Here is a 55991-nt window from a genome sequence, read left to right as displayed (position 1 = left end):
CGCGCGGTGTTCCCCGGGTACCAGGGCGGCCCGCTGGAGCACGTGATCGCCGCGAAGGCCGTGGCGTTCGGGGAGGCGCTGCAGCCGGAATTCAGGACGTACGCCGCGCAGATCATCCGGAACGCGCAGGCGCTGGCCCAGGCCTTCCAGGAGCGCGGGTACCGCGTGGTGTCGGGCGGCACGGACAACCACCTGCTGGTGCTGGACCTCCGGCCGCAGGGTCTGAACGGCACGAAGGCCACGAAACGCCTGGACGCCAGTCACATCACGATCTCCAAGAGCACCCTGCCGTACGACACGGAGAAGATCCTGCACGGCGGCGGCATCCGCATCGGCACGCCAGCCGTCACCACGCGCGGGATGGTGGAGAGCGACATGCAGACCGTCGCCGACCTGATTGACCGGGCCCTGAAGGGTGAAGACGTGAAAGCCGAGGTGCACGCGTTCGCCGGGCGTTTCCCGCTGCCCTGAAGGCCGCCGGGCGGGGTAGCGTGTCTGGGGACCTCAGACACGCCACCCCTCTTCTTTGTGAATTTTTACATCAAGGCGTGACAGACTTGCTCCACGCATGACCGCCCCGAACGTCACCGACGCGCATTTCGCCCATCTCACGCTGCAGCTCACGCAGCTTGGCCTGACGGCACCCGACCTGAGCAGCGCCATGCACCCGGCCCTCCACGCCATCACCCTGCACACGGCCGCGCGGGCCGCAACCTGCTACGCGTGTCATGGCAACGGCGCGACCATTCAGGCCCACAGCGGCGCCGCGCCCGGCGCTCTCCCCCTGGCTCCTGAGCTGCTGGGCGCGCTGAGCGGCACGCCGGATCTGCTGGTGGTTCCGGACGCGCGCGGGACCGCCGGGCAGCCCGGCGGCACGCTGCTGGCCTCCCCCATCCGGGACCGCGCCGGGCAGCTGACAGGCGCGCTGGTGGCCCGCACGTTCACCCCGCACCGCTGGACGGCCTCGGAACAGGCGCTGGTGCGCACCTCAAGTGGCATGCTGGCGCTGCTCGGCGCCCGCCTGAGCGCCGAGCAGCGCGAACGCGACGCGCACGAGTCGGCGCTGCGCGCTCTGGGCCTGTGCATGGAGACCCGCAGCGATGATCTGCAGGGGCACGCCGACCGCGTGACGGACCTGGCCCTGCACCTGGGCCGCGCCATGAACCTGAGCCCGGCCGAGCTGGACGCCCTGCGCTGGGGCGCGTCCCTGCACGACATCGGGAAACTGGCCCTACCCGACGAGATTCTGCATCACCCGGGGCCGCTCACGCCGGCCATGCGTCAGCGCATGCATCAGCACGTGGAAGAAGGCCTGCGTCTGGCCCGGCAGCTGCCGTTCGTGCCCCGCGCGGCGCTGGACGTGATCGCGTCCCACCATGAACGCTGGGACGGCACCGGCTACCCCTGCGGGCAGCGCGGCACAGCCATTCCGCTCACGGCGCGCATCTTCGCGGCCTGTGACGTGTTCGACGCCCTGACCAGTGCCCGCTGCTACAAACCCGCCTGGACGGACGAGGAGGCGCTGAATCTGGTGCAGCGCGGCAGCGGCGCGCACTTCGATCCGTGGGTCGTGCAGGTGCTTACGCAGGTGCTGCGCCGCCACAGTGCGTAACGGCCGGTTGCCGTGCCGCCGTACACCAGGGGACGGTGCCGCATGGACCCCACGGACCTGCTGGACGCCTACGCCGCCGCCGTGTACGCGCCACGGACGCGCCGCTCGCCCTCTCCCACCCGCAGGTCACTGTGTACGACCTGTGGGAGCAGTGGCTGTACGGCGGCGCGCCCGCATGGCGCGGAATGGTCAAGGGCTGGTTTGCCCGTCTGGGTGACGGGCTCGCGAGTCACCTTCGAGGACGTGCGCAGTACGGTGACGCCCGACCTGGCCCTGGTGCACGCGTTCGTGACGTACGCCGGTCTCGGCCCGGCCGGGGAGCAGCGGCGCGCCATGAACAACCGCCTGAGCCTCACGCTCCTCCCGAGCGCCGACCGCTGGGTGATGCTGCGTCAGCACAGCAGCGCCCCGGCCAGCCCCGGCCCGGCCCAGGTGACCCAGTAACGGCAGGCAGGCCGCTCACCGGGAGCGGCCTGCCACCTGTGGTGCTCCCGGACTCAGCGGGGCAGAACGGACGTGCCCATCAGGTGCTGGTCGACGGCGCGCGCCGCCTGACGGCCCTCGCGGATCGCCCACACGACCAGACTCTGCCCGCGGCGCATGTCGCCGGCGGCGAACACACCGGGCACGCTGGTGGCGTAACCGCCCTCGTCGGTGCTGGCGTGGGCGTTGCCGCGGGCGTCCTTGGTCACGCCGAACGCGTCGATGACGCTGCCGACCGGGCTGACAAAGCCCATTGCGAGCAGCACGAGGTCCGCCTTGTGGATCTCCTCACTGCCTTCAATCTCGGTCAGGTGCCCGCCTTTCAGTTCCATGCGGACGGTTTTCACGCCCGTGACCTTGCCGCCCTTCCCGATGAATTCCTTGGTGGCAATCGCGAACTCCCGCACGGCGCCTTCCTCGTGGCTGGTGCTGGTGCGCAGCTTCAGCGGCCAGTACGGCCAGACCAGGGGTTTGTTCTCCTGTTCGGGCGGCTGGGGCATCACCTCGAACTGCGTGACGCTGACCGCCCCGTGGCGGTTGCTGGTACCGACGCAGTCGCTGCCGGTGTCGCCCCCGCCGATCACGATGACGTGCTTCCCGTCGGCGCGCAGCTGCTTTTTCAGTTTGTCCCCGGCGTTGACGCGGTTCTGCTGCGGCAGGAACTCCATGGCGAAGTGCACGCCGTCCAGTTCGCGGCCTGGGACGGGCAGGTCGCGGGGCTGCTCGGCGCCGCCCGCCAGGAGCACCGCGTCGAACTGCGCGCGCAGCTCGTCAGGCGTGATGGTCTGCCGGCTGAGGTTCGTCACGCGGCTCCCTTCGGGCCACGCGCCGACGAGCACGCCGGTGCGGAAGGTCACGCCCTCAGCTTCCATCTGCGCCACACGCCGGTCGATGTGATGCTTGTCGAGCTTGAAGTCCGGAATGCCGTAGCGCATCAGGCCGCCCACGCGGTCGTTCTTCTCAAAGACGGTCACGTCATGTCCGGCGCGGGCGAGCTGCTGGGCGGCCGCGAGGCCGGCCGGGCCGGAGCCGATCACGGCCACCTTCTTCCCGGTCTTCACGGCGGGCGGCTGCGGCGCCACCCAGCCTTCCTGCCAGCCGCGCTCGATGATGGCCAGCTCGATGCTCTTGATTCCCACCGCGTCCCCGTTGATGGTCAGCGTGCAGGCGGCCTCGCACGGCGCGGGGCAGATGCGGCCGGTGAACTCGGGGAAATTGTTCGTGGCGTGCAGGGTGTCCAGTGCTGAGCGCCAGTCGTCCTGGTACACGAGGTTGTTGAAGTCGGGAATGATGTTGTTGACGGGACAGCCGTTGTTGCAGAACGGAATGCCGCAGTCCATGCACCGCGTGGCCTGCAGGCGCGCGGCGCCGCTGTCCAGGGGCAGCAGGAACTCGTGGTAATGCTTGAGGCGCGCGTCGACCGGGGCGTACTGGTCCTTGATGCGCGGCTGGTCGAGGAAGCCGGTGACTTTGCTCATCGTTGCTCCGGTTGGGGGCAGCGCCCGGCCGGGTGAGGACCGGGCCGCGGGGGGGATTACTTGGTGAGGGTGCCCTGGGCGGCCACGGCGGTCTGCGGCTGCCCGGTCTGGAGGCTCAGGGTGTCGGCGGCGTGCACGGTGCCGGCCTCCTGGCGTTCGCGCAGGGCACGCTGATACTCGCGGGGGAAGACCTTGACGAATTTCTTCAGGGCGGCGTCCCAGTCGTCGAGCAGTTCAGAGGCGCGCTGTGAGCCGGTCCACTTGTGGTGACTTTCCAGCAGGCGGCGCAGGTGCGCTTCGTCGCTCTGACCGCCGTGCAGGGCGCCGCCCAGCGTCTGGGCGAGCTGCTGGGCTTCGGGCAGCAGGGGCAGCAGGTCCACCATGCTGGTGTTGCAGCGCCGCGCGAAGGTGCCGTCGGCGTCGTACACGTACGCAACGCCGCCGCTCATGCCGGCCGCGAAGTTCCGGCCGGTCTGGCCGAGCACCACGACGGTTCCGCCGGTCATGTATTCGCAGCCGTGGTCACCGGTGCCTTCCACCACCGCTTCGGCGCCGCTGAGGCGCACGGCGAAGCGTTCGCCGGCCACGCCGCGGAAGAACGCCTCACCGCTGGTCGCGCCGTACAGCACGGTGTTGCCCACGATGATGTTCTCCTCGGCCCGGCCGCGGAACTCGATGCTGGGCCGCACGACCACGCGCCCGCCGCTCAGGCCCTTGCCGGTGTAATCGTTGGCGTCCCCGATCAGGTACAGGGTCAGGCCCGGAGCGAGGAACGCGCCGAACGACTGCCCGCCAGTGCCTTCCATCTGCACGAACACGGTGTTGTCCGGCAGGCCCTGCGGACGGACGCGCACCAGTTCCCCGGACAGCATGGCGCCCACGGTGCGGTTCACGTTGCGCACGTCCTGCAGGAAGTGCACCTTCTCGCCCTTCTCGAACGCGGGGCGGCACTTCTCGATCAGCTGCAGGTCCAGCGCGCCGCTCAGGCCGTGGTCCTGGGTGTGCAGGTGCCGCACGCCCACGCCGGCGGGCACCTCGGGGCGGTAGAAGACGCGGCTGAAGTCCAGGCCCTGCGCCTTCCAGTGCTCCACGCCTTTTTTCGTGTCGAGCAGGTCGGCGCGGCCGATCAGGTCATCGAAGTGGCGGATGCCGAGCTGCGCCATCAGGCCGCGGACCTCCTCGGCAATGAAGAAGAAGAAGTTGATGACGTGCTCAGGTTTGCCCTGGAACCGGGCGCGCAGCACCGGGTCCTGCGTGGCCACACCCACCGGGCAGGTGTTCAGGTGACACTTGCGCATCATGATGCAACCCTGCGCCACCAGCGGCGCGGTGGCGAAGCCGAACTCGTCCGCGCCGAGCAGCGCGGCAATCACCACGTCACGGCCGGTCTTGAGCTGCCCGTCGGTCTGCACGCGCACCCGGTCACGCAGGCGGTTCAGAACCAGCGTCTGCTGCGTTTCCGCAAGGCCCAGTTCCCACGGGGACCCGGCGTGCTTGATGGAACTCCAGGGGCTCGCACCCGTGCCGCCGTCATGCCCGGCAATCACGATGTGGTCGGCCTTGGCCTTGGCGACGCCGGCGGCGACGGTGCCCACACCAACTTCCGAGACGAGCTTCACGCTGATGTCCGCGCGGGGGTTGACGTTCTTCAGGTCGTGAATAAGCTGCGCGAGATCCTCGATGGAGTAGATGTCGTGATGCGGGGGCGGGCTGATCAGGCCCACTCCGGGCACCGAGTGCCGCAGGAACCCGATGTACTCACTGACCTTGCCGCCGGGCAGCTGACCGCCCTCGCCGGGCTTGGCGCCCTGCGCCATCTTGATCTGGATCTGGTCGGCGCTGGTCAGGTACCCCGTGGTCACGCCGAACCGGCCGGACGCCACCTGCTTGATCTTGCTGCGCAGGCTGTCACCCGCCAGCAAGGGGTAGTCCACCTCCACGCGCTTCTCACCGAGGATGCTGGCCAGGGTGTGCCCGTCGCCGAGCGTCTCGCCCCGCATCTCACGTTCGTAGCGGGCGGGATCTTCGCCGCCCTCGCCGGTGTTGCTCTTCCCGCCGATGCGGTTCATGGCAACGGCCAGGGTGGTGTGCGCCTCTGTGCTGATCGAGCCGAGGCTCATGGCGCCGGTCGCGAAGCGCTTGACGATTTCGCTGGCACTTTCCACTTCCTCCAGCGGCACGGGCGTGAGGCCCTCGGTGCGGAAGTCAAACAGGCCGCGCAGGGTCATGTGGCGTTTGCTCTGGTCGTTGATGATGCGGGCGTACTCCTCGTACGTGGCGTACGAGCCGCTGCGCACCGAGTGCTGCAGTTTGGCGATGGAGTCCGGCGTCCACATGTGCTCCTCGCCGCGCGCGCGCCAGGCGTACTCGCCGCCCGCGTCGAGGTTCTGCGCGAGCACCGGGTCCTCGCTGAACGCCGCGCGGTGGTTGCGCAGCGCCTCTTCGGCCACCTCGAAAATACCGATGCCGCCGACCTGGCTGGGCGTGCCGTAAAAGTACTTGTGCACGAAGTCGGCCTTCAGGCCCACCGCCTCGAACAGCTGGGCGCCGCAGTAACTCATGTAGGTGCTGACACCCATCTTCGACATGATCTTGCTCAGGCCCTTGCCGATCGCCTTGATGTAGTTGTAGATCGCCTGGTGCGCGTCGATGCCGGACAGGGCAGGCATTCCGGGCACGTCGGTGTGCAGGTTGATCAGGGTTTCGAGTGCCAGGTAGGGGTGGATCGCCTCGGCGCCGTAGCCGGCGAGCGCGGCGAAGTGATGCACCTCGCGGGCGTCGCCGGTCTCGACGACCAGGCCCACCTTCATGCGCAGGCCCGCCTTCACGAGGTGGTGGTGGATGCTGCTCAGGGCGAGCAGGCTGGGGATGGCAACCCGGTCGCGGTCCAGGCGGCGGTCGGTGATGATGATGATGTTGTGGCCGCTCTCGATGGCGTCCACCGCCCAGGCGTTGATGGTGGCGAGTTTCGCCTCGATGCCGCGCGCACTCCACTCGGCGGGGTAGGTGATGTCCAGCTCGTAGGCCTTGAACTTGCCGCGGGTGTGCTCGGCGATGTTGCGGACGCGGGCCATGTCGTCGAAGTCCAGGATGGGCTGCTCGACTTCCAGGCGCAGCTGGGGGTTGACGGTGTTGATGTCGAGCAGGTTCGGGCGGGGGCCCACGAACGACACAAGGCTCATGACGACCGATTCGCGGATCGGGTCGATGGGCGGGTTGGTGACCTGCGCGAACAGCTGCCGGAAGTAGTTGAACAGCGGTTTGTTCTTTCCGGACAGCACGGCGAGCGGGCTGTCGTTGCCCATGCTGCCGATGCCTTCCTCGCCGGTCAGGGCCATGGGGCCCATCAGGAACTTCAGGTCCTCCTGGGTGTACCCGAAGGCCTGCTGGCGGTCGAGCAGGGACTCGCGGAACTGCCCGACGGTGCCGGTCTCCTCGCTGTCGTCCAGGCGGAAGCGGGTGTTCTCCACCCACTGCGCGTAGGGTTTGGCAGAGGCGAACTGCATCTTCAGTTCGTCATCCTCGATGATGCGGCCCTGCTCGAAATCGATCAGGAACATGCGGCCCGGCTGCAGGCGCCATTTCTTCACGATCTTGCTTTCCGGCACGGGCAGCACGCCGGACTCGCTGGCGAGAATCACCAGGTCGTCGCGGGTCTGCACGTAGCGGGCGGGGCGCAGTCCGTTGCGGTCGAGGGTGGCGCCCACCTGGCGGCCGTCGGTGAACACCATGGCGGCCGGGCCGTCCCAGGGTTCCATCATGCTGGCGTGGTACTCGTAGAACGCGCGGCGGCGCGGGTCCAGGTTGGCGTTCTGCTCCCACGCCTCCGGGATCATCATCATGGCGGCGTGCGCCATGGGGTACCCGGCGAGCGTCAGGAGTTCCAGGGCGTTGTCGAAGGTGGCGGTGTCACTCTCGCCCTCGAAGGAGATGGGGTAGAGCTTTTTCAGGTCGTCGCCCAGCACGGGGCTGTGCATGATGCCCTCGCGGGCGCGCATCCAGTTGAAGTTGCCCTTGACGGTGTTGATCTCGCCGTTGTGCGCCACCATGCGGTAGGGGTGCGCCAGGGGCCACTCCGGGAAGGTGTTCGTGCTGAAGCGCTGGTGCACCAGCGCCAGCGCGGAGGTGACGCGGCTGTCCTGCAGGTCCAGGTAGTACTCGCCGACCTGGGTGGCCAGCAGCAGGCCTTTGTAGATCACGGTGCGGCAGGACATGCTGGGCACGTAGTACTCGGCGCCGTGCGTGAAGTTCAGCGCGCGGATGGCGTTGCTGGCCCGGCGGCGGATCACGTACAGTTTGCGTTCCAGGGCGTCGGGAACCAGGGTGTCAGGCCCGGCGCCGATGAACACCTGCCGGATGACGGGCTCCTTTTCGCGCACGGTGGGGCTCATGGGCATCTCGGCGTTTACGGGCACGTCGCGCCAGCCGAGCACCACCTGCCCTTCGGCCGTGACGGCGCGTTCGAGTTCCTGCTCGCAGGCGCGCCGGGAGGCGATTTCCTTGGGCAGGAAGATCATGCCGACCCCGTAGTCGCCCTGGGGGGGCAGCGTGACGCCCTGGGCGCTCATCTCGGCGCGGTAGAACTCGTCAGGAATCTGGATGAGGATGCCGGCCCCGTCGCCCATCAGGGCGTCGGCGCCGACTGCGCCGCGGTGGTCGAGGTTCTCCAGGATCTTGAGGCCCTGCTCGATGATGGCGTGGTTCTTGTGCCCCTTGATGTGGGCCACGAAGCCGACGCCGCAGGCGTCGTGTTCCTGCGCGGTGTACAGGCCCTGCTGGCGGGCGAGGTGCAGTTCCGCGCCGCTGGCGGACGGTGCAGGGGTGTGCGGCGCTGCAGCCGGAGTCACCCGGTTGTCTGTTCTGTTCATGTTGACGCTCCCATCTCGCTGTGACTCGCTGGCCCGCAGGGTGCAGGCTGCTAGAATTACGATACAGAGCGATGCATGTCTATGCAGGGCCGTTGTTTATAACGGGTCCAAAGGTAACTCGCACCATTGTTTCTCCGACTTGCCCACTTTCGACCAGATGCAGCAATCTTCGTGAAGTTAAAAGGTCTGTTACGCAACCTCAAGTGCGCCTCCCGGGGCAGCAAACGCAAGAGTCACCTACCGGCCAGCCGGGCCAGCGGGGCTTTGGAACCGCTGCCATGCACATTCCGCGCAGGGAGTGCAAGCCCCCGACGGACCGCTCACCTCCCCGCGCTTCAGGCCGGCTGAAGATCGAACAGCGCGATTTCCGGCTCGCACAGATTCCGCACCGGCGCCCCACTGAGGCCCAGCCCACGGCTCACGTACGCCGGCGTGCCGAACGCCCCCTGCACCCACCCCATCGCGTACCGGTCCCCGTAGGCACTCGGCACCCTCAGGGCCCCGACGACCGGCAGCCGCACCTGCCCCCCGTGCGTGTGGCCGCACAGCACCAGACCCACCGGACGCGGCAGGTCCGGCAGCAGGTCCGGGTTGTGCGTCACCAGCAGTGTGGCGCGCCCTGCAGCGCCTGCCAGCGCTGCCGGCACGTCCGGCCGGCCGAACCATAGGTCATCCGTGCCGCCCAGCCGCAGATCCTCCCGCACGTTCCGGCCTGCGTCCCGCAGGATCGTCACCCCCGCCTGCGCGAAGGCCGCTTCCAGGTGGGCGCGCCGCACCTCCCAGTCCGCGCGGGGCTCGCCGTAGTAGGCGCTGCCGTACCGGCCGAAACTGCCGTAGTCATGGTTGCCCCACACGCCATACACCCCCAGCGGCGCCTGCAGGCGCCGCAGTTCCGCCAGCAGCGCCTGCGGCGCGGCGTCGGAGTCCAGGCGGACGTCGAGCTGATCGCCGCCCAGCAGCACCAGGTCAGGCCGCTGACGGTTCACCGTGTCCACCCACGCGCGGACGCTGCCCGCACCGATGAACAGCCCGAAGTGCAGGTCGGTCAGGAACGCCACCCGCAGCGGGGACCGCAGGCCCGGCAGGCTGCGGGTGTGGCGCGTCACGCCGAACCGGTACGCCTGCGCCACGGCCGCACCGCCGCCCAGCGCGGCGACGCCACCGCCGCTCAGAAGCGCGCGCAGCAGGGTCCGGCGGGTCAGGTGCATGCCCCGCACCCTACACCCTCCCCCACCAGGGTCGTCATCCGCCGGAAGAAGCAGGCGCTAGACTTCCACCCATGCCAGTGCCCGACACCCTGCTCGTGATTGACGTTCTCGACGAGGACACCGGGCTCGCCGACGTGGAGGACCTTCAGGGCCGCACCTTCCAGGTGCCCGCCGCGTGGCTGCCCGGCGCGGCCGACGGCGCCGGGTACCGGGTGACCGTGCGCGGCGAGCAGGTCACCTTCACGCCCGAACCCGACGCCGCGCGCCTGCTGCGCGAACGCAGCAAGCAGACGCTGCTGGACTTCAGTGACGAACCCGGGACGGACGCGTGACCCGGCAGGTGCTGGTCATTCCCGACCTGCACGGCCGGCCCGACCTGCTGCGCGCCGCCCTGGAACAGTACCCGGACGCCCACTACGTGTCCCTGGGCGACGCCATTGACCGCGGGCCGCGCAGCCTGCCGGTCGTGGAACTCCTGATGGAGCTGCACCGCGCCGGGCGCGCCACGCTGCTGATGGGCAACCACGAACGCATGATGCAAGAAGGCGTGAAATGGTACCGGCAGTACCAGGGCACCCACGACCTGGGCGACTACCGCAAGGCCATGGAAGGCTATCAGTGGTGGATGCGCGCCGGCGGAGAAACCGTCCGTGAGGAACTCGGCGGCGTCACGCTGGAGAAGTTCCCCCCGCTGCTCGAAGCGTACCTGGGGGTCCTGAAGCGCGTGGTGTACGTCACGGCCGACGGTCAGGTGCACGACGAGGTGCCCCCCTCCCCCAGCGTGCTGGTCGCCCACGCCGCGCCGCCCGTCAGACACCCGCAGCACCCGAACCCGCTCTCCGCAGCGCTGTGGCTGCGGCCCTTTGAAGGGCCGTTCCCTCTGCCCGAGGGGGTCACGTACTCCGTTCACGGCCATACCCCCGTCCCGGTTCCGTCCCGCCTGGGCCGCCACCTGTACCTGGACCTGGGGGCCTACGAAACCGGGCGCCTGGCGGTCGCGGAACTGAACGTGCACGGCCTGCCGCGCGTCACCGTACTGTGCGGCCGGGGTCGGCCCGCGTCGGGCCGGAAGTACACCCGGTTCGGCGAGCCGGTGCCGGTCACGCCGGTGGACCTGCCGGGCGCCCCGCCCCGCTGACCTCAGCCGCCCAGGGCCCGGACCTCACCCTGACGGTCCGAGAGCCAGTCGGGCCCACTTTCACGGACCACCACGTCCTCTTCCAGGCCGACAAAGCCGTGTCCCTCGACGAACACCCCGAGTTCCAGGGTGTACACCTCCCCGGACCACACCAGGCCTTCCACGGTGCGGCCGTAGCGCGGCCCCAGCAGGGTGCCGCCGTCGTGCGTGGCACGTCCCAGGCCGTGCCCCAGCGCATGCTGGTATTCCGGGTACCCAGCCTGCACCAGTGCTGCGCGGGCCGCGGCGTCCACCGCGTGGCCGGGCACCCCGGGCCGCAGGGCGTCCGCGCCGGCCTGAATGGCTGACCAGCACGCCTGGAACGCCGCCTGCACCGCGCCGGGCAGCGGCCCGCCGTCAGGCGGGCGGTACACCCGCTGCAGGTCCGAACAGTCCCCGTGCGCGAGGCGCACGCCGTAATCAATGTGCAGCAGCGCGCCCGGACTCAGGGCGTGATCGCCGGGTGGAGCGTGCGAGGGCCGGCTGTGGGGGCCGATGTGCACGTTCAGGCACGCCGCCCAGCCCCAGGAGGGTTCCGCGCCGTCACGAGTGCCTGCGCCTGCCGCCGCTTCTCGTCCTGAATGGTCATGAGCTATTCGCCCAGCCGCGCCTGCGCCTGCGCGAAGGCCTCCGGGGTGTCCACATCCAGCAGCAGCTCCGCCGGGAACGACAGCGTGAGGGCCTGCGCCGCGTACGCGCGAATGACGTGCCGGGGCCCATGATCGGCGTCCGGCGCGTCCCGCACGGCGCCCAGCAGGTCCGCGCGGAACAGGTGCGGCGGAGCGCGCACCGGGTCCGGCGCGCCCGGCTCACCGTACTCGGTCAGCACGACCGGCGCGCCCGACGCCTCGAAGGCCCGGCGCAGCGCCGCGTGGTGCGCCCCGGTCAGCAGCGGCATGTCGGCCAGCGCGAAATGTGCGCCCGCCAGCACAGCGGCCCGGCCTTCGGTCAGGGCCTCCACGGCGGCCCGCAGGGAACTGCCCAGGCCGCGCGCCGGGTCGGCGTTCAGCACGAACCTGTACGGCAGGCCCGTCAGCGCGGCCTGCACAGCCTCTCCCACCTCCCCCGGCGGAATCACGCACAGCAGCTCATCAAAGCCGCCCTGCGCCAGTGCGTGTGCAGCGCGGCGCACCAGCGGCTGCCCGGCCAGCGGCAGCAGCTGCTTGGGCCGGCCCATGCGGGCGCTGCGTCCCGCGGCCAGCAGCACGCCGGCCACGCCACTCACGGTTCTCTCCCCGGCTGGCCGCGGGGAGGAGCTGAAGGGCGTGGCGCGCGTAGTGAAGGCATGGGCGCATGCTAGGCCAATCTTTCTTCAACCCGCCCGGACCTACAATGGACGGCGTCAGTGCAACTCAACCCCCGGCCCGCCGCGGGCCCCGACCCGGAGGTTCACCCTATGAAACTCAGCTACAAAGGCCAGGAGAAAGTGCAGGCGCCGCCCGCCGCCGTGTGGGCATTCGTGCAGGACCCGGAGCGCGTGGCGCGCTGCCTGCCGGACGTGCAGGAGGTCGTGGTGCACGACCAGACGCACATGGACGCCACCGTGCAGGTGGGGGTCGGGATGGTGCGCGGCAAGTTCAAGTTCAAGATCGAGGTGCAGCCCGCGCCGGACCTGAACCGCGTGAACGTGAAGGTGCAGGGCGGCGGGCTGGGCAGCGTCGTGGACCTGACGGCCGGCGCGGACGTGCTGGACAACGGGGACGGCACCACCACCCTCGACTGGACCGGGGACGCCACCATGCGCGGCCCGGTCGCCACAGTCGGCGGGCGCCTGCTCGACGCACAGGCGCAGAAACTGATCTCGAAGACCTTCGAGAACATGAGCGCGCACGTGGGTGCGTCTGCCGGCACGATCGCCTGAGTGCGCCTCCCGCCGATCACGCCGGGGGTTGTCTGCCTCCTGAATTCTCAGCCGGACGCCGGACCGGGGAGGCGCAGGCGGCGCCCCCCTCTATGCGCCGGGCAGGGCCAGCGGCGTGCGGGGTGGCGTGGCGCTGATCACGCCGTGAGGCGACACGGCCAGCACCTCTGCTTCCGCGAGGGACCAGATGGCGCGGTGCACGGCCATCTCGCCCGCGGCGTCCCCGGCGGGCGCCAGCCGGTCGAGCAGTTCGGTGTACCGCACCTGCCCCGCCTGCCCGCCCGCCCAGGCCGTCACCGCCAGCACGGCGCGCAGCACCTGCCGCTGCGCGGGTGTCTGCGCGCGGTTCAGCAGCGCCTGGCGCGCCTGTTCCTGGCGCAGCCGCGCTTCACGCTGCGCCCGGCGGGCCGCGAGCGCGGCAGTGACGGCCGGGTCGCCCGGCGCGCCGCCGCGCCGCTCAGTGATCAGGCGTTCCAGCCGCTGATCGGCGCGGTCCTCGACCCGGGCACGCCACTCCAGCGCGCCGGACTTCAGGCGACTGGCGGCGTCCTGCACGGGGTCGCGCAGGCGCCCGGCAGCACGCCGCGCGGCGTCCACGGGGTCCGGCGCGGCGGGGTCAGGGTCGGTCAGGGCGCGGCCCAGGCGGATCAGGGTGTTCAGGGTGCTGCGGGAAGGTCGGCGCTCGCTCATGGGGACTCCAGGACCCGGGCGTCGGGACGGCCCGGTCAGCCCAGCTTAGGGCGTCCCGGGCCGCGGATGCGTCCACCAAATGTTGAGGGGCAGAGCGCCGGCGGTTCAGGTGGCGCTGCGGGCCGGGTCCGGGGCGGGCAGTGGGCCGTCCGTGGGAACCGGCTCGGGGTGACGGGCGGCCCACAGCGCGCCGATGGCCAGGCCAGTCACGCTGGTCACGGTCACGGCCACCCACACGACCCGGACGGAGCTGGCGTCAAGCAGCATGGCCAGGATAATCAGTGCGCCGGACACCACACCGTGCGCGGCAACCGGGAGCAGCGGCATCCGGCCGGCGCGGCGGGTTTCCGTGAACCGGTGCCCGAAGTGCAGGCCCGAGGTGAGGGCGATCAATGCGCACAGCAGCAGCGGAACTTCCATGGCTTTACCGTACGCCGCACCCTCTCACGCCGCTATCACCCGGCGGGCGCCCCGATCAGATGAAGGATTGGCCAGCCACCTTCCGTTTCACCGCGCACAGGCGCCCGTCCGGCCCTGCCCGCACCACTGTCAGACGCAGGAGAGGAGACCCATGATTCCGTCCGTGAATGAACTGCAACTCGCCTTCCAGGCCCGCGGGTACGTGGCCGGGGACGCCCTGGCCACCTCACTGCGGCTGGTGGTGGGTCTGGGCCGGCCCCTGCTGCTGGAGGGACCGGCCGGCGTCGGCAAGACCGAAGCGGCCAAGACGCTGGCGGCCGCGCTGGGCACCCGGCTGATCCGCCTGCAATGCTACGAGGGACTGGACGCGCAGGCGGCGCTGTACGAGTGGAACTACGCGCGGCAGTTGCTGCACCTGCGCGCCGCCGAGCTGCGCGGTGAAGGCCTGAGCGACGAGGACCTGTACGGCGAGCAGTTCCTGATGCCGCGGCCCCTGCTGCAGGCGATTCAGGAACCCCAGTCGGCCGTGCTGCTGATCGACGAGATCGACCGGGCCGATGACGCGTTCGAGGCGTTCCTGCTGGAACTGCTGGCCGAATGGCAGATCACCGTGCCGGAACTCGGCACGCTGAGCGCCGTGAGCCGCCCGCACGTGATCCTCACCAGCAACCGGTCGCGGGAGCTGAGTGACGCGCTGCGCCGCCGCTGCCTGTACCACTGGACGGAATACCCCACCCGCGCGCAGGAACTGCAGATCGTGCACTCGCGCCTGCCGGGCATCAACGAGACGCTGGCGCGGCAGGTGACGGACGCCGTGCACGCCCTGCGCGCCCTGCCGCTGGGCAAGACCCCTGGCGTGGCCGAGACGCTCGACTGGGCGGCGGCCCTGATGACCCTGCACGCCGATCATCTGGACGCCGCGGCCCTGCAGGCCACCCTGGGCGCGGTGCTGAAACTCCGTGAGGATCAGCTGCTGGCCGCCCCGACCCTGCAGGCGGTGGCGGCGCAGGCGCAGTCCCGTGGCTGAGCTGGGGCCCGCCGCTCCGGCGGCGCTGAGCGCACAGGTCACGGCCTTCGCCGCGCGCCTGCGAGACCGGCACGTGTTCCTGATCGGGCCGGGCGAGGTGCAGACCGCGCTGGAGGCGCTGGGCATGGTGGATGTCCTGTCCCGGCGTGAGGTGCGCGCCGCGCTGCGCTCGGTGCTGGCCGCCAGTCCCGAGCAGGTCCGGGTGTTCGACCTGGAATTCAACGCATTTTTCCGCACCGACGGGCACAGCGCGCCGCGGCTGCCGCCCCTGCTGCCCGAAACCCCGGCGCCTGCTGCCCCCGGGCCGGGCGGCGAGGCCGGTGAGCCGGGGGAGGCGGCCGGGCCGCCCGAGCCGGGCGCGCCCGCCCCGCAGGCGACGCCCGGAGAACAGCCGGGCGAACCGGGCGGCCCACCGCAGGGCCAGGAGACCGGCGACCCGGACAGCAACGACCACGATGCAGACGCCCCGGTGATCCGCACGCAGCTCAGCCCGAACGCCGCGCCGGGCGCGGCTGTGCACGCGGGCGAGGGGGACCTGGCGCAGCTGCTGCGCGCGGCGTCCGACCTGATCCGGGCGCTGGAGCTGGGCCGAGCGCGGCGGCTGCGGCCGATGCCGCGCGGCTCGAAGCTGGACGCGCGGCGCACGCTGCACGCCGCGGCCCGCACCGCCGGGGACGCCGTGACGCTGCGCTGGCTGGGCCGGCCGCGCCGCGCGCCGCGCTTCCTGCTCGTGCTGGACGGCAGCCGGTCCATGGGCCGGGACGCGACGCTGCTGCTGCGCTTCGCGCAGGCGCTGCACCTGCGGTCCCGTCGGGTGGAGGTCTTCGCCTTCAGCACCGGCCTGTTGCGCCTGACGCCGCTGCTGCGCCGCGCCGCACCGGGGCAGCCGCTGGACCTGCCGGACCTGGGGGTAGCGTGGGGGGGCGGCACGCGCATCGGCGAGAACCTGCTGCGCCTCGCACGAGACGAGCGGGGCCGCGTGGACCGGCACACCGTCATTCTGATTCTCAGTGACGGGCTGGATACCGGAGATCCGGCGCTTGTGGCGCGCGCCCTGCGGGACCTGCGGCGGCGCGCTGCGGGCGTGGTGTGGCTCTCGCCGCTGGCCGCCACGCCTGGGTACCGCCCGGTGCAGCGGGCCATCGCCGCGGCCCTGCCGTTCCTGGACGCGCTGCTGCCGGCAGGCGGCGCGGACGACCTGCACCGCCTGGGCCGGCGGCTGCGTGCGGCGCGCCGTGCGGGCCCTACAGGTCGCGGCGGCTGAAGCGCCACATGGCGCCCGCCACGGCCAGCGCACTCAGCGCCGCGGCCCAGCCGACAAGCAGCGGGTCGATTGGCGCCGTGCTGAAAAACGGGTTGGCGCCGCGGCTGATCTCGCCCACCTGCCGCAGAATCTCGGGCTGCAGGTGGTAACTGGCGCCAAGCCACAGGGCGTTGGTGGGCATCAGGGTGTTGGCCGTGCGGCCCAGCGTGGTGAGGGTGGGCGTATCGGCGAAGGTGCCGATGGCGCTGAGGATGCCGCCGGTGAAGCCCACGCCGTACAGCACGAACACCCCGATGCCGTTGGCGAGCGTGGTGAACAGGGTGCTGCCCAGCACGGTCAGGGCCGTGAGCAGCGTGACCGCCAGCAGCAGCAGCCCTGTGGCGGGCAGCGCGGCGGGCGGCAGGTACCCGGTCAGGGCGTACACGCCGCCCAGCAGACCGGCGCTCAGCAGGGCGACGTACGCGACGTTCACGGCCGTGAAACCCAGCCAGCGGCCCAGGACAAGCTGCGCGCGCGTGATGGGCCGCGCAATGACGCTCTGCATCACGCCGTTCTCGATGTCGCCGCTGACTGCACCGACAGTGGAGAGCACCGCCATGAGGGAGCCCAGGAAGTACACGAGGTACATGCCGAACATCGCCGAGTACATCACCGGCAGGTTGGACGCCCCGCTGGCGCTGCGGCCGTCCAGACCGGCTTCCCGGGCGCGCTGGTCCAGCTGAAGGTCCAGGCGGTACACCCCGTACAGAAAAAAGCCCAGGAAGGCCGCGGTGAGCAGCAGCAGCACCGTCACGAGGCGCTTGCGGGTGGCTTCCCGCAGGGAGAGGTCGGCGATCAGCAGGGCGTTACGCACGGCGGGCCTCCGTGGGGCGGGCCGCGCGGCTTTCGGGCGTGTCCTCAATCAGGTCCAGGAACATGGTCTCCAGGTCCGGGCGGCGCGGGGTCAGGGCGTACAGGCGCGCGCCGGCGGCGTGCACGGCGTCCGCCACGGCCGGCACGGCGTCCTCACGCTGCAACCACAGTTCCACGTCGGCGCGCCCGGGGGTGTTCGTGTCCGTGTGCCTCACCTCACCGATGGTGGCCAGGGCCGCGAGCAGGTCCGGCGTGAGGTGACTGACGCGCACGTCGAGCGGAAGCACGCCGCCCATCAGTTCACGCATGCTGCCCTGCATCAGCACCCGGCCCTGCTTCACGAACGCCACGCGGTCACACACCTGCTCCACCTCGGACAGCAGGTGGGAATTCAGGAACACCGCCGCGCCCTGTGCCCGCAGCCGCTCAATAATTTCCCGCACCTCCACCCGACCGATCGGGTCGAGCGCGCTGGTGGGTTCATCCAGGAACACCAGCTGCGGCCGGGCCAGAATGGCGCCGGCCAGACCGGCACGCTGCAGCATGCCCTTGCTGTAGCCGCCCAGCGCCTCGTTTCCGCGCCCGCCCAGGCCGACCTCCTCCAGCACCTGCGGCACGCGCGTGCGCAGCTCCGCGGCCTTCAGGCCCGACAGCCGCCCGTGAAAGCGCAGGAATTCATGCGCGGTCATCCAGGTCTGAAAGCGGAACTGCTCGGGCAGGAATCCCAGCCGGGCACGGACACCCGGGTCGTGCGGCCGGCCGCCCAGCACCCGCAGTTCACCGGCCGTAGGATGCACCAGGCCCAGCAGCATTTTCACGGTGGTGCTCTTACCCGCGCCGTTGGGCCCCAGGAACCCGAACACCTCACCGGCGGGGACGGTCAGGGTCAGGCCGTCCACGACCGCCCGGCCCCGGTACGCCTTGCGCAGTTCGCGCGTCTCGATGGCATTCACCCGGTCAGCATAGGCGCCCGGGGGGTCGCGGCACGTCAGCCTTTCGGCGGGCGGCGCCCCCCCAGTTCCCCCCGAGCATGTGTGACGTTCCGGCTGCACTGCCGGGCAGAATTCGTGAAGAATAAGGAGCAGATGCCTTTCTCCCCGGCCAGGGACCCCCTGGACGTGCCGCTGCCCGCGGACACGCCCCCTGATCTGCTGGCGCGCCTGCGGGCCGCGCCCGGCGGGGAGGCGCGCGCACTGGCGCTGGTGGCCGTGGCGCGGCACATGCGTGAAACGTCCCTGAGCGGCGCGCAGGCCATGGGCGAAGCGGCGCTGAGTGAGGCGCTGCGCGCCGACTCGCCGGCCGCGGCGGTGCAGGCCCTGATCGGCCTGTCGTTCGTGTCGGCCAGCCTGGGCCAGCAGGACCGGGCGCTGGACGCCGTGTCGCGCGCGCAGGCACTGATCGACGAGCGCCGCCTGACTGACCTGCTGTCCGCCGTGCTGAACGTCCGCGCCGTGACACGCATCATCACCGGGGACCTCACCGGCGCCCGTCAGGACCTGCAGGACGCCCTGGATCTCGCGCGGCACAGCGGCAACCCCCACGACTACGGCAACGCCCTGGTGAACCTGGCGTGGCTGGCGTGCAGCGCTGGCGAGGCCAAAGACGCCCTGCACCACCTGAACGTTCTGGAGGAGCACATTCACGCCGTGCCCTGCGAAGCCACGCGCGGCGAGCTGAACACCTCCCTGCACGAGAACCGCGCGCACGCCTATGTCGTCCTGGCCCGCGAGGCCCGTGACCTGGGCCGCCACGACGCGCGGCAGCAGGCGGTGCAGCAGGGACTGATGGTGCTGCGCGCCGCGCGGGCCGCGCTGCAGCTGACCCCCAGCCTCACCAACGAACTGCTGTGCGCCGCGCACGAATCCACCCTGCTGCTGCTCGACGGCGACCTGCGCGGCGCGGAACGCGCGGCGCGCCGGGCGACGCAGCTGAACACCCTGATGCGCCAGCAGCTGTACATCGAGCCGCAGCTGTGCCTCGCGGAACTGCTGCAGGCCCGCGGGGAGGACGACGCGGCCCTGGCGCAGTACCACGCGGCCCTGGAGATCGCCCGGCGCCAGCAGCGGCACCTGGACACGCAGCGGCTCCTGACCGCCATGGGGGCGCTGTACGAACGTCAGGGCCGGCTGCGCGAGGCGCTGGACGTGACCCGCGAGGCGCTGCGCGACGCGCAGCTCACGCTGGAGCGCGTGAACACCGCCGCCGCACACCACCTGACCCTCGACCGCGAACTGCGCCAGGCGCGGGCCGACGCGAGTTCCTGGCAGGACCGGCTGCGCCACGCGGAGGTTCAGGCCCGTCAGGATGCCCTGACCGGCCTGCTGAACCGCCGCGGTCTGGAAGAAGGCCTGCAGGCCCTGCAGTTCCCGCCCGACGGTACCCCGCACCCGGCCTGGGCGCTGCTCGCCGTGGTGTTCGTGGACGTCGATCACTTCAAGAGCGTGAACGACCGGCACTCGCACGCCGTGGGTGACCAGGTGCTGCGCGTGGTGGGCGGACTGCTCGCGGCGCAGGTGCGCCCCGGGGACCTGCTGGGCCGTTACGGCGGAGAGGAATTCGTGCTGGTCACGCCCATCCGCGCGCGCGGACGGGCCCACAGTCTCGCCGAGGCGTGCCGGCACGCCATCGGCGCGCACGACTGGTCGGCGGTGCTGCCGGACATGCGCCTGACCGCCAGTGTGGGCTACGCGGTGGAACACCCGGACCGGCTGCCCCTGGCCCTGAAAATCGCCGACGACCACCTGTACCGCGCAAAAAATGCGGGCCGCAACCGCGTCTACCCCGCGGCGCCCTAGGCGCGCGGACGCTACACTCGCCGGGTATGCCGCTGGATTCAGGCTCGCAACTGGCGGGACGCTACGACCTGCTGGCCCTGCTGGGGGAGGGCGGCAGCGCCCGCGTGTTCCGCGCGCGCGACACGCTGCTGGGCCGCGAGGTGGCCCTGAAGGTGCAGCACGCGCACGTGCCGGACTCCGACCGCGAGCGGTTCCTGCGGGAGGTGCGGATCCTGGCGCGCCTCACGCACCCGGGCGTCATTCCGGTGCTGGACCTCGGCACCGAAGCCCAGAGCGGACGCCCGTTCTTTACCATGCCGCTCATGACGGGCGGGCCGGTAACGGCGCTCGGGCCGCTGGAGGACGCCCCGCTGCCTCTGGCGCGCTTCCTGACGGCGGCGGCCGCGGCGGCGCGCGCCCTGCATTTCATTCATGTGCGCGGCATTACGCACCGCGACCTGACGCCCGGCAACGTGCTGCTCGACGACGCGCTGATGCCGCGCATCATGGATTTCGGGCTGGTCGCCCTGACCGAACAGACCCGGCACCTGACGCGCAGCGGCGTGACGCTGGGCACCCCGGCCTACATGGCGCCCGAGCAGGCGCGCGGCGTGGGAGTGGGCCCCCTGAGCGACCTGTACGCGCTGGGCGCGGTGCTGTACCGCGTGGCCTGCGGCAGCCCGCCGTTCGTGGGCGACAGTGACCAGAGCGTGCTGTACCAGCACGTGTACGAACCCCCCACCGACCCGCGGGAACTGAACCCGGCCGTGCCGGACGCCGTGGCGCGCGTGCTGCTCTCGCTGCTTGCCAAGAACCCCGAGGAACGCCCGGACAGCGGCGACGCCCTGGCGCACCTGTGGGCCCTGGCGAGGCGGGACGTGTGGACGGCGCACGCGCGCGGACAGTACCGCGGCGGCCGGACCCGCAGCGGCGAGCACCCGGACGGCCCCGCACAGGTGGCTTCCCTGCGCGAGGCGTGGAGTGTGCCGCTGCCCGGTGAGGTCACCTGGCCGGCCGCAGTGATGGGTGAGGGGGACCTCGTGGCGGTCGGCACGCGCGGCGGACAGCTGGTCCTGACGCACACCTCGGGGCGGCCCTTTGCCACCTACGCCGCGCGGGACGAGGTCACGGCGCCCGCCACCTTCCACGGCGGGCACGTGCTGTTCGGCGCGTGGGACGGCACGCTCAGGCGCGTGGACCTGATGAGCGGCGCGCAGGTGTGGCAGCACAAAGCCCGCGCGGAACTCACCGGCGCGCCCACGCTGTGGCATACGCAGGTGCTTGCCAGCAGCCGCGACGGGCACCTGTACGCGCTCGACGCCGGCACCGGCGAACTGAAGTGGGCGTACCGCACCGGCGGCCCGGTCGCGGCCAGCCCGCTCATCTGGGCCGGCGCGGCGCTCGTGTGCGACGAGAACGGCTGGCTGCACGCCCTGGACGCCCGCAGCGGCCACGGCCTGTGGAAGGTGGAGGTCGGCACGGTCCACGGCACGCCCGCCCTGATTCCCACGGCGCCCGGCGAGGCGACCCTCGTCGTGGCCACCTGGGAAGGCGAGGTGCACGCGCTGCGCCTCCACGCGCGCGCCGGCCGCGTGGCCCTGGACCCCGACCCCACCCTGTGGACGTACGACCTGGAAGACGAGGTGTGGGCCTCCCCGGCCCTGACCCTGTCCGGCTCGGAAGGCGGCGCGGCGATCCTGGCCGGGTGGGGGGGCGTGGTGCGCGCGCTGCGCCTCTCCGACGGGGAGGACCTGTGGACGCACCGCATGCAGGGCCGCGTGACCGCCAGCCCGGTCATCAGCGCCGGCCTGGTGTTCCTGGCCTCCGAGGACGGCGAACTGTGCGCACTGGACGTGCGCAGCGGCGCCGTCCGCTGGGCCCGGCGGGAGGCCACGGGCGTGCAGGCCACGCCGCTCGCCGCGGACGGCACGCTGTACGTGGCGTTCATGAACGGCACGCTGCGCGCCTACCGCAGCGCCCGGTAGTTTGCAGTCTGCTCTGACATTTGCTGTAACAGACCGGCCTACACTGAGGGCCGTGACGGTGCGCCGCGCTCCGGCCGCGCCCCTGAGGAGGTACGAAACATGCCCAACATCGGTGTTCCTGAACTGCTGGTGATTCTGCTCGTCGCCCTGGTGGTGTTCGGCCCCCGCAAACTGCCGGAGCTCGGCAAGAGCCTCGGCGCGGGCCTGCGAGAGTTCCGCAAGAGCACGCAGGGCCTGAAAGAGGAATTCGAAGGCACCCTGCGTGACCCGGCAACTCCCCCTGGCCCGGCGCCCGTGCAGACCATTCACGTGGCCGCGGCGCCCGGTACGGTCACGCCGGCCACCCCTCCCGCCGAGCCTGCGCCGGTGAATGCTGAGCCCGCGCCGGTCAGTGCCGCGGCCATGACTGCCACCCCGGCGCCCACCCGCACCGACCCCAGCTGACCCGCCCCTCACCGCGCCTCCGGCCGGCGCCCGCTCAAGTGCGGCGCGGCCGGGGGCGCGCCGTTGTTACTCTGCCGGGCGTATGACCGTTGTTGCGAGGGGAACCTAGGATGCTGGCGCGGGCGCGCAGCGTGGCGCTGATCGGCGTGGACGCCGTTCCGGTCGAGGTGGAAGTCGACGTCTCCCCGGGCCTGCCGGCCTTCACCGTCGTGGGCCTGCCCGATCAGGCGGTCAGTGAAGCGCGCGAACGGGTCCGGGCCGCCGTGAGGAACGCCGGACTGCCGTTCCCGGCGGCCCGCATCACCGTGAACCTTGCCCCAGCCGATCTGCGCAAGGAAGGCCCGCTGTACGACCTGCCTATCGCGCTGGGCCTGCTTGCCGCGCAGGACCACCTGCCGGCCGCAGCGCTGTCCGGCACGGTTGTCGCCGGGGAACTCGCCCTGGACGGCAGCCTGCGGCCCATCGCAGGCGCCGTGAACCTGGCGCTGCTGGCCAGCGAACTGCGCGCCGACGTGCTGCTGCCTGCCGGAAACGCCGCGGAAGCCGCCCTGATTGACGGCACGCGCGCGTTTGGCGCCGCGACCCTGCTGGACGCCGTGCGCCACCTCAGCGGGCAGCTGCTCCTCTCCCCCACTCCGCCTCCCACCCCGGACGAGCTGGATGAGGAAACGCTGCTGGACCTCGCCGACCTGAAAGGCCAGAGCGGCGCCCGGCGCGCCCTGGAGGTGGCGCTGGCGGGCGGGCACAATCTGCTGCTTGTCGGCTCGCCCGGCAGTGGGAAAACCATGCTTGCCCGCCGCGCCCCGGGCCTGCTGCCGCCCCTGACGCGCGCTGAGGCGCTGGAGGTCACGCGCATTCATTCCGCGGCGGGCCTGCTCGCCACGCGCGGCCGCCTGAACCTGAACGCACCGTACCGCGCGCCGCACCACACGGTGTCCGACGCTGGCCTGATCGGTGGCGGGGGCGTGCCCCGCCCAGGAGAGGTGAGCCTGGCGCACCGCGGGATTCTGTTCATGGATGAGTTTCCCGAATTCAGCCGCAAAGCCCTGGAGACGCTGCGCCAGCCGCTGGAAGACGGGCACGTGACCATCAGCCGGGCGCGGGCGACGGTGCAGTACCCGGCGCGCTTTCAGCTGATCGCGGCCATGAATCCATGCCCGTGCGGGCACCATGGGGATCCCGAAAAGGCGTGCGCCTGCACGCCCGCCGAGCGGACGCGGTACGCGGCGCGCCTGAGCGGCCCGCTGCTCGACCGCGTGGACCTGCTGGTGCGCGTACCGCGCCTGACGGTGGATGAACTGACCCGCGCGCCGGAACCTGAGGGGTCCGCGCCGGTCCGCGCGCGCATTCAGAGCGCTCGGGCACGCATGCTGGCGCGCCAGGGCGCGCGCAACGCGGACCTGACCGGGCAGGCGTTGCGGCGGGCCGCGCCCCTCGCGCCGGGGCCGGAGGCGTTCGTGCGGGCCGCGGCGCGGCAGCTGGGTCTCACCGGGCGCGGCTTTGACCGGGTGCTGCGCGTGGCGCGGACCGTGGCGGACCTTGCAGGCAGCGACGAACTGCGCGAGGCGCATCTGGCGGAGGCCGTCACGTACCGCCCGCGTGACCTGGGCGCCGGGTAGGTCGCAGGCGCGCATTGCGCCTGGGGGGCGTTACGCTGAGGGGCGTGAGTGCCGCGTCTGCCCCGGACTACGAGTGGTTGTTCACCCGCACCCGTGCGGGCCGTGAGCGTGGGCCCGGCGCGGCGTGGGGGCTGCTGAGCGCACTGGGCCGCCCGGACGGGGCGTTCCGGAGCGTGCGGGTGGTGGGCACCAACGGAAAGGGCAGCACCTGCGCGATGCTGGAAGCCGGACTGATCGGCGCGGGCGTGCGGACCGGGCGCTTCACCAGCCCGCACCTGAACGACTTTGAGGAACGGATCCGGGTGGACGGCGTGAACCTGAACCCGGCGCGCACCGCGGCGTTTATTGACTGGGCACGGGCGCATGCGGGGAACGCGGCGTTTTTCGACCTGAGTCTGGCCCTGGCCGCGCAGGTGTTCGCACAGGACGGGGTGCAGGTGGCGGTCATGGAGGCCGGGGTGGGCGGCGCGAGTGACGCCACGCACGCACTCCGGCGCGTCGCGGCGGTGGCTCTGACGAACGTGGCGCTGGATCACGTGGGCGTCCTGGGGGCCAGCGTGGCGCAGATCGCGCGGGATAAGGCAGGGGCCGCGCAGCCCGGCGTGCCCCTGCTGACCACCGCCACCGGTGAGGCCCGGACCGTGATCGCGGAGGTGGCCCGGGCCGTGGGCGCGCCGCTGCTCACGCCACAGACGCACCCCGCGCTGTTCAGGGTGCCGCGCGCGCCGCGGCTGGAGGGCCCACATCAGGAGCAGAACGCGGCGCTGGCCGCGGCGACCCTGCGGACGCTGGGGTTCGGGACGGGCGTGGAGGCGGCACTGAATGCCTCACACCCGGGCCGGCTGGAGCGGTTCGAGGCGCAGGGGCGCACGGTGCTGGTGGACGGCGCGCACAATCCGCACGCGGCGCTGGCGCTGGCGCTGGCCGTGCCGCGAGCGGACGTGCTGCTGTTCGGGAACCTGATGCGCAAGGACACCGCCGCGACCCTTATCCCGCTGCTGGCGGTGGCCTCCGCCCGGGTGTTCACGGCGCCCGGGGACCTCGCGACGCCGCCGGCGGAACTGGCCGCGCAGCACGGCGGTGAGGCGCACCCGGACCCGGAGGTGGCGCTGGCGCGCGCCCTGGCCCTCACGCCGCCCGGGGGGACGCTGCTGGTTGCGGGCAGTCTGTATCTGGCCGGGCAGGTACGCGCTCTGCTGCGGCGCTCTTGACTCGTGGTGGCGGGGCGCCTATACTTCCTTCCGCTCTGGGTCGTTAGCTCAATTGGCAGAGCAGCTGACTCTTAATCAGCGGGTTGTAGGTTCGATTCCTACACGACCCACCAGACACGGAAAGCCCCCGCCCGCGCGGGGGTTTTTGCTGTGCCGACGGGAGGCGCCGGGGGCGGGGTACACTGCCCTCTATGTTGCTGTACGGGCGGAATCCGGTGCTGGAAGCGTTGCAGGACGGGCGTGTGTCTGAGGTGCTGGTGGCGCGGGGGGTGGAGGAGGCGTTCGTGGCGCAGCTGAAGGCCACGGGCGTGCGGCTGCGTTTCGCGCCGCGCATCGAGCTGGATCAGCTGGCCGGCACCACGCAGCACCAGGGCGTGCTGGCCGAGGTGGAGGACCTGGCCTGGGCGTCGCTGGATGACATTCTGGACCTCGCGGACAAGCGGGAAGAGCCGCTGCTGATCGTGCTGCTCGACGGCGTGACGGACCCCCGGAATTTCGGGGCGATCATCCGCAGTGCGGAGGTGCTGGGCGCCCACGGCGTCGTGGTCGAGGAGCGCCGCAGCGCCCCGCTGTCGCCGGTCGTGGCGAAAACGGCGGCGGGCGCGACGAGTTACCTGCCGGTCGCGCAGACGAAGAACCTGCCGCGCCTGATGGACGCCCTGAAAAAGGACGGCGTGTGGGTGTACGGCGCGGCAGGAGAGGCGGCGCAGGACGTGCGGCGCGTGGATTTCAGCGGGAAGGTGGCGCTGGTCATTGGCGCGGAGGGTGAAGGCATGCGGCGGCTGGTGCGGGAGAAATGCGACGCTCTGGTGAGCATCCCGGTGCGGGGGCGCGTGCAGAGCCTGAACGCCTCGGTGGCGGCGGGCATCCTGCTGTTCGAGGCGACGCGTGGGCGGGACAAGGCGTGACGCTGGGCGTCGAGCGCATCTCGAACGGGGTACTGACGCTGGAGGTCGTGCCGGACCTGGGGGCGAGCGTGCTGAACCTGCGCGCGGCGTCCGGGCGGCCGGTCCTGCGCCCTGTGGCGCTGGCGGACGTGCAGACGAGCAGCCAGTGCGCGAGTTTCACGCTGCTGCCGTTCAGTAACCGGATCCGGGACGCGCGGTTCGTGTTCGGGGGCCGGGAGGTCCTCCTGCGGCCGAACACGAAGGGCGGGCTGGCGCAGCATGGGGACGTGCGCAATCGCCCGTGGCAGGTTGAGCGGGTTTCGGGGGAGCACCTGCGCTGCTCCTTCAACAGCCGGGATTTCGCGGACATGAACTGGCCGTGGGCGTTCACGGCCCAGGTGGAGTACCGCCTGCACGGACCGCACCTGGACACGACCGTGACCCTCGTGAACACGGACGTCACGCCCATGCCGGCCGGGCTGGGCCTGCACCCGTACTTCGCGCGGGTGCACGATGGCGTGGACCCGGCCCTGCACCTGGGGGCGGAACTCACGTACGACACGGATGACCAGCACCTCACGCTGGGAGAGGCGCGGCCTGTGGGGCCGGGCGAGGATTACGGCGTGCCTGCCCCGCTGGGGGACCGGCAGCTGGACCGCACGTACACCGCCTGGGACGGCACGGCCCGCCTGGACTGGGGGGACCGGGCTGTGATCCTGACGGCCGACAACGTGTATTCGCACGTGGTGGTGTTCACCGCACCGGACGGCAGTCTCGCGCTGGAGCCGGTGTCGCACGCCACAGACGCCTTCAACCTGGCGGCGCGTGGGGTGGGGGGCGTCGACCTGCGCGTGCTGGTGCCTGGTCAGGTGCTGGCGGGCACGGCGCGCCTCACGCTGGACGGCGCCTGGTAGGCGCGCAGCTGTCGCCCAGGGCAGGGTCAGCCGGTGGCGAGCAGCGCGCCGTGCGCGTCTCGCAGCTCAAATTCACGGCGGTTGCGGGTGGTCATCCAGCGCAGCGCCTCAAGCAGGTCGTCCGTTTCCTTCAGGACCTCGGTGGCGTCCGGGTCGCCGGTCCAGATCACGCGGTACGTGCCCGGTCGGGTGGGGGGTGTCCAGCGTTCCCCCTCGTCCTCTTTCACGAACGCTCTTGACATGAGCCCATGCTGCGCCGCGGGTCTGAAGCCCCGATGGGCGGCGCATGGAGGGCCGTTCAGGGGCGCGCTTCGTTCCTCCCGGGGGCGTGGGTTTATTCCTGAAGGTCCGGGACGCTCGCGCGCGGCACCAGGGTGATCTTCGCCTGCCGTTCCTGCCCGCCGCGCAGGTAGGTGAGGGTGACGCTGTCCCCGATTTTCGCGCGGCGGATGGCCGTGATGACCTCGTCGGCGTTGCGGGTCCGCTCGCCGTTCACCCGCAGGATCACGTCGCCCAGCCCGCTGAGGGCGCCGGTCTCGTCGAAGGTGCTGCCGCGCAGCCCGGCACGTTCGGCGGGGCTGCGGCGCGCGACCTCACTGACGATCGCGCCGGGCGGGTTGGTCTGGTCGCTGTGAATCGCGTCGAAGATCAGGCCCACGACCGGCACGTCACGTTTCTGGCCGCTGCGCAGGGCGGCGAGCAGGTCGTTGCCTTCCACGACCGGCACGGCGTAGCTGCGGCGCTTCTGGCCGCTGCCGTCCAGGCTGATGTAACTGATCACGCCGATGGCCTGCCCGTTTCCGTCAATGATGGGGCCGCCGCTGTCACCGGGGGCGAGGGGGGCGTTCATCTCCAGCGTGCCCTGCGGGAAATCTGCGCGGCCCGCCTCGGCGTTCAGGCGCAGCAGCTGGCCCCGGCGGGGCTGCAGGAAGTCGCCGCCGCTGTTGCCAATGGCCAGCACTGTCTCCCCCACGCGGGGAGCGCGGGAGGTGAGGTTCAGGTGCGGGAAGCTGGACCGGGCGCGGACCTGCAGCAGGGCCACGTCGGCGGACGCGTCGAAGGCCACGACCTGCGCGGGGTAGGTGCGGCCGGACAGCGTGCTGACCTGAAACAGCTGTCCGCCACTGACCACGTGGTAAGCAGTGAGCACCTGCCCGCCGGCACTGATGAAGAACCCGGTGCCGATGCCGCCGGTGTTGCGCTCGGTGTTCACGGTTTCGACGCGGACGGTGGCGGGGCGCGCCTTCTCGAACAGGGTGCGGGTGGCGGCGGGCAGGTCGTTGGGCAGGGCGGGGCGCTGCACCTGGGGTTGAGGCTCGGGCGTCACGGTGACGCGGGGCTGGGGCAGGCGCAGATCCGGCAGCAGGTAGGCGGCCAGCGCGAGCAGCAGCAGGACGGGAAGCCAGGGCGAGGCGCGCACGCTTCAGTGTAGGGCGGCCGGGCGTGGGGGACGGTGGCCGAAGCGACCGAAGCTTCTGGAGGAGCGAGCCACCACCCGCAACATTCTTGCTTGACAAGGTAATCGAGGCCTACTACCTTACTGAGCAAGACACAGCCCCACCGAGGCCCCCATGAATCCACTGAAATCCGGCACCCTTGACCTCGCCCTGCTCGCCGCCCTCCAGGAGCAGCCCCGCTACGGCCTGGATATTCTCAAGCACGTCAATGACCGCAGCGGCGGACTGTTCGACCTGCGCGAAGGCAGCCTCTACCCGGCCCTGCACCGCCTCGTGAAAGCCGGCTGGATCGAAAGCGACTGGCAGCCCAGCGACCGTGGCGGCGCCCCCCGCAAGGTCTACCGCCTCACCGACGACGGCCGCGCCGCCCTGCACACCAAACGCCAGGAATGGCGCACCCTGCGCGGCGCGCTTGACGCCCTGCTCCTGCGGCGGACCGCGTGACCCGCCGCCTCCCCCACCCCCGGCGGCCCCTCACCGCCGACGCGTACATTCACCGCGCCACCCGCGGCCTTCCCCACGCCGAACGCCTTGACGCCGCCGCCGAACTCCGCGCCCACCTTGCCGAACGCATGCAGGAGCACCGGGCGCAGGGGTTCTCCCCTGAGGAAGCCGAGTACCTCGCTGTGCAAGGCATGGGCGACCCTCACCCCGTCAACCGCGGCCTGCTGGGCCACGCCTTCACGCACCGCGCCGGGTGGCTCACGCTCGGCGTGCTGCTGACCGGCGGGCTGGGCTGGACCGCTTACCGCGAGTGGCTGCCCCCGCGTGAGGGCGCGCAGTTCGGCCCGGTCAACCAGCGCGACATGAACGCCCTGTTCAGCGATACGAGTGCCCCGCGCGGGACGTACCAGGCCGTGACCCTGACCTACCCCCGAGGCACGAAGGCCGTTGTGTACGTCGCGGTGGCCAGCACGGAGGACCAGAACAGCCCGGAGGCCGTCAGTCTGTTCACCAAGAGTCTCGTGGATGAGGAACAACAGAACTTCAAAGGCCGCCGCCCGGGCAGTTACCGCTACCAGGAACGCGCCCTGCTGCTCGCGCAGGACCTGACCTGCGACGGGCAGAAGCGCAGCCGGATCTTCATGACGGGCTTCGGCCTGCCTTCCCCGTTCTGGAACACGGGCAGTGCAGTCTCGTCAGGCCCTGGCGGCAGCTTCAGCGAGGACTGTCAGAATCCCAGCGTGCGGCTTCATCAGGTGAAGGAGCGGCTGAACACCACGCCGCCCACCACCGTCACCCGGACCGTCCCACCCGGTGGAGAGAACGTCGTTCTGCGCGCCCACTTTCCGCTGCGTCTGAATGAGTGGCGCGTGCTGTATCGCCTGCGCGTGGACCCTGAAGCTGACCCCCAGGTCTTCTCGCCGTCACCGACCGGCCCGGCCAGTACAAAGGCGCGCGGTGCGTACCTGGCGGTCCTGCCCCTGGACCACGTCGTCAACGATAGCGGTGGGTACAGCTGGGGTGGCATGCACGTGGGGTTCAAAGGTGAGACGCCCATTGCGCTGCCGCCGCTGGTCGCGGACACGCCGGGAGAGTGATGGCCCAGGCTGGACGGCAACCTTTGAAGCCCCGCTGAGGGACGCGGCCCCTGGGGCGGAGGTGTGAAGGCCCGACCATGTTGTGTCTGTCCCAGAGACGCTCCTCAGAACCGCGGGCTGTCCGCGGCGAGCCCTGGAGGAAGCCCCCACACGCGAACCCTGATCAGCTCCTCCTTGTCCACCTGCGTGACTTCCACCGGACTGGCCCGGTCCGCCGGAGCCAGCGTGCTGCGGCATCCGGTTGGGCTCCCGCAGGCCCGCCCAGAACACGCGCGGCCTTGGCCACCAGACCTCTCATCACCTCGTGCGCCTGCTTCCAGCGCCGCCCGATGACCGCGCCGGGAGCAGCCAGTTCCTCCCCCATTCCGTACGTCACCTCCTCCATGTACCCGGACCCATGAAGCGGCACCGTCAGCTGGTTTGCCTTCGCAGTCGGGCGCGCTGCTGTGTCCAAGGTGAAGGCCCTCACGCCCACCCCGGGCACTGCGTCCCGGCACGCGGGCAGGGCAGACAGAAGGCTACGCGCTCGGTGGAAGCGACAACCACACCCATCATCACCTCGCCGTGTGCCGCACGGGCGCTCGACTGGCCCAACGCCTGGCCTGCACGCCGTAGGCTGGGCGGCATGCGTTTCTGGCTGTTGAAATCGGAACCGGACGTGTTCGGCTTCGCGGATCTGGTGCGGGTGGGGCGGGAGCCGTGGAATGGCGTGCGCAACTATCAGGCACGGAATTTCCTGCGGGCGATGCGTGAGGGGGATCTGTGTCTGTTCTATCACTCGAATGCCCGGCCTGCGGGCGTGGCGGGCGTGGCGCGGGTGTGCCGCGGGGCCTACCCGGACAACCTGCAGTTTGATGGGGGCAGTGCGTACTTCGATCCGAAGTCCTCAAGGGACGCGCCACGCTGGAGCATGGTGGATGTCGAGCCGCTCGTGGCCTTTCCGCAGGTGGTGACGCTGGAGCAGTTGAGGCGCCTGCCGGAGTGGGAGGGGTCGGCGCTGACACGCCGGGGGTCGCGGTTGAGTGTGATGCCGGTGGAGGCGGAGGCCTTCTGGGCGGCGCTGGACGCGGCCGGACTCAGCCTGGAGGAGTTGAGCGGCGTTTAGCTTCGGGCAGGGAATGCGAACTTTTTCATGGTGGGGGGCCGCTCCGTAACCTTAACGTCAGATAAAGACAAGGAGAATACAGGTATGGAACTGCTTCTGGCGGGTGTGGTCATTGTGGTGTCCCTGGTGCTCGCGGCCTGCCAGGAGCGGCCGGCAGCCCGGCACCGCAGCAAACGTTGAACGTAGGGGCTTGCACCTCGTCCCAGCCGGGGTAGGCACGTGCGCCTGAAGCCTACACTGCACAGTGATGCCTGCTCTCTGGCCCGGTCAGCGCCCCACCGTGTTCTCCCGTCTCGCGACCCTGGCGCTGCGCGTGGCCGGGTGGGAAGCCGTGCTGGCACCTCCACCCGGGCGGAAATTTGTGGGGGCAGCCGCGCCTCATACGCACAACGCGGACTTCTGGCCCGGCATCTTCTGGAAATGGGCGACCCGGGCACCAGCGCACTTCGTGGCGAAACGCGAACTGTTCACGTTCCCGGTGGGGATCTTCATGCGGGGCGTGGGCGGCATGCCGGTCGACCGCCGGCGGTCAGGCGGGAACTTCGTGGACGCCGTGGTGTCCATCATTGAGCGTGAGCCGGAGATCGTGATGGTCGTGGCGCCTGAAGGCACCCGCGGCCGGGCGGAGTACTGGAAGACCGGGTTCTACTACATGGCGCTGGAAGCCAACGTGCCGATCGCGGTTATTGCCCTGGACTGGGGGCGCAGGCGTGTGGGCACCCTCGGGTACGTGACGCCCACCGGAGACATTGAGGCGGATTTCGCGCAGATCCGGACGCTGCTGGCCGACGTGCGGGGCCACACACCGGGAAACGAAACGCCGGCTGTGCCCCGCCCCGCGGTGGCCGGCGGACCCAGCAAAACCTGACGCTGCACCCGGAACCCCGGCCCTTCCCTTACGGAAAGGGCCGGGGTTCGCCTGGGCCGGCTGGTGTAACGCCGCTGTGACACCTCTCCCCTAGCGTTTGCAGCAGACCACAACACGTAAGGGAGGACGATGCAAGACCTTGCATTCGGCTGCCGCGCATGACGGCGGGCACACACACTCAGGGCACTTCCGGCCTCACGCCCGCTCCGGTCGTGGCGCTGCAGGCCCGGGGGCTCGTCAAGGACTTCCGGGGATTCCGGGCCACAAATGACGTGGACCTGGACATTCACGAGGGAGAAATTCACGCGATCATCGGTCCGAACGGGGCCGGGAAGACCACACTTTTCAACCTGCTGTCCGGGTTCCTGAAACCCACCTCCGGTGAGGTGCGGCTGTTCGGGGAGCGGGTGGATCACCTGCGGCCCTTTGAGATCGTGCGCCGCGGCCTGTCCCGGTCGTTTCAGATCAGTTCCGTGTTTCCGACCATGAGCGTCCGGGAGAACGTGCTGGTGGCGTTGCAGTCGCCCACGCCGCTGCCGCACCGCTTCTGGACGCCACTGTCGCGCCTGGAGACGCTGGGCGCGCGGGCGGACGGCATCCTGTCGGACGTGGGGTTGGGCGGCATGCCGGACCGGCTGGCGGCGGATCTCAGCCACGGGGAGAAACGGCAGCTGGAAATCGGGATTTCCATGACGCAGGAGCCGCGGGTGCTGCTGCTGGATGAACCGACGTCCGGCATGGGCTCAGAAGGCGTCGCGCGGGTCATTGCGCTGGTGCGGCAGGTGGCGCGCGGGCGCACGGTGGTGCTGGTGGAACACAACATGAGTGTGGTGTCGGAACTGGCCGACCGGATCACGGTCCTGCAGTACGGGTCGGTGCTCGCCAGTGGCCGCTACGAGGACGTGCGGCGCGATCCACGTGTCATCGAGGCGTACCTGGGTGAGGAAGGAGGGCACGCATGACGCCGCTGCTGGAGGTCCGGAACCTGAATGCCTTCTACGGGCAGAGTCACGTGCTGCGCAGCGTGAACCTGCACGTGCAGCCGGGCGAGGTGGTCAGCCTGATCGGCCGCAACGGCGCCGGGAAGACCACCACCCTGAAAAGCGTGATGGGCGTGCTGCGCAGCCGCACCGGGCAGGTCCTGTTCGGCGGGCAGGACATCTCGCGCCTGCCGAGCAACCGCGTGGCCGCGCAGGGTCTGGCGTGGGTGCCGGAGGAACGCGCCATTCTCAGCACCCTGACCGTCCGGGAGAACCTGGAGCTCCCGCCGTCCAGACCAGGCGGGTGGAGCACCGAGCGCATCTACGACGCGTTTCCGGTGCTGCGCGAGCGCGGGCATCACCCGGGCAGCAAACTGTCCGGTGGGGAGCAGCAGATGCTGGCAATGGTGCGCGTGCTGCGCGCCGGCCCGAAGCTGCTGCTGCTGGATGAACCCAGTGAGGGCCTGGCGCCCGTGATCGTGCAGCGCATCGGGGAGATCATCGAAACGCTGCGTCAGAGCGGCATGGCCGTGCTGCTCGTGGAGCAGAACCTGAAGTTCGCCTCGCGCCTCGCAGACCGGCACTACGTGTTCGTGGACGGTCAGGTGGTGGACGAGGTGCCGCGCGCGGAGGTGGACGCCCGCCGCGAGGACCTGCTGCGCTACCTCAGCGTGTAGGGACGCTGGCCCTCCCACCTGCCCTGTCTGGCCCCGACCTGGATGCTCCTCACCTGAATCCCACCGCCTCTCTCTTCCCTGGAGGAACTGTCATGCTCAAGATCCGCACCCCCCTGATGGCCCTGACCGCCCTGCTGCTCGCCCCCGCCGCCTCCGCGCAGTCCCTGTCGGACGGCGGAATCAAGGTGGGCGTCCTGACCGACCTGTCGGGCGTGTACTCCGAGCTGGCCGGGCAGGGCAGCGTGAAAGCCGCGCAACTGGCCGCCGAGGATTTCATGAAGGCGAACCGGGCGTACGCCGGGAAGGTCACCGTGATCGGCGTGGACCACCAGAACAAGGCGGACGTCGCAGGGAACAAGGCCGCCGAGATGATCGACCGGCAGAACGTGGACATGCTCGTGGACATGCCCACGAGCAGCGCCGCGCTGGCCGCCGTGGAAGTTGCCCGGCAGAAGAAGACCGTCGCGATGGTCGTCACCGGCGGCACCACCGCGCTCACCAACGAGAAGTGCAACAAGTACACCTTCCACTACGCGTACGACAACTACATGCTGGCCAACGGCACCGGCACGGCCGTCACGAAACGCGGCGGGAACAGCTGGTACATCATCTACCCCAACTACGCGTTCGGTCAGGACCTGAACCGGCAGATGGTGGCGGCCGTGCAGGAGAACGGCGGGAAACTCGCGGCGCCCAGTGACGCCACGCCGTTCCCGAACACGGACTTCAGCTCGTACCTCCTCAAGGCGCAGAGCGTGCGGCCCAAGATCTTCGGGACCATGCAGGCGGGCAACGACCTTGTGAACGTCGTCAAGCAGTACAACGAGTTCGGGCTGAAGAAGCAGGGCATCGGGCTGGGTATCGGGCTGCTGTTCGAAACGGACGTCGCCGCACTGGGCCAGGACGCCTTCATGGGCGCCATCGCGACCGTGCCGTGGTTCTGGAACTTCGACGCCCGGTCCCGGCAGTGGGCCGCGAAGTTCGAGAAGGCGTTCGGGAAGAAACCCACCTGGGCGCAGGCGGGCGTGTACTCCGCCACGCTGCAGTACCTGAACGCCGTGGCACGTGCCAAAACCGACAACGGTGACGCGGTCGTCAAGGCCCTCGAGGGGTTCACCTTCGATGATTTCTTCGCGCGGCACGCCATGATCCGCCCGCAGGACCACCGCGTGATGCTCGACGTGCATGTGGTGCAGGTCAAGGGCAAGAGCGAAGCGACTGAACCCGGCGACCTGTACCGGCGCCTGAACACCATTCCGGCTGGCAAGGCGTTCATGCCGCTGAGCGAGAACAAGTGCAAGATGTGATCCTGACCGGGCTGCGCCGCGCCCCGGCGGCGGCGGGCCCGGGCCTCTCCCCGGACGGACCTTCATGAACACGCAACTGCTCCTGATTCAGGTGTTCAACGGCCTCGTGAACGGCGCATTCTACGCGCTGCTGTCACTGGGACTCGCGGTGATTTTCGGCATGCTTCGCATCGTGAACTTCATGCACGGCGCGCTGTACATGCTGGGCGCGTTCACGGCGTTCGCGCTCGGGCAGCTGTTCGGGCTGGGGTTCTGGCCGTCGCTGCTGCTGGCGCCGCTGCTCGTGGGGGGAGTCGGCATGCTGCTGGAACGCGGGCTGCTGTCCCGGCTGTACGGCCTGGAGCCCAGTTACAACCTGCTGCTCACCTTCGGCCTGACGCTGCTCACGCAGGACCTCGTCAAGCAGGTGATGCTGGGCCGGTTCGCGGTGTCCAGCGCGCCGTACTCCCCGCCCGAAGCCCTCTCCGGCGTGGTGAACCTCGGGTTCGTGGTGTTCCCGAAATACCGGCTGTTCGTGATTGCGCTGTCGCTGGTGGTGTGCCTCGTGACATGGTTCGTGATCGAGAAGACCCGCGTGGGGTCCATCATCCGCGCCAGCACGGAGAACCCGGTCGTGACGCGCGCGTTCGGCATTGACGTGAGCCGCTGGGTGACCGGGGTGTTCGGCGTGGGCGTGGCCCTGGCCGGACTGGCCGGCGTGCTGGCCGCGCCGATCTACTCCGTGGAACCGTACATGGGCGCCGAGCTGATCATCACGACCTTCGCGGTCGTCGTGATCGGCGGCATGGGCAGCATTCTGGGCTCCGTCATCACCGGGTTCGCGGTCGGCGTGCTGGCCGCAGTGGGCGCGGCCGTGTACCCGCCCATCGCGAACACGCTGGTGTTCATCCTGATGGCCCTGGTGCTGCTGGTGCGCCCCAGCGGGCTGTTCGGGCTGCCTGAGGGGGCGCGGTGAGCGCCGCAGTCACCCCCACCGCGCGGCGTGACCCGCAGCGGACCGTCCGCGCCGCGTGGCTGATCGGCCTGGGTGTGCTGCTGCTCGTCCTGCCACACCTGATCTACCCGGTGCTGGCCCTGGACATTCTGGCGTGGGGTCTGTTCGCCGTGGCGTTCGACCTGCTGTTCGGCTTCAGCGGCCTGCTGTCATTCGGTCACGCGGCCTTCTGGGGCACAAGCGCGTACCTCACGGCGTTCCTGCTGGGGCACGGGCAGAGTGTCCCGGTCGCCCTGGCCGGCGGCACGCTGGGTGCACTGGCGCTGGCGGTGCCGGTCGCGTTCCTCAGCGTGCGCTCCAGCGGCATCTACTTCAGCATGATCACGCTGGCCTTCGCGCAGATGGTGTCGTTCCTGGCCCTGCAATGGACGGACCTCACCGGCGGCGAGAACGGCCTGCAGGGCTTCGCGCGTCCCAGCGTGTTGGGGCTGGACTTCAGCAACGCGCAGGTGCGGTACTACGTGTGCCTCGCGCTGTTCGCACTGGGGTTCGCCGTGGCGTACCGCACGGTGCGCAGTCCCTTCGGCCAGGCGCAACAGGCCGTGCGCGACAGCGAGAACCGCGCGCAGAGCGTCGGGTACAACCCCTTCCGTTTCAAGTTCACAGCGTTCCTGATCAGCGCCACGCTGGCCGGCCTGGCGGGCAGCATGTACACCTTCGGGCACGGCGTCGTGAGCCTGGAGGTCGTGAACTGGCGCACGTCGGGTGAGGTGGTCATGATGACGCTCCTGGGCGGCACCACAACGCTGTTCGGCCCCGTGATCGGCGCGGGCCTGGTGCTGCTGCTGCGCGACGTGCTGACCACCGCGAACTTCCCCGTGGGCATCATGACGGGGCTGGTGTTCGTGCTGGTGGTGCTGTTCTTCCGCCGGGGCGTGGTGGGCACCGTTCAGCACTGGTTACGCCGCCGGTAATCCACCGCAATCTCTCCCGCTGCCCCCGCCCTGCGCGGGGGCGTTCGCTGTGCCCAGCGTGTGCTCCACTGACCAGACTCACAGCCAGTGGCCCAGGACTGACCTGCAACATCGAGACGCACCCGGACGAGGCGGCCAGTAATCCCATGAGTTCCGCTCTGGCCGCGTTCAGCCAGCGTGAACGTGGGCCAGATCGGTTGGGCACCTCGTGTCCGACGCGGTGAGGCTAGACAGCTCCCTGCCAGGCGAAACTGAGCCGCTGGGACTTCCAGGCGACCGGGTGCGCGCGGCACGGCTACGCGAGGTACACCCCGCAGGGAACATGCCCTCCTGGGGCATGTGCATCCGCTACTGCTCGTCTTTCAGGCCGCGGATCTCCTCGATGAACCGCTCGAGGCTGTCGAAATCACGGTACACGCTCGCAAACCGGATGTATGCCACGTCATCCAGTGGGCGCAGGAAGGTCATGGCGCGCCGCCCGATCTCCTCACTGGGAATCTCGCTGGTCTGCACCTCGTCCTCGAAGCCGTACGCGAAGGCGCGCAGCAGGTCCTGGTCCACGGGGCGTTTCTCGGTGGCCAGGACCAGTCCGCGCAGCAGTTTGTCCGGATTGAACGCCTCGCGCGGCCCGCTGCGCTTGACGACCATCAGCGGCTCCAGCTGGGCGCGCTCATAGGTCGTGAAGCGCCGCGCGCAGTTCAGGCACTCCCGGCGCCGCCGGATGCTGGCTCCATCGTCGCTGGGCCGGGAGTTCACGACCTTGCTGTCCGGCGCCGAGCAGTAGGGGCATCTCACAGGAACGGTACCTCATGCACGCGCAGTTTCGGAATGGGCGGCAGGGGCACCTCGATCACGTTGCCGCGCAGGGAAGCCATGCCGGGGGATGCGAGTGACAGCACGGCATTCGTGACTGGCCGGTCCAGCGCCTCGTCGCCGCTGCTGGCGCGGGTGGGCAGCAGCAGGTTCAGCCGCAGTTCCTCCCGGTGGGCGTGCTCCACGAGGCCCTGAATGGCGCCGCGTTGCGGATGCACGTGCAGGCCCCGTTCGTCGGTATGCGGGCCGATGATCGTGAGCCACGTGCCCGGCAGGCGCCGGCGGATGATCTGCGCAATGGCCACGCTGCTTTTCACGTTGCAGTTGAAGAGTTCCATCCACTCGTTCTCGCTGAGCATGGTGAACTCGGTGTGCGCGCGTTTGTCAGCGAGGTGTACGATGCCGTGCAGTGAACCGAAGATGTCAAGGATGCGCGTCTGGGCGCTCAGCCAGTCCAGGGGCACGCCCACGTCCGCCTTGATGGGAATGGTGTTCCCGCCGGCCTGCTCCATCTGGCTGGCGGCGGCGGCTAGGGTTTCACTGTTGTTGCCGATCAGGACGACGCTGGCGCCGGCGCGGGCCAGAGCGGCGCTGATGGTCCGGCCGTACCCCTGGTCCGCGCCGGTCACGGCGATCACCTGCCCCACCAGCACCTCACGGGTTGTGGGGTGCGAGGAGGCCGCGGTGAGGGGCGGGTGCTGGGTCATAGGGTCCAGCATACCGAAGCGGGCGCGGGATTATCCGGCGTTCGGCAGGGGTTTCAGGGCTTCGGCCGGTGGATCACCGGCGCGGTGACCGTGCCCGCACGGATGGCACCAGTAGGCCTGATCGCCGTCGCGCAGGTCGTGCAGGGTCATGGGCTGGCGGCAGTGCGGGCAGACGTGCTGGTAACCGCGCCCGCTGGCGGGCAGTGGATCGGCCTCCTGGCGGAACAGTCGCTTCATATTACGACTATAGCAGATCAACTTAGGACAAATATGCCCAAAGGCAATTCCGTCAGGCCAAGGCGAAAGAGACTGAACACCCGCCCCTCTCGCCCGGTTCCTCCCGCGAGACCAGCGCCGACCGGCCTCAACCCTCCTACCGCGCCCTTACCTCACGCCAAGTCCTATAAATCCGGTTCGTCCGTGAACTCCGGCTCGGCCCCGCGCACCGCTGCCGCTGGCTCCCCCACCCGGCGCCGCTTGCGCAACATCGCCGGCTCCTTATCCAGGTTGAACACGAAGTGCCGGGGCCGGCGCTCCCGCAACCACGTTTCCAGCGCCACAAGCCTCGGCCGGAACCGGATGAACTCCCGCAACTGCCGGATCGGCACGAACCGCGCCTCCTGAACATCCCGGTCCGGGTCCCGCGGCTCGAGCTTCCCGCCCACCTCACGGCCCGTGTAGAAGAACTGCAGGTGATGCCCCCACGTCACCGCCTGAAACTCCACGATGAACGCCAGGTCCCGCAACTCCACGACCAGCCCCGTCTCCTCGAACGTCTCACGCCGCGCGCCGTCCTGCACGAGCTCCCCGGCCTCCAGACCACCTTTCGGCAGCGACCAGCGGCCCCGCTCACGCACCAGCAGAATCTCGTCCCCACGCAGCACGATGCAGCCCACGCCAATCCGCGGGTCGGCCAGCGGCCGCTTCTGCCCGCGCTTGCTGGGCGCCGCCGGAATCGGCGTGGCCGTCGTGCTCGTCACCTGACCCGGCCGGGCCTGCGCCGTACCGCCCCCCCGGCGCCGGCGCCGCCGCCGCTGCCCGCCCGCCTGACCTGCCGCCTTCGCCTGATCTTCCGCCATTACACGCCCTCCGGCGCAAGATCGTTAAACCGCACGTGCGCACTGTGAAACTGCAACTTCACCGTACCAACCGGCCCGTTGCGCTGCTTGCCGACAATGATCTCCGCAATGCCCTGCTGGTCCGTTTCCTTGTTGTAGTACTCGTCGCGGTAAATAAACATCACGATGTCCGCGTCCTGCTCGATCGCGCCGGACTCACGAAGGTCCGACAGCATCGGCCGGTGATTCGGCCGCTGCTCCACCGCGCGCGACAGCTGCGACAGCACAATTATCGGCACCTCCATCTCACGCGCCAGGCCCTTCAGGCCACGCGAGATCGTGCTGATCTCCTGCTGCCGGTTGTCACTGCCGCCCGTGCTCTTCCCGCCAGACATCAGCTGAAGGTAATCAATCACCACCAGCCCCAGCTGCCCGTTCTGCGCCGCAATGCGCCGCAACTTGCTGCGCAGGTTGTTCAGCGTCAGGTCCGCCTCGTCATCAATGATCATCGGCGCGTCCGCCAGGCGACCCGCCGCGTGCGCCAGCCGCTCGAAATCCCGTTCGTTCAGCTGACCACTGCGAATTCGGTTCATGTCCACGCGCGCCTCACTGCACAGCATGCGCAGCGCCAGCTGCACCGCCGGCATCTCCAGGCTGAACACCGCCACGGCCTTCTCGCCTCGTAACGCCACGTTCTGCGCAATCGACAGCGCGAACGCCGTCTTCCCCATGGACGGACGCGCCGCCAGCACGTTCAGGCTGCCCTTCTGCAATCCTGAAATCTGCTCGTCCAGGTCACGGAACCCGGTACTCACCCCATCCGGAATGCCCTTGTTCTGGTGCAGCAGCGTGATGTACTCGAAGGTCTCTGTGACCACCTCATTCATCGCCTGGAACGCCTCACCTTTCTTCTTCTGCTCCGCCACCTCGAAGATCATTTTCTCCGCGCGGTCCAGCAGGTCCTCCAGCGGCAGCTGCGCCTCGTACGCCAGCTGCATCGCCTTTCCGGACGCACTGATCAGGGCCCGCAGGGTCGCCTTCTCCTGCACGATCCGCGCGTAATGCTCCGCGTACGCCGCCGTGGGCACCTGATCGGACAGGCCAATCAGGTAGGTCAGGCCACCCACCTCATCTAGCTGCCCCTTCACACGCAGGTCCTCGCTGAGCGTCACGAGGTCCACTGGCTCACCCCGCTCCTGCAGGGTGCGCATCGCCGTGAAGATCTTCCGGTGACCCTCCCGGTAGAACATCTCGGGCGTCACGGAATCTCCCAGCTGCCCGAGCGTGTCGTTGTCAAGCAGAATGCTGCCCAGGACGCTGATCTCGGCGTCATTACTGTGCGGCGGAACACGCGGCGTGAGTTCCAAAATCGAGCCTCTCTTCCGCCACGGCGCGTCACGCTAAGCCCTCAGGTGGCCGCGGAACTGCACATGACGACAAAAATGAAATGGGGACGCCCCGCAGGTCATCCCATTCGCCGGACCCGCAAGGCTCCGGCTGAACTGCCCAGCAGCATACCACCGCCCAGCCTGCACAGACCCAGGAATGCAACTCTTACAAACCCGAGCACAGGACCTGCGTGAAAGCATCTGCAGTCCTAGACGGGTTTTTCCGCCCCAGCACACGCAAAAACAAATGTTCCACAATGACCGATTCCGTAAAGGTCCTGTGAGGAATGCGGGCTTACCATGTCCATAAGCCAGGGGGGCAAGAGCCAACTAGGCCCTGCACTTCCCAGATTCACCGGTCCCATCTATTCTTTAACCGGCGAGTCGACCCAGTAGAACACCAGGAAGAACAGCCCCTAAGGCTTCACTCTCATCGAGCTGCTCATCGTTATCGCCATCATCGGGATCCTCGCCGCCATACTGATCTCCAACAACCGTGCGAACGACACGGCCACCCAGTCCTACATCCGCAGCATGGTCAGCGGCGTGGAAACCCTCCATGACAGCGTCACCGGTAAGCTCCCCCTACGGCCCCCACTTGCGCCGCTACTACTGGCAAAACTGCTGATCCTGCCTCTGTGAAGGCAACGACCTGCGCCGTCATCCCGGGCACCACCAACACCGACGTTTTCGTTGTGAACACCATATATGTCAACGGCACGGCCTTCACCTACGACAGCAAGGAAATCAAAGCCGGCACCAGCACCGCGCCCTGATCATAGCTCAGAGGAAGAGCCGCCCCTTAGGGGCGGCTTTCTTTATAGGAGGTCACATGAAGCGGCATGGGTTTATTGATAGCCGCATAGATTCGCATGCATGAGCTGATGAGGCATGTCGATGTACCGAACCCGCTGCCAGGCAACGACAAGCTTCGCTTTCAGCACCGAGACCGAGCGGGCACAGAAGTTCCCCAACACAGTGCGCTTCACATACGCCCACACCAGTTCGATGGGATTCAATTCAGGGGCGTAGGGCGGTCTGGGCCTGCCCCGTTTTTGCGTAGCTGAGGTTAAGCGGCTGTCGCTTGGTGTTCGAACTCCAGTGGCGTCAAGTCCCCGAGGGTGGAGTGACGGCGCTGACGGTTGGAGAAGATTTCAATGTACTCGAAGATGGCTTGACAGGCAACGGTGCGGTTATCAACGATGACTTCCTCGAACAGCTCCCTGAAAAGGGAGCTGAAAAAGCTCTCTACCACAGCATTATCCCAGCACTCGCCTTTCCGGCTCATACTGCCTTTAGCTCCTCGGCGAGCGAGTTCAGCTTGAAAAAGCTTACTGGCGTACTGGCTCCCTTGATCGCGGTGATGCAGGAGGTCCGTAGGGGGACGACGGCGCTGGGCTGCCATGTGTAGGGCGGCCAGCGGGAGGATGGCGGGCATCTGAGCGTCCATGGCGTAACCCACCACCGCGCGGAAGTGCAGGTCCAGGGTGACCGCCAGGGACAGCCAGCCTTTTCTGGTCGGTACATCGGTGATGTCGGAAGCCCAGACCTGGTTCGGCTGCTGAACGTCGAACTGACGGTCGAGCAGGTTCGGACAGACCGGGAAGGCATGACCGCTCTCGGTGGTTCGGATCCAGCGGCGTTTTCCCTTGGCCCGCAGACCTCCGGCACGCATCAGACGCGCGACGCGCTTCCAGGAGACCTGGACCCCTTCGGCGCGCAGCTCTGCGTGAATGCGTGGGGCACCGTATCGCCCCTTGCGCCGCTGATGAGAGTTCTGGATGTGCTGCTGGAGCAGCACATCCTGCTGTCGATGCTGGGAGATGGGCCTTCTTCGCCAACTGTGGTACCCACGGACCGCCACCTCCAGCACCCGGCACATCACGTCCAGGCGGTACTGCTCCCGGTGATCGTGGATGAACTGGTACCTCAGCGTGTGGTCTCTCTGGCAAAGAAGGCCGCCGCTTTTTTTAGGATTTCTCTCTCCTGGCGCACAATCTCGTTCGCTTTGCGGAGTCATTGAATCTCCTGCTGCTCTGGGGTCAAGCTCTGCTTTCCCTGACCGGGGAAGGCCCTCTCGCCCTTGTCCTGCTCAGCATTGATCCATTTGCGCAGCAGTGAGACGTTGCTGCCTAAGTCGCGGGCCGTGCCCGTCAAGTTGCCGCTGGTTCGGGCGAGTTGGACAGCGTCTCGCTTAAACTCGGCGCTGTGCGTTCTGCGGTTCGTCATGATGGTGCCCCCTATTTTCGAGGCTTATCTCCATCTGCGCAAAACTGGGTCACCCTCAGAATTTCTCTGCGTGAGAACTGAAGGCGACCGTAAGAGTGCCTTACCATCTGAGGCATGAGCCTGAGTGCCCTGAAAGAATGGGATGTACAGTCCCGCCTGCTTACATCTGGAGAGCTGTCGCTGTTGGTCCGCAAGGGTGGAATCATGGAGACCCATGAGGGCTTCGAGGTCGAACACCGGTCGTTTCTCCTGTACCCGACGTTCCTTCACCAGAACCCTGATGAATTGCAGGCAAACTACCGCGAGCTTCTCCGCGATGATCCTGAGCCAGGTGTAATTCAGTTCTCCGCATTGGCAGAAGTCGTGGCAGTCCACCGAGTGGAATCTCTGGAGACAGCGTTGCAGCTCGAGCCATTGCAGGCGTTGACAGCTCCGGCGATTGAGCGGCGCTTCAAATACCGAAATCGTCCGTGGGTACACGCTCTGTTGTTGAGAGTACGGCCGCTGCTGGAGCCGTTGGTCTTGCCGGAAACGCCGGGCATGCTGGGCTGCGTCAGTTGGGTTCCCTTAAGTGACGTACTGATGAAGCCAGGGGAGCCAGTGGTGCCGGAAGACGAACTGCTCAAGAGGCAAATGCAACTGGAAAGCCTGATGTACAGCTAAGAGGGCGCCTTATGAAGCTCCCTCTCTTTTTGCCCCAGTCTTACTGCGCGGTGAGGTCGTAGTTGTTCAGCAGGGTGGTCTGGACGGTTCCGTCGGGGTTCACGAGGTTCCAGCCGGCCTTGGTGCCGCTCACGAACTGGTTGTCCCGCTGGGCGTAGATGAGGCGTTTGCCGTTGTCCCGGCTGAGGACGGTGTCGCCGGTGTCGTAGCGGTTGTTGTTGTTCGCGTCGCGGAACACGATGACGCGGTACGTGCCGTACGGGACGTTGCGGGGCAGGTCAAGGGAGAAGCCGTTGGTGAGGTACTTGTCGATCACCTGGCTCTGGGTGCCGTCGGCGGTGTACTGGCCGTTGTTGAAACCGACAATGGCGAGACCGAGGTTCTGGTTGGCGTTGAAGCCGCTGAGCTGCCCGGTGACGTCTTTCTGGATGGGGTTGCCGGCGAGGGTGCAGGCGCTGAGGGTCAGGGTGCCAAGGATGGTGGCGGCAAGGATGGTTTTCATGGTGGTCCTCCTGGTTGGGGTGGCGCGCGGGGCGGTTGTGTTCACCGTACCGGGCGCAGGAGGGGTGGGGCCAGAGGGGTTGCGTTGCTCCTTGCCTCACCGGCTGTTCACACGTGGGGTTGTGGAGCGGAGTTTTCACGTGAGGGCACGGACCGGTGACTGACAGGGGCGGGGTTATACTTCCGTTCATGCAGAGGCAGCCGTTTACAGCGCTGGCCGCCGTGTACGACGCGATCATGGCGGACGTGGAGTACGACCACTGGGCGGATTTCGTACTGACTTACGCGCGTGACGGCGGGCTGAATGAGCCTGGGCGGGCGCTGGACCTGGCGTGCGGAACGGGCGGCTTTACCCGTGAACTGGTGGGTGGGGGCTGGGCGGTAACCGGCCTGGATTTCAGTGAGGCGATGCTGGTGGAGGCCCGGGGTCGGCTGCCGGGGGTGCCGTTCGTGCAGGGGGACCTGCGGACCTTCGACCTGGGCGAGCGGTTTGAGCTTGTGACCTGCGTGTTTGACAGCCTGAACAATCTGTTGGGGGCGGAGGATCTCGGGGCGGCGCTCCGGCGGGCGCGGGCGCATCTGGTCGCGGGGGGCCTGCTGGCGTTCGACGTGAACACGCGCGTGGGGGTGCGGGAGTTGTGGGAGGGAGACGCCATTGAGGGGCTGGCGCCGCTGCCGGATGGCGAGGAGGTGCATTACCACTGGTCGCATCACTACGACGCGGAGGCGGATGTGGGGGTGGTGCAGGCGTTCTGCCGGGTGGGGGAGCTGGAGTTTGTGGAGACGCACCGGGAACGTGGGTACGATCCGTCGGACCTGGAGCCGCTGCTGGCGGCAGCCGGGTTTGCGCGGTGGGAGATCGTGGAGTACCCGGATTACGCGCCGCCCACGCCGGATGCGCCGCGCGTGTGGGTTTTTGCGTGGGCTGGAGCATCAGCGTGAGACCGCTGCCGGTGCTGGGGGCGGGCGGCTGGGGGACGGCGCTGGCGGTGAATGCGGCGCGCAACGGTCCGGTGCGGTTGTGGGCGCGGCGGGGAGCGTTTGCACGGGTGTTGCAGGAGGACCGGGTGAACGTGGAGTACCTGCCGGGGGTGACGCTACCGGCGGGGTTGGAGGTGACAGCGCATTTGGGGGAGGCGATCACGGACGCGCCCTTTGCGCTGGTGGTGGTGCCGAGTGTCGGGGTGCCGGATCTGCTGGCGGCGTTGCCGCGGGAGCTGGGTGTGGTGCTGTGTGCCAAGGGGCTCGCGCCGGATGGGGGGCAGCTGTCGGTGCTGGCACGTGAGCTGGGATTTACGCGCGTGGCGGTGCTGAGCGGTCCGAATCACGCTGAGGAGGTCGGGCGGGGGCTGCCGGCCGCGACGGTGGTGGCGAGCCGGGACGCGGGTTTCGCGCGGGTGGTGCAGGGGGCGCTGATGACGCCGGCGTTGCGGGTGTACACGAGTGACGATGAGACGGGCGTGGAGCTGGGCGGCGTGTTGAAGAACGTGATGGCGGTCGCGGCGGGTCTGGTGGATGGTCTGAATCTGGGGGATAACGCGAAGGCGGCGCTGATCACGCGGGGGTTGCGGGAGATGAACCGGTACCTGGGGGCGTTGGGCGCGCGGGAGGAGACGGTGTACGGGCTGAGTGGGCTGGGGGATCTGGTGGCGACGGCCACGAGCCGGCACAGCCGGAACCGTGCGGCGGGTGAGGCGATGGGGCGGGGGGAGCACCCGGGGCAGGGGGGGAAGGTGGTTGAGGGCCTGCGTACGGCGGGGCTGCTGGATGCGTGGGCGGCGGCACACGGGCATGATCTGCCGATTGTGCGGGCGGTGGCGCAGGTGACGCGGGGGGAGTGGAGTCCGCGCGATGGGGTGGCGCGCCTGATGGAGCGGGAGGCGAAACCCGAGCAGCACTGAGGGGTGTGTGCTTCTCCCCTGCTGGGGCGCTGGAGAGAAATCCGGCGTACCACACGCCTTTCAGCGAATCTTCATGTTTGCCAATTTCACTCTATCTTGTACACGACTGGGCAGGGACGTACAAGTGCTTGTACCTCCTGCGGGCGGGTGGTACAGTCAGCCATCTCAGGAACGGCCCACTTCACCGGCCACCCACTGCAAGCGCCACCTCACGGTCCCACCCGGGGCGGTGCGGGTTCTTGCTGTGGTCTCCTGCCCCCAACCCCTGTAAGGAGATCCCTCTGTGACCACCCTCAGTGCGCAACCCCTGACCAACTTCGACGAGAACGCCCACCACATCGCCCGGCGGCAGTACCTGCAAAGCAGCGACGGTGACCTGAGCGGCATGTTCCGCCGCATTGCCACCTGGGTGGCGGGGGCCGAGGCGCCCGAGGTGCGCGAACACTGGGCGCAGCAGTACTACGACCTGATGGCCCAGAAGAAATTCTGCCCGGGCGGGCGCGTCCTGGCCGGCGCCGGGACGCAGCACGGCAACGTCCTGAACTGCTTCGTGCAGGGCGCCACCGAGCACAGTCCCGACACGTTTGAGGGCGTCATGGAAGTCGCGCGGAAACTTGCGCTGGTCACCAAGGTCGGCGGCGGGAACGGCGTGAACCTCGACGTCTACACGCCCCGCGCCGACAGCAGCCGCCCCGACACCGGGGTGCGCGGCTGGGTGTATATGAGCGCCGCACACCCCGACGTGCAGGACTTCATTGAGGGGCTCATGCGCCCCCCCACCCAGCCGGACGGGGACAAGCAGCCCATCGCGGTGCGCAACTGGACCCGTGTGGTGTACGGCCCGGTCATCAACCCGGAGCTGGTGGCCCTGGCCCGCTCGAATGGGGTCTCCGTCGTCAAGAGTCTGCCTGAAGGCGTGCAGGCCGTTCCGGACGATATGGGCGGCATCATTGACGCGGCCCGCAAGGTTGCCGATGACGCCAAGATGGGCCTCGAACCCCGCATCGACCTGAGCGTCATGCGGCCCGAGGGCGCACCCATCAAGGGTTCGGGCGGCACCAGCAGCGGGCCCGTGAGCTTCCTGCTTGAAATCTTCGATAATTTCCTTGAGTGGGCCAACCGCGGCGCGGAGCAGAGCGGCCCGATCAACACCCTGCGCTTCGTGTACGCCCCGGTGCTGCGCGTGGTGCGGCAGGGCGGCACGCGCCGGGGCGCGGGCATGGCCACCATCAGTATCGAGCACCCCGACGTGCTGGACTTCCTGACCGCCAAGGACCTCGACCGCGAGGCCGCCGAAGGGGACATCAGCACCTTCAACATCAGCATCCTGGTCAGCAGCACGTTCTGGGACACCCTTCAGGCGGGCGGACTGTGGCCCGTCAAGGCCCAGGAGGTCCCCGGCAAGTACTTCCTGGCGCCGCAGCCCGGAGCGTACGTCGGCACCCTCCCTGAGCTGCCCCCCCGGGCGGACGACAACGCCCAGGGTGTTCCCGTGTACACCACCAAGGACGGCGCGCCCGCCATTCCCGCGCAGTGGCTGTGGGACCAGATCGCGCAGCACGCCTGGAGCACCGGCGAACCGGGCCTGATCTTCGTGGACCGCATCAATGAGTACTCCGCCCTGAAGAACCTTGGCGCGCGCTACGAGATCCGCAGCACCAACCCCTGCGGCGAGATTCCCCTCACGGTGGGCGAACCCTGCGACCTGGGCGCCATCAACCTGGCTGCGTACGTCAGGGACAGCCGCTTCGACGAGGCCACCTTCCGCGCGGATGTCCGGACCGCCGTGCGCTTCCTCGACGACGTGCTCGACGTGAATGTCTTCGCGCTTGAGGACAACCGCGTGGCCAGCCAGGACCTGCGCCGCCTGGGCCTGGGCGTCATGGGCCTCGCCGACGCCCTCATCAAACTCGGCCTGCGCTACGACAGTGACGCTGGCCGCCGCACCATCTACGACATCATGAGCGCCCTGCGTGAGGAAGCCATTCTCGAAAGCGAGCGGCTGGGCGAGGAACGCGGCGTGTACGCCGTGTACACCCGCAACCCCGGCAAGGTCCCCCACGCCCCCCGCCGGAACGTGGCCGTCCTGACTGTCGCGCCCACCGGCACCACCAGCATGCTCATGGGCGTCTCCTCCGGCATTGAACCCATCTTCAGTCCGTTTATCTGGCGCAAGATCGGCAGCGAGTACCGCGCCCTCCTCGCTCCGCTGTTCGTGGAACTCCTCGAAACGTACCCCGCTCCGCAGGGCATGACCAGGGACGGCGGCTGGGACTGGGATAAGGTCACTGAAGCCGTCAGCGAGAACCACGGCAGCGTCGTCGGCCTGCCCTTCATCCCCGACGCCCTCCAGCAGGTGTTCGTGTGCGCGCACGACATCAAGCCCGTCGATCACGTCCGCATGCAGGGCGTCGTGCAGTGCGCCTTTGACGCGCAGGGGTACGCCGCCAACAGCCTCAGCAAAACCATCAACCTGCCGAACGACGCCACCGTCCAGGATGTTCAGGACGCCTACAGCGAAGCGTACATGACCGGCTGCAAGGGCATCACCGTGTACCGCGACGGCTCCCGGCAGTTCCAGGTGCTGAGTACCAGCAAGAAGAAAACCAGGAAGGAGGACGAGCCTGCCGCGGAAGCCAGCGCCGCCGCGGACGTTATGGGCGAACAGCGTCCCACCCCTGAATCCGCCACTCCGGCCCCTGCCGCCAGGGTGACCCCCGCCCTGTCCAGCAAACCCCAGTACGAGCGCCCCACCCGCCTGCGCGGCATCACTGACATGGTCAAACTCACCGATCCCACCAGCGGCCACCGCCGCAGCTTCCTCGTCACCGTCAATGAACTCGGCGGTAAACCTGTCGAAGTGATGGTCATCTCGGGGCGCGCCGGGGACGAAGCGAACGCCGACAGCGAAGCGCTTGGCCGCGTGGTGTCCATCGCCCTTCAGCACGGCGTGCCCGCTCAGGCCATCGTCAAGACCCTGCGCGGCATCAATGGCGGCCTGTACGGCAGCTATAACGGCCGCCTCGTGGGCAGCAAGGCCGACCTGATCGCCGTGGCGCTGGAAACCTTCCAGAAGGACCTTGACGCTGCGCAGCTGCCCCCTCTGGCGGGTGGCAGCACCGACACCGCCCAGCCTGTAAGCGCCGCCCCTGCGGGTGTGAGCGTGGACGGCATGGCCCGGGAACGCTGCCCCGTGTGCGAGGAGAAAGCCGTGATCCGTGAGGAAGGCTGCCTGAAATGCCAGGCCTGCGGTTACAGCAAGTGCGGTTGACGTAAACCGCCGGTTCCACCCGCCTGCCTTCCCCAGTTGGGGAAGGCAGCTTTTTGTGCCCCGCACGGAGCGAATCGGGGCTCAGACCTGACCACAGCGCCGGTGGAGGTTAGGCGCAGTGAGGCTCCGGGGCATCTCTGCCTTCAGGACCGGTGAGCGACGGGGCAGGACTGCGGGGCCCTTCACGCCAGGCCTGCGCGGGTGACCTCATTTCCAGTTCGGCCTTGCCCAGTCCGCCGGAGTTCATGGTTTTGCCGTACTCCAGTGTGAATTGATTCAGTCCGTTCGGCCTGTGCCGGTACGCTGCCGGTATGCCCCTTTCCGAGTACCGCCGTCCCTCCCCTGCCCGGCTGCGTCTGTTCGGCTCGTTGTGGCTGCTGCTGGTGCTGACCGCCGTGTTCGGCCCGGCCGGGTGAACCGGGGGCGCGGGAAACCCTGCAGCGCAGTTCGTTCGCCCGGGTCATGTTCATGGACGTGGGCGCGCTGAGCACGCTCGGCGCGTTGTACCTCGCGCTGAACGGCCGGACGCCCATTCGGGTGCCGGCGGCCGTGGCCAGCCTGTTCGTGGGAAGTTTCGCGCTGCTGCCGGCGCTGGCGTTCGAGGACTGGGCGGCCCTCCGGAACCCACAACGAGAAGCGGACCGGGACGCGCACCGGCAGGCCTGAGCTGCCCGGGCGTACACCGGGCGGGTCATGATTTGCTGAAGGCGGCCTGCCGAAGCGGGGGCTACAGTGACGCCATGACAGCACTGAACACCGCGCCTCCGGTGAGCGACCTGCGGCGCGGCCCGGCCATCCTGATCTTCAACACGAATGCGGGCGGCAGTACGCGCTGCACGCCGGACCTTCTGGTGACGGCCCTGCAGGGCATCGGGTTCCAGCCTGTATACCGGGCGACCACCGGGGAGGAGGAACTCGAACGTGCCCTGGCCGACGCCCAGGGCACGGTGTTCGTGGCCGGCGGGGACGGCACGGTGCGGGCCGTGGCCCTGCACCTCGCCGGCCGGGACGGGGTGACGCTCGGCGTGATTCCCATGGGCACGGCGAACAACGTGGCCCGGACCCTGGGCGTACAGGGCGAACCGCTGGACGTGATCGCCCTGTACGCCCAGGCGACCGAACAGCCGTTCGACCTGGGGCGCGTGGAAGGCCCCTGGGGCGAGGACGTGTTCCTGGAGGCGTGCGGGTGCGGGGCCTTCGCGGACGTGATGGCGGAGTACGACCCGGAAGGCGGGAAGAGTCCGCTGCGGGCCGTGCAGGCGCTCACGACGGCCCTCACGACGTTTGATCCTCCGCCGGCCGCCGTGACACTCGACAGCGAGGTGCTGCCCGAAACGGCGTTCGCGCTGCTGGAGGTCATGAACACCAAGGCGACCGGGCCGAGGCTGCGCCTCGCGACGAACGCGGACCCGGGAGACGGGCAGCTGGACGTGGTGCGCATTGACGCGGCGGGCCGGGAGGGACTGCTGGCGTATCTGGCGGCCCTGGCGCGGGATGACTTCGAGGCGCTCAGCAGTGTGGAAAGCACCCGGGCAGCCCGGGTGGAAATTCCGTACACCGGGCAGGCCTTTCATGTGGACGCAGAGGTGCGCGAGCCGATGCAGGGCGTGACGGGCCGCGTGCTGATCGAGGCGTGGCCGGCGGCGCTGCGGGTGCTGGTGCCCGTGCCGGCTCAGGCGGCCGGAGCAGACGCGTGACGAAGTCCAGGCCGCCCCTGCCGCCCCTGAACCCAAGTGAAGCCCGGCAGGTGCCGCTGCGGCGCGCGTGGCCGGTGGCCCTCGTGCACGCCCTGCAGGACCGCGTGGGCGGGGCGCTGGGTTGGGCGCCGCGGCCCGGTGCGGCCCGGCAGAACAACCTGGTGTGGCGCGCCGGGGTGCAGGTGATGCGCATGGACCTGCACGTGCATACGGAAGTCAGTCATGACTGCCGCACGCCGCTGCGGGACATCCCGGGGTGGATGCTGCGCACGAACACCCGCGTCATTGCCGTCACAGACCATGACGAGTTCCGGGGTGGACCAGCGCTGCAGGCACTGGTGCGGGACATGGGGCTTGAGGACCGGCTGAGTGTGATCGCAGGTGAGGAAATCACGACCAGCGAAGGCGAACTGATCGGGCTGTTCCTGCAGGAGCGTATTGCGCCGAAACTCACCCCGGAGGAGACGGTCCGGGAGATCCGGGCGCAGGGGGGGCTGGTGCTCCTGCAGCACGGCTTCGATCCGTTGAAGCGGTACCGGTTGCGACCGGCCGCAACGGAACGCATTGCGGAGCAGGTCGATCTCGTGGAGACGTTCAATTCCCGGCTGTCGCGTCATCACTGGAACCGCGCGGCGCAGGCGTGGGCGCAGGCACGCCAGTTGCCCATGTGTGCGGGCAGTGACGCGCACACCCTGCGGGATATCGGTGAGGCGTGGGTGGAGACGCCCTTCCGGACGATTCACACCCCGCCGCAGCTGATTGAGTCGCTGCGGGAGGGCGTGGTGGCGGGCCGGTGGACGCACCCGGTGTACGCGCTCGGCCAGAAGCAGTGGCGGAACTTTCACGGGCAGTTCCGGCGGAACTGACCGCCACGGCGCAGTTCAGTCCGTAGAGCGAACCCGTTCTTTCACCCGCACCCTCTTTCTCTTCCTGGGCGCTCCGAAGGTATCAGGCAGAGGCGGGGCGATCACCTGCCTCCTGAGCGGAGCGCCGGGAGAAACCCTGCCGTCAACACCCGTGCTGGCCCCTGATGGAGCAGGGGACGCCGGGCAGACGTCCCCTGCTCCATCACTGTTTTCCTGCGCAGCGGTGGCCTTTCTTCTATACTGTGCAGGCTTCCGCTTGTGGGAGCAGGCCGGGATGGCGGAACGGTAGACGCATCCGACTTAAAATCGGCCGCTGCAAGGCGTGCGGGTTCAAGTCCCGTTCCCGGCACCACCCGCATCTCTCCTGCGTGTCAGGAGAGATGTTTTGCTGAACCGCCCTGAGGCAGCGGCCCGGCCGCGTCCGGTTCTCCGCCCGCTTCAGCACCGGAGGGGGACGGGGCCACTGGCCTTTGAGGAGGTTGCCTCAAGCGCATCTCAACGACAGGCAAATGTTTCCCGAGTTGACTTCGGTATAACGGGTGGCATGGATGACCAGCACAAGCCCACCCCACACGACACGGCACAGTCGCAGGGCCAGGACGGCACCGCGGTAGAGGGGGTGGGCGGCGCCGCGGATAACCGTCAGGCGCCCGGAGAGACCGCGCAGACCCTCACCACCCGGCAGGGCCATCCGGTCACGGACAACCAGCACCTGCGGACTGTCGGTGCGCGCGGTCCGGTTACGCTGGAGAACTACCACTTCCTGGAGAAGATCAGTCATTTCGACCGGGAGCGCGTGCCCGAACGCGTCGTGCATGCGCGCGGCGCGGGCGCACACGGCGTGTTCGAGGCGTACGGCACGGTCGGCGACGAACCGGTCAGCAAGTACACGCGCGCCAGGCTCTTCCAGGAGAAAGGCAAGCAGACGCCTGTCTTTGTGCGGTTCTCCAGCGTGATTCATGGGGGCCATTCCCCGGAGACCCTGCGTGACCCGCGTGGGTTCGCCGTGAAGTTCTACACCGAGGACGGCAACTGGGACCTGGTGGGCAACAACCTCAAGGTCTTCTTCATCCGGGACGCCATGAAATTCCCGGACCTCGTGCATGCGTTCAAGCCGGATCCCGTCACCAACCGGCAGGACACCCAGCGGATCTTTGACTTCATCAGTCACACAACCGAAGCGATGCACATGATTACGTTCCTGTTCTCCCCGTGGGGCATTCCTGCCAACTACCGGCAGATGCAGGGCTCAGGTGTGAACACCTACAAGTGGGTGAACACAGCCGGAGAGGGCGTGCTCGTCAAGTACCACTGGGAGCCGCTGCAGGGCATCCGGAACCTCACGCAGGCGGAGGCAGAGCAGGTCCAGGGGAAGAACTTCAATCACGCCACGCAGGACCTGTTCGACCACATTCAGGCCGGTCAGTTCCCGCAGTGGGAACTGTGCGTGCAGATCATGAGTGACGGCGAGCACCCGGAACTGGATTTCGATCCGCTGGACGACACGAAACTCTGGCCTGAGGACCAGTTCCCGTTCCTGCCCGTCGGGAAGATGACCCTGAACCGCAACCCGGAGAACTACTTCGCGGAGGTGGAGCAGGTGGCGTTCGGCACGGGCGTCCTCGTGGACGGCCTGGACTTCAGTGACGACAAGATGCTGCAGGGCCGCACGTTCTCGTACTCCGACACGCAGCGGTACCGTGTGGGCAGCAACTACCTGCAGCTGCCCATCAACGCCCCCAAGAAGCACGTGGCGACCAACCAGCGCGACGGGCAGATGGCGTACCGGGTGGACACCGCCCCGGGGCAGAATCCGCACGTGAACTACGAGCCGTCCATGCTGAACGGCCTGAGTGAGGCTGCGCCGTCCGGCACCCCGCACACGCCGTACATTGAAGGCCCGCTGGTGCGGCAGACCATTGACCGCACGAACGACTTTCAGCAGGCCGGCGAGCGGTACCGCGCCTTCGAGGACTGGGAGCGCGACGAGCTGATCCGCAACCTCGTGGACGCCCTTGCCCCTGTGGATGAACGCATCCAGAAGCGCATGGTGGAACTGTTCACGCGCTGCGACGCTGAGTATGGCCGCCGGGTTGCGGACGGGCTGAAGCACGTTCACGCCCAGAGTCAGCAGGAACAGGCGGTGAGGGACACCGAGCAAAGCAGCGAGCCGGCCCGGCCCTACTAGGAACAGGCAGCTTGACCAGTTAACCCGGTAGGCGCGCTCCGCCTGAGGAAGCCGCCCACCAGGAGAGGCACCGGATCGACAGTGAGATCCGGTGCCTCTCCTGGTGGGATCTGGCTGCCCTGGTCCGTGGCCTGAGCCTCACTTATTTCTGGTTTCGCGTGGGCCTTCTTCAGGGTCAAGCAGGTCCGCGCTGCTGTCGCTGGAAAGGTGCTGGTCCACTTCCTGCTCGTGCATGTGGGCGCCCGGAACCGGTCTGGCACCACGGCCGGGCTCGGCGTTCAGGTCCGCGGCTTTCTGTTCGGTCAGGCGTGTGGTGTGGCTGGGGTCATCCGGCAGCTGTTTGTCCGACATGATCAACCTCCTGGAAAAAAGGGGGACTGGTCAATTCGAGCCCGTACGTCCGCCGCCGCTTTCACTGCCATTGCGGCGACCGTCTTTGTCACGGTCATCCTGGCTGGGCTGACCATTCCCGGGGTCGCGCTGCCCACCCGGCTTGGGGTCATTGTCGCGGTCATGCTTATGGTCCGGGTCGTTCTTCTTCTCAGCTTGCGTCATGGTGCGCTCCTTAGGATCAAGAGACGTGGGGACACGAGGGCCAGTGAGCATAGGAAAGTGGTGTGCTGATCTTCCCCTACGAGAGTAGCGAGTGGATGACAGGCCACTGAAGGCGGCCCGGGGTAAACATCCAGGGCTCCTTGGGTTTCCTGAATCTGCTGCGTAAAGGCTCAGATTGCAGTGCCAGTCCACCTAAAGACACCACCCCGTCAGAGTTCAGAGAGTGATTGCCCATCATGATGAACGAGTCATGGAAAACGACCGATGAGCCGCGTCCAGCGCGTGACGGTCCTGTACGCCACTCTGGTGGCGGCTGTTGGGCTGCATGCGCTCTGGCTGGTCACCGGCGGCCGACCTGAAGCTCTGAGACCCATTTTGGGTAACCTGAGTTTCTTCCCGGCGTGCCTGTTGGCGGCGCTGCTGACGGGATCGCTTGCCGTCCGCGAGTCCGGGGCAGTGCAGCGCGCCTGGTGGTTCTTCACTGCAGGTCTGGGGTGCTGGGCGGCCGGACAGACGGCGTACGTGTGGCTCGATCTGTCGGGACGGTCCACGTTTCCTTCGGCTGCGGACATCGGGTACCTGATGCTGGCGCCGTGTTTCCTGCTGGGTGTTCTGCACCTGTGGGAGGCTCCCACCTCGCGCCTTCTCACTTTGAGTTTCCTGCTGGACGTCACCATCATCATCACGGCGGCCGGGAACCGCCTGTGGCGCCTGTCCCTGCCGGACCTGCTCGACCGTTACGCCCAGCAGCCTTTCGCGCTTGGTGTGGCTGTCGCTTATCCCCTCAGTGACCTGGTCCTGGTGTCGCTGGTGGTGGCCATGGCCGTCTGGCGGCCCCGCAGCCTGGACCGGGCACAACTCGCCCTGCTCGGTGGAGGACTGTCAGGGCTGCTCGTGGCGCATATGCTGTACGCCCGGGTGGCTGCCCAGGGTGCATACGAGCTCGGTGGGCCACTGGACCTGCTGTGGCCACTGGCGTTCGCAGCGTTCGGGACGGCGGCGTACCTTCAGCTCACCACGCAAGCCGCCGGAACTGCTCACCGGGCGCTGTCGACCCGGCGGCGCCAGCGACTGAACATGCTGCTCCCCGCCGCGGCCCTGATCCTCTCGTCTACAGTGGTGCTTGACGGCGCCCGGTCGGGCCGGCTGTTCGAACCGCTCACCGTGTTGATTCTGCTGCTGCTGCTCACCCGGCAGGTGCTGGCTGTCATGGACAATGGGCGTCTCACGAATACCCTGGCGTTTCAGGCTGGGCATGATCCCCTGACTGGGCTGTTAAACCGCACCGCATTGCACGAAGAACTCGACCGGCGGATCCAGGTTGCACTGCGACAGAGTGAACTGGTCGGCGTGCTCTTCCTTGACCTTGACCGCATGAAACAGATTAACGACGGGTACGGGCACGCGGCTGGAGACGCCGTCCTGCGGCAGGTGGCTGACCGCCTGCGTACTGCGGTGCGCGGCGCGGATAACGTAGCCCGGTTCGGGGGCGATGAATTCGTCTTGACGCTGACCGTCAAGGATACCTTTCAGCTCA

General features: G+C 68.9%; 53 protein-coding genes, 2 tRNA genes and 4 pseudogenes (2 of these 59 only partly in view). 38 read left to right on the top strand and 21 right to left on the bottom strand.

What is annotated here, in order from left to right:
• The 3 genes from glyA to LAJ19_RS22255 all read left to right on the top strand — a co-directional run.
• A protein-coding gene (glyA, locus tag LAJ19_RS01085; protein ID WP_225476496.1) for a serine hydroxymethyltransferase crosses the window boundary here: on the top strand, positions 1 to 471 show its 3' portion. Its footprint begins 756 nt before the window's first position; 471 of the gene's 1227 nt are visible here — the last part of the coding sequence; its start codon lies off the left edge, out of view; the stop codon is at positions 469 to 471.
• A 97-nt stretch (positions 472 to 568) separates the two neighbouring features.
• Positions 569 to 1612, top strand: a complete 1044-nt coding sequence (locus tag LAJ19_RS01080; RefSeq protein WP_225476495.1) for an HD-GYP domain-containing protein — start codon at positions 569 to 571, stop codon at positions 1610 to 1612.
• A 213-nt stretch (positions 1613 to 1825) separates the two neighbouring features.
• Entirely contained in the window at positions 1826 to 2056 is a 231-nt protein-coding gene (locus LAJ19_RS22255; protein WP_490713221.1) for a nuclear transport factor 2 family protein, read from the top strand.
• 53 nt (positions 2057 to 2109) lie between these two features.
• On the opposite strand, the gene LAJ19_RS01070 is transcribed toward LAJ19_RS22255, so the two are convergent.
• From LAJ19_RS01070 to LAJ19_RS01060, 3 genes are all read right to left on the bottom strand, one after another.
• Entirely contained in the window at positions 2110 to 3573 is a 1464-nt protein-coding gene (locus LAJ19_RS01070; RefSeq protein WP_225476493.1) for a glutamate synthase subunit beta, read from the bottom strand.
• Between the two features lie 56 nt (positions 3574 to 3629).
• Complete coding sequence (locus LAJ19_RS01065) at positions 3630 to 8441, bottom strand: glutamate synthase-related protein (RefSeq protein WP_225476492.1); 4812 nt, start codon at positions 8439 to 8441, stop codon at positions 3630 to 3632.
• A gap of 335 nt (positions 8442 to 8776) precedes the next feature.
• Positions 8777 to 9649, bottom strand: coding sequence for a metallophosphoesterase (locus LAJ19_RS01060; RefSeq protein ID WP_225476491.1), 873 nt, complete (start codon positions 9647 to 9649; stop codon positions 8777 to 8779).
• Positions 9650 to 9720: 71 nt separating this feature from the next.
• Between LAJ19_RS01060 and LAJ19_RS01055 the strand changes: the two genes are divergently transcribed.
• Together LAJ19_RS01055 and LAJ19_RS01050 are read left to right on the top strand one after the other, a co-directional pair.
• On the top strand, positions 9721 to 9981 hold the full coding sequence (locus LAJ19_RS01055; RefSeq protein WP_225476490.1) for a hypothetical protein: 261 nt from the start codon (positions 9721 to 9723) through the stop codon (positions 9979 to 9981).
• Positions 9978 to 10787, top strand: coding sequence for a metallophosphoesterase (locus LAJ19_RS01050; protein ID WP_225476489.1), 810 nt, complete (start codon positions 9978 to 9980; stop codon positions 10785 to 10787). Before LAJ19_RS01055 ends, LAJ19_RS01050 begins: the two co-directional genes overlap by 4 nt.
• A gap of 2 nt (positions 10788 to 10789) precedes the next feature.
• Here LAJ19_RS01050 and LAJ19_RS01045 read toward each other — a convergent pair whose 3' ends face one another.
• On the bottom strand, positions 10790 to 11422 hold the full coding sequence (locus LAJ19_RS01045; protein WP_225477896.1) for a M24 family metallopeptidase: 633 nt from the start codon (positions 11420 to 11422) through the stop codon (positions 10790 to 10792).
• Positions 11419 to 12051, bottom strand: a complete 633-nt coding sequence (locus LAJ19_RS01040) for a nucleotidyltransferase family protein (protein ID WP_225476488.1) — start codon at positions 12049 to 12051, stop codon at positions 11419 to 11421. The genes LAJ19_RS01045 and LAJ19_RS01040 overlap by 4 nt, the downstream gene beginning before the upstream one ends.
• Before the next feature lie 171 nt (positions 12052 to 12222).
• On the opposite strand from LAJ19_RS01040, the gene LAJ19_RS01035 reads away from it, so the two are divergent.
• A complete protein-coding gene (locus LAJ19_RS01035; RefSeq protein WP_225476487.1) occupies positions 12223 to 12687 on the top strand; it encodes an SRPBCC family protein in 465 nt (154 codons plus the stop codon).
• A gap of 90 nt (positions 12688 to 12777) precedes the next feature.
• On the opposite strand, the gene LAJ19_RS01030 is transcribed toward LAJ19_RS01035, so the two are convergent.
• Together LAJ19_RS01030 and LAJ19_RS01025 are read right to left on the bottom strand one after the other, a co-directional pair.
• A complete protein-coding gene (locus LAJ19_RS01030) occupies positions 12778 to 13377 on the bottom strand; it encodes a hypothetical protein (protein ID WP_225476486.1) in 600 nt (199 codons plus the stop codon).
• A gap of 105 nt (positions 13378 to 13482) precedes the next feature.
• Positions 13483 to 13797, bottom strand: a complete 315-nt coding sequence (locus tag LAJ19_RS01025; protein ID WP_225476485.1) for a hypothetical protein — start codon at positions 13795 to 13797, stop codon at positions 13483 to 13485.
• Between the two features lie 151 nt (positions 13798 to 13948).
• On the opposite strand from LAJ19_RS01025, the gene LAJ19_RS01020 reads away from it, so the two are divergent.
• Together LAJ19_RS01020 and LAJ19_RS01015 are read left to right on the top strand one after the other, a co-directional pair.
• Entirely contained in the window at positions 13949 to 14824 is an 876-nt protein-coding gene (locus LAJ19_RS01020) for an AAA family ATPase (protein WP_225476484.1), read from the top strand.
• Positions 14817 to 16088: a VWA domain-containing protein gene (locus LAJ19_RS01015; protein ID WP_225476483.1), complete on the top strand. Its 1272-nt coding sequence runs from the start codon at positions 14817 to 14819 to the stop codon at positions 16086 to 16088. Before LAJ19_RS01020 ends, LAJ19_RS01015 begins: the two co-directional genes overlap by 8 nt.
• On the opposite strand, the gene LAJ19_RS01010 is transcribed toward LAJ19_RS01015, so the two are convergent.
• Both LAJ19_RS01010 and LAJ19_RS01005 read right to left on the bottom strand, forming a co-directional pair.
• Positions 16069 to 16941, bottom strand: coding sequence for an ABC transporter permease (locus LAJ19_RS01010; RefSeq protein WP_225476482.1), 873 nt, complete (start codon positions 16939 to 16941; stop codon positions 16069 to 16071). The genes LAJ19_RS01015 and LAJ19_RS01010 overlap by 20 nt on opposite strands.
• Entirely contained in the window at positions 16934 to 17893 is a 960-nt protein-coding gene (locus LAJ19_RS01005) for an ABC transporter ATP-binding protein (RefSeq protein ID WP_225476481.1), read from the bottom strand. The genes LAJ19_RS01010 and LAJ19_RS01005 overlap by 8 nt, the downstream gene beginning before the upstream one ends.
• A gap of 132 nt (positions 17894 to 18025) precedes the next feature.
• On the opposite strand from LAJ19_RS01005, the gene LAJ19_RS01000 reads away from it, so the two are divergent.
• The 8 genes from LAJ19_RS01000 (at position 18026) to LAJ19_RS00965 (ending at position 26774) form a co-directional block, all read left to right on the top strand.
• Entirely contained in the window at positions 18026 to 19735 is a 1710-nt protein-coding gene (locus LAJ19_RS01000) for a diguanylate cyclase (protein WP_225476480.1), read from the top strand.
• 26 nt (positions 19736 to 19761) lie between these two features.
• Positions 19762 to 21699 (top strand): serine/threonine-protein kinase, encoded by a 1938-nt coding sequence (locus LAJ19_RS00995; RefSeq protein ID WP_225476479.1) that lies wholly within the window; start codon positions 19762 to 19764, stop codon positions 21697 to 21699.
• A 99-nt stretch (positions 21700 to 21798) separates the two neighbouring features.
• Complete coding sequence (gene tatA / locus LAJ19_RS21840; RefSeq protein WP_285892299.1) at positions 21799 to 22143, top strand: twin-arginine translocase TatA/TatE family subunit; 345 nt, start codon at positions 21799 to 21801, stop codon at positions 22141 to 22143.
• A 110-nt stretch (positions 22144 to 22253) separates the two neighbouring features.
• Entirely contained in the window at positions 22254 to 23762 is a 1509-nt protein-coding gene (locus LAJ19_RS00985; RefSeq protein WP_225476478.1) for a YifB family Mg chelatase-like AAA ATPase, read from the top strand.
• Positions 23763 to 23806: 44 nt separating this feature from the next.
• Positions 23807 to 24973 carry a glutamate ligase domain-containing protein gene (locus tag LAJ19_RS00980; RefSeq protein ID WP_225476477.1) on the top strand — a complete coding sequence of 389 codons (1167 nt, stop codon included), beginning with the start codon at positions 23807 to 23809 and terminating at the stop codon, positions 24971 to 24973.
• 37 nt (positions 24974 to 25010) lie between these two features.
• Positions 25011 to 25086, top strand: a tRNA-Lys gene (locus LAJ19_RS00975).
• Positions 25087 to 25164: 78 nt separating this feature from the next.
• A complete protein-coding gene (rlmB, locus tag LAJ19_RS00970; RefSeq protein ID WP_225476476.1) occupies positions 25165 to 25881 on the top strand; it encodes a 23S rRNA (guanosine(2251)-2'-O)-methyltransferase RlmB in 717 nt (238 codons plus the stop codon).
• A complete protein-coding gene (locus tag LAJ19_RS00965) occupies positions 25878 to 26774 on the top strand; it encodes an aldose 1-epimerase (RefSeq protein ID WP_225476475.1) in 897 nt (298 codons plus the stop codon). The genes rlmB and LAJ19_RS00965 overlap by 4 nt, the downstream gene beginning before the upstream one ends.
• A gap of 26 nt (positions 26775 to 26800) precedes the next feature.
• On the opposite strand, the gene LAJ19_RS00960 is transcribed toward LAJ19_RS00965, so the two are convergent.
• Both LAJ19_RS00960 and LAJ19_RS00955 read right to left on the bottom strand, forming a co-directional pair.
• On the bottom strand, positions 26801 to 27016 hold the full coding sequence (locus LAJ19_RS00960; RefSeq protein ID WP_225476474.1) for a hypothetical protein: 216 nt from the start codon (positions 27014 to 27016) through the stop codon (positions 26801 to 26803).
• A 92-nt stretch (positions 27017 to 27108) separates the two neighbouring features.
• A complete protein-coding gene (locus LAJ19_RS00955; protein WP_225476473.1) occupies positions 27109 to 28194 on the bottom strand; it encodes a S1C family serine protease in 1086 nt (361 codons plus the stop codon).
• A gap of 151 nt (positions 28195 to 28345) precedes the next feature.
• Between LAJ19_RS00955 and LAJ19_RS00950 the strand changes: the two genes are divergently transcribed.
• From LAJ19_RS00950 to LAJ19_RS00910, 9 genes are all read left to right on the top strand, one after another.
• Positions 28346 to 28675, top strand: coding sequence for a PadR family transcriptional regulator (locus tag LAJ19_RS00950; RefSeq protein WP_225476472.1), 330 nt, complete (start codon positions 28346 to 28348; stop codon positions 28673 to 28675).
• Complete coding sequence (locus LAJ19_RS00945; RefSeq protein ID WP_225476471.1) at positions 28672 to 29772, top strand: permease prefix domain 1-containing protein; 1101 nt, start codon at positions 28672 to 28674, stop codon at positions 29770 to 29772. Before LAJ19_RS00950 ends, LAJ19_RS00945 begins: the two co-directional genes overlap by 4 nt.
• A 625-nt stretch (positions 29773 to 30397) precedes the next feature.
• Positions 30398 to 30877, top strand: coding sequence for an EVE domain-containing protein (locus LAJ19_RS00940; RefSeq protein WP_225476470.1), 480 nt, complete (start codon positions 30398 to 30400; stop codon positions 30875 to 30877).
• Between the two features lie 247 nt (positions 30878 to 31124).
• Positions 31125 to 31745, top strand: coding sequence for a 1-acyl-sn-glycerol-3-phosphate acyltransferase (locus LAJ19_RS00935; protein ID WP_225476469.1), 621 nt, complete (start codon positions 31125 to 31127; stop codon positions 31743 to 31745).
• Positions 31746 to 31903: 158 nt separating this feature from the next.
• Positions 31904 to 32707: an ABC transporter ATP-binding protein gene (locus tag LAJ19_RS00930; protein WP_225476468.1), complete on the top strand. Its 804-nt coding sequence runs from the start codon at positions 31904 to 31906 to the stop codon at positions 32705 to 32707.
• Positions 32704 to 33402 (top strand): ABC transporter ATP-binding protein, encoded by a 699-nt coding sequence (locus LAJ19_RS00925; RefSeq protein WP_225476467.1) that lies wholly within the window; start codon positions 32704 to 32706, stop codon positions 33400 to 33402. Before LAJ19_RS00930 ends, LAJ19_RS00925 begins: the two co-directional genes overlap by 4 nt.
• Before the next feature lie 92 nt (positions 33403 to 33494).
• Complete coding sequence (locus LAJ19_RS00920) at positions 33495 to 34709, top strand: ABC transporter substrate-binding protein (RefSeq protein WP_225476466.1); 1215 nt, start codon at positions 33495 to 33497, stop codon at positions 34707 to 34709.
• A gap of 64 nt (positions 34710 to 34773) precedes the next feature.
• A complete protein-coding gene (locus tag LAJ19_RS00915) occupies positions 34774 to 35664 on the top strand; it encodes a branched-chain amino acid ABC transporter permease (RefSeq protein WP_225476465.1) in 891 nt (296 codons plus the stop codon).
• Positions 35661 to 36617: a branched-chain amino acid ABC transporter permease gene (locus LAJ19_RS00910; RefSeq protein ID WP_225476464.1), complete on the top strand. Its 957-nt coding sequence runs from the start codon at positions 35661 to 35663 to the stop codon at positions 36615 to 36617. Before LAJ19_RS00915 ends, LAJ19_RS00910 begins: the two co-directional genes overlap by 4 nt.
• Before the next feature lie 348 nt (positions 36618 to 36965).
• Here the strand turns inward: LAJ19_RS00910 and nrdR are convergent, their stop codons facing one another.
• The 5 genes from nrdR to dnaB all read right to left on the bottom strand — a co-directional run bounded on the left by nrdR (position 36966) and on the right by dnaB (position 40562).
• Positions 36966 to 37412, bottom strand: coding sequence for a transcriptional regulator NrdR (gene nrdR, locus LAJ19_RS00905; protein ID WP_225476463.1), 447 nt, complete (start codon positions 37410 to 37412; stop codon positions 36966 to 36968).
• A complete protein-coding gene (locus LAJ19_RS00900) occupies positions 37409 to 38137 on the bottom strand; it encodes an SDR family NAD(P)-dependent oxidoreductase (RefSeq protein WP_225476462.1) in 729 nt (242 codons plus the stop codon). The genes nrdR and LAJ19_RS00900 overlap by 4 nt, the downstream gene beginning before the upstream one ends.
• 30 nt (positions 38138 to 38167) lie before the next feature.
• On the bottom strand, positions 38168 to 38374 hold the full coding sequence (locus LAJ19_RS00895) for a hypothetical protein (protein WP_225476461.1): 207 nt from the start codon (positions 38372 to 38374) through the stop codon (positions 38168 to 38170).
• A gap of 164 nt (positions 38375 to 38538) precedes the next feature.
• Positions 38539 to 39216 carry an NUDIX hydrolase gene (locus LAJ19_RS00890; protein WP_225476460.1) on the bottom strand — a complete coding sequence of 226 codons (678 nt, stop codon included), beginning with the start codon at positions 39214 to 39216 and terminating at the stop codon, positions 38539 to 38541.
• On the bottom strand, positions 39216 to 40562 hold the full coding sequence (gene dnaB, locus LAJ19_RS00885) for a replicative DNA helicase (protein WP_225476459.1): 1347 nt from the start codon (positions 40560 to 40562) through the stop codon (positions 39216 to 39218). The genes LAJ19_RS00890 and dnaB overlap by 1 nt, the downstream gene beginning before the upstream one ends.
• A 444-nt stretch (positions 40563 to 41006) precedes the next feature.
• Here dnaB and LAJ19_RS21835 point away from each other — a divergent pair.
• The 3 genes and pseudogenes from LAJ19_RS21835 to LAJ19_RS21650 form a co-directional block, all read left to right on the top strand.
• Positions 41007 to 41063 (top strand): annotated as a pseudogene (locus LAJ19_RS21835) (prepilin-type N-terminal cleavage/methylation domain-containing protein); the annotation flags it as partial.
• A complete protein-coding gene (locus tag LAJ19_RS21830; RefSeq protein WP_349774835.1) occupies positions 41040 to 41225 on the top strand; it encodes a hypothetical protein in 186 nt (61 codons plus the stop codon). The pseudogene LAJ19_RS21835 and the gene LAJ19_RS21830, both read left to right, overlap by 24 nt.
• Positions 41189 to 41359, top strand: a pseudogene (locus LAJ19_RS21650) (hypothetical protein); the annotation flags it as partial. The gene LAJ19_RS21830 and the pseudogene LAJ19_RS21650, both read left to right, overlap by 37 nt.
• 72 nt (positions 41360 to 41431) lie before the next feature.
• Here LAJ19_RS21650 and LAJ19_RS00875 read toward each other — a convergent pair.
• A pseudogene (locus LAJ19_RS00875) lies at positions 41432 to 41620 on the bottom strand (hypothetical protein); the annotation flags it as partial.
• 32 nt (positions 41621 to 41652) lie between these two features.
• Positions 41653 to 42812: pseudogene (locus LAJ19_RS00870) on the bottom strand (IS3 family transposase).
• Between the two features lie 114 nt (positions 42813 to 42926).
• On the opposite strand from LAJ19_RS00870, the gene LAJ19_RS00865 reads away from it, so the two are divergent.
• The gene (locus LAJ19_RS00865; RefSeq protein WP_225476458.1) at positions 42927 to 43475 is read left to right on the top strand and encodes a DUF1802 family protein; all 549 of its coding nucleotides are present in this window, start codon (positions 42927 to 42929) and stop codon (positions 43473 to 43475) included.
• A 40-nt stretch (positions 43476 to 43515) separates the two neighbouring features.
• Here the strand turns inward: LAJ19_RS00865 and LAJ19_RS00860 are convergent, their stop codons facing one another.
• Entirely contained in the window at positions 43516 to 43977 is a 462-nt protein-coding gene (locus LAJ19_RS00860; protein ID WP_225476457.1) for a DUF2141 domain-containing protein, read from the bottom strand.
• Between the two features lie 188 nt (positions 43978 to 44165).
• On the opposite strand from LAJ19_RS00860, the gene LAJ19_RS00855 reads away from it, so the two are divergent.
• From LAJ19_RS00855 to LAJ19_RS00820, 8 genes are all read left to right on the top strand, one after another.
• The gene (locus LAJ19_RS00855) at positions 44166 to 44918 is read left to right on the top strand and encodes a class I SAM-dependent DNA methyltransferase (RefSeq protein ID WP_225476456.1); all 753 of its coding nucleotides are present in this window, start codon (positions 44166 to 44168) and stop codon (positions 44916 to 44918) included.
• Complete coding sequence (locus tag LAJ19_RS00850) at positions 44915 to 45877, top strand: NAD(P)H-dependent glycerol-3-phosphate dehydrogenase (RefSeq protein ID WP_432804219.1); 963 nt, start codon at positions 44915 to 44917, stop codon at positions 45875 to 45877. Before LAJ19_RS00855 ends, LAJ19_RS00850 begins: the two co-directional genes overlap by 4 nt.
• Before the next feature lie 283 nt (positions 45878 to 46160).
• Positions 46161 to 49148, top strand: a complete 2988-nt coding sequence (locus LAJ19_RS00845) for an adenosylcobalamin-dependent ribonucleoside-diphosphate reductase (protein WP_225476455.1) — start codon at positions 46161 to 46163, stop codon at positions 49146 to 49148.
• Between the two features lie 462 nt (positions 49149 to 49610).
• Complete coding sequence (locus LAJ19_RS00840; protein ID WP_225476454.1) at positions 49611 to 49814, top strand: hypothetical protein; 204 nt, start codon at positions 49611 to 49613, stop codon at positions 49812 to 49814.
• Positions 49815 to 49888: 74 nt separating this feature from the next.
• A complete protein-coding gene (locus LAJ19_RS00835) occupies positions 49889 to 50845 on the top strand; it encodes a diacylglycerol/lipid kinase family protein (protein WP_225476453.1) in 957 nt (318 codons plus the stop codon).
• Between the two features lie 185 nt (positions 50846 to 51030).
• A complete protein-coding gene (locus LAJ19_RS00830) occupies positions 51031 to 51711 on the top strand; it encodes a PHP domain-containing protein (protein WP_225477892.1) in 681 nt (226 codons plus the stop codon).
• Positions 51712 to 51979: 268 nt separating this feature from the next.
• A tRNA-Leu gene (locus LAJ19_RS00825) sits at positions 51980 to 52063 on the top strand.
• Positions 52064 to 52255: 192 nt separating this feature from the next.
• A complete protein-coding gene (locus LAJ19_RS00820; protein ID WP_225476452.1) occupies positions 52256 to 53899 on the top strand; it encodes a catalase in 1644 nt (547 codons plus the stop codon).
• 138 nt (positions 53900 to 54037) lie between these two features.
• Here LAJ19_RS00820 and LAJ19_RS00815 read toward each other — a convergent pair whose 3' ends face one another.
• Together LAJ19_RS00815 and LAJ19_RS00810 are read right to left on the bottom strand one after the other, a co-directional pair.
• Entirely contained in the window at positions 54038 to 54250 is a 213-nt protein-coding gene (locus LAJ19_RS00815; RefSeq protein ID WP_225476451.1) for a hypothetical protein, read from the bottom strand.
• 30 nt (positions 54251 to 54280) lie between these two features.
• On the bottom strand, positions 54281 to 54454 hold the full coding sequence (locus LAJ19_RS00810) for a hypothetical protein (RefSeq protein ID WP_225476450.1): 174 nt from the start codon (positions 54452 to 54454) through the stop codon (positions 54281 to 54283).
• Positions 54455 to 54718: 264 nt separating this feature from the next.
• Here LAJ19_RS00810 and LAJ19_RS00805 point away from each other — a divergent pair, with 264 nt between their 5' ends.
• Positions 54719 to 55991, top strand: the 5' portion of a protein-coding gene (locus LAJ19_RS00805; RefSeq protein WP_225476449.1) for a putative bifunctional diguanylate cyclase/phosphodiesterase. The gene runs 1019 nt beyond the window's last position; 1273 of the gene's 2292 nt are visible here — the first part of the coding sequence; its start codon is at positions 54719 to 54721; the stop codon falls past the right edge of the window.

The sequence above is a fragment of the Deinococcus taeanensis genome (assembly GCF_020229735.1).
Classification (GTDB): domain Bacteria; phylum Deinococcota; class Deinococci; order Deinococcales; family Deinococcaceae; genus Deinococcus; species Deinococcus taeanensis.
The sequence above is the reverse complement of the archived record's forward strand: the minus strand, read 5'-3'. Positions and strand labels throughout refer to the sequence as shown.

Coding starts and splice junctions, on each gene's coding strand:
- LAJ19_RS01080 (WP_225476495.1), top strand. CDS start 569: ATGACCGCCCCGAACGTCACCGACGCGCATTTCGCCCATCTCACGCTG.
- LAJ19_RS01070 (WP_225476493.1), bottom strand. CDS start 3,573: ATGAGCAAAGTCACCGGCTTCCTCGACCAGCCGCGCATCAAGGACCAG.
- LAJ19_RS01065 (WP_225476492.1), bottom strand. CDS start 8,441: ATGAACAGAACAGACAACCGGGTGACTCCGGCTGCAGCGCCGCACACC.
- LAJ19_RS01060 (WP_225476491.1), bottom strand. CDS start 9,649: ATGCACCTGACCCGCCGGACCCTGCTGCGCGCGCTTCTGAGCGGCGGT.
- LAJ19_RS01055 (WP_225476490.1), top strand. CDS start 9,721: ATGCCAGTGCCCGACACCCTGCTCGTGATTGACGTTCTCGACGAGGAC.
- LAJ19_RS01035 (WP_225476487.1), top strand. CDS start 12,223: ATGAAACTCAGCTACAAAGGCCAGGAGAAAGTGCAGGCGCCGCCCGCC.
- LAJ19_RS01030 (WP_225476486.1), bottom strand. CDS start 13,377: ATGAGCGAGCGCCGACCTTCCCGCAGCACCCTGAACACCCTGATCCGC.
- LAJ19_RS01025 (WP_225476485.1), bottom strand. CDS start 13,797: ATGGAAGTTCCGCTGCTGCTGTGCGCATTGATCGCCCTCACCTCGGGC.
- LAJ19_RS01020 (WP_225476484.1), top strand. CDS start 13,949: ATGATTCCGTCCGTGAATGAACTGCAACTCGCCTTCCAGGCCCGCGGG.
- LAJ19_RS01000 (WP_225476480.1), top strand. CDS start 18,026: ATGCCTTTCTCCCCGGCCAGGGACCCCCTGGACGTGCCGCTGCCCGCG.
- LAJ19_RS00995 (WP_225476479.1), top strand. CDS start 19,762: ATGCCGCTGGATTCAGGCTCGCAACTGGCGGGACGCTACGACCTGCTG.
- tatA (WP_285892299.1), top strand. CDS start 21,799: ATGCCCAACATCGGTGTTCCTGAACTGCTGGTGATTCTGCTCGTCGCC.
- LAJ19_RS00985 (WP_225476478.1), top strand. CDS start 22,254: ATGCTGGCGCGGGCGCGCAGCGTGGCGCTGATCGGCGTGGACGCCGTT.
- rlmB (WP_225476476.1), top strand. CDS start 25,165: ATGTTGCTGTACGGGCGGAATCCGGTGCTGGAAGCGTTGCAGGACGGG.
- LAJ19_RS00960 (WP_225476474.1), bottom strand. CDS start 27,016: ATGTCAAGAGCGTTCGTGAAAGAGGACGAGGGGGAACGCTGGACACCC.
- LAJ19_RS00950 (WP_225476472.1), top strand. CDS start 28,346: ATGAATCCACTGAAATCCGGCACCCTTGACCTCGCCCTGCTCGCCGCC.
- LAJ19_RS00940 (WP_225476470.1), top strand. CDS start 30,398: ATGCGTTTCTGGCTGTTGAAATCGGAACCGGACGTGTTCGGCTTCGCG.
- LAJ19_RS00935 (WP_225476469.1), top strand. CDS start 31,125: ATGCCTGCTCTCTGGCCCGGTCAGCGCCCCACCGTGTTCTCCCGTCTC.
- LAJ19_RS00930 (WP_225476468.1), top strand. CDS start 31,904: ATGACGGCGGGCACACACACTCAGGGCACTTCCGGCCTCACGCCCGCT.
- LAJ19_RS00925 (WP_225476467.1), top strand. CDS start 32,704: ATGACGCCGCTGCTGGAGGTCCGGAACCTGAATGCCTTCTACGGGCAG.
- LAJ19_RS00920 (WP_225476466.1), top strand. CDS start 33,495: ATGCTCAAGATCCGCACCCCCCTGATGGCCCTGACCGCCCTGCTGCTC.
- LAJ19_RS00915 (WP_225476465.1), top strand. CDS start 34,774: ATGAACACGCAACTGCTCCTGATTCAGGTGTTCAACGGCCTCGTGAAC.
- LAJ19_RS00900 (WP_225476462.1), bottom strand. CDS start 38,137: ATGACCCAGCACCCGCCCCTCACCGCGGCCTCCTCGCACCCCACAACC.
- LAJ19_RS00895 (WP_225476461.1), bottom strand. CDS start 38,374: ATGAAGCGACTGTTCCGCCAGGAGGCCGATCCACTGCCCGCCAGCGGG.
- LAJ19_RS00890 (WP_225476460.1), bottom strand. CDS start 39,216: ATGGCGGAAGATCAGGCGAAGGCGGCAGGTCAGGCGGGCGGGCAGCGG.
- LAJ19_RS00865 (WP_225476458.1), top strand. CDS start 42,927: ATGAGCCTGAGTGCCCTGAAAGAATGGGATGTACAGTCCCGCCTGCTT.
- LAJ19_RS00860 (WP_225476457.1), bottom strand. CDS start 43,977: ATGAAAACCATCCTTGCCGCCACCATCCTTGGCACCCTGACCCTCAGC.
- LAJ19_RS00855 (WP_225476456.1), top strand. CDS start 44,166: ATGCAGAGGCAGCCGTTTACAGCGCTGGCCGCCGTGTACGACGCGATC.
- LAJ19_RS00840 (WP_225476454.1), top strand. CDS start 49,611: ATGTTCATGGACGTGGGCGCGCTGAGCACGCTCGGCGCGTTGTACCTC.
- LAJ19_RS00835 (WP_225476453.1), top strand. CDS start 49,889: ATGACAGCACTGAACACCGCGCCTCCGGTGAGCGACCTGCGGCGCGGC.
- LAJ19_RS00830 (WP_225477892.1), top strand. CDS start 51,031: ATGCGCATGGACCTGCACGTGCATACGGAAGTCAGTCATGACTGCCGC.
- LAJ19_RS00820 (WP_225476452.1), top strand. CDS start 52,256: ATGGATGACCAGCACAAGCCCACCCCACACGACACGGCACAGTCGCAG.
- LAJ19_RS00815 (WP_225476451.1), bottom strand. CDS start 54,250: ATGTCGGACAAACAGCTGCCGGATGACCCCAGCCACACCACACGCCTG.
- LAJ19_RS00810 (WP_225476450.1), bottom strand. CDS start 54,454: ATGACGCAAGCTGAGAAGAAGAACGACCCGGACCATAAGCATGACCGC.